The sequence below is a fragment of the Streptomyces sp. NRRL F-6676 genome, from assembly GCF_000725625.1.
Classification (GTDB): Bacteria; Actinomycetota; Actinomycetes; order Streptomycetales; family Streptomycetaceae; genus Streptomyces.
The window spans coordinates 1-50,534 of record NZ_JOHS01000045.1; the positions used below are offsets into that span (position 1 = coordinate 1).

Below are 50,534 nucleotides of genomic sequence, written 5' to 3' on the forward strand. Positions count from 1 at the left end.
ACGGCCGTATCCCGGGACGGGTGCGCGTCTGCTGCGACGAGCTACGCGACGGACTGCGACGCACCCCCACGGCCCACTCCGGTCACACGGCGCCTGCGGCCAGTACGGCGCTTGCGGCCAGTACGGCGCCTGCGCGCAATACGGCGCCTGCGGCCAGTACGGCGCCTACGGCCAGTACGGCGCCTGCGGGCAATACCTGGTCTGGGATCTTGTGGCTGGGGGGCGGGGATGGTTTTCTGCGCGGCTCTGCCGCGCCCCTTCAGGGGCGCGGGGCTGTGTCTTTGCGCGGCTCTGCCGCGGGGGGCGCGACCAGCGCCCCGTCTTTTAGGGGCGCGGGGAACTGCGCGACAAGCCACGACGGACCCGCACCCGCCCACGAACCCCACCCACCCGAGCTCCTAGGCGTCCCTGCCCTCGGGGGTCGAAGGGGCGGAGCCCCTGGGGGACGGGAAGGGTAGGGGCGGCGGGGGCGAGGAAACGCCTTGGTGGGCCGGAACGACAAAAGCCGGCCCACCCGAGGGTGGACCGGCAATCGCGGCGGATCCGGCGTGGCCGCGCGCTCGAAACGTCAGCGCGAGACCTTGCCGGCCTTGATGCACGAGGTGCAAGCGTTCACGCGCTTCGGCGTCCCGCCGACCACGGTACGCACACGCTGGATGTTCGGGTTCCAGCGACGGGGCGTACGGCGGTGCGAGTGGGAAATGTTGTTGCCGAAGCCCGGCCCCTTGCCGCAGACGTCGCAGTTGGCAGCCACGGGTCACTCCAAAGACTTCAGATGCACTTACAGTAGGAAATCCCGGGCACGCCGGAAGATCGGTAAGGATCCGGGTGGCTCTGCCAGGGGAAGGCCCGACACGAGGTCGGGCAACCGGAGCAGCATACAACGGCTGCGTCCGTACAACGAAACTACCATGTCCGTCACCGCCCCCCGACCGGTCCCTGTCGCGGTCTACGCTGCCTGCCACGGAAGCGACAGGCCCCAGGGAGGCGCAGGTGCCGCAGACGTTCGATGCTCTCGCGGTGCGCACATGGTGCTCTCTCGCGCTCGAGGCGCTCGGGAGGGCGCGCGAGGAGATCGACGCGATCAACGTCTACCCGGTGGCCGACGGCGACACCGGCACCAACCTGTACCTGACCATGGAGTCCGCGGCGACGGCCGTCGAGGCGGTGTTCGCCGGGTACGACGAGGCCGGCCGGCACCCGGGGCTCGCGGACGCGGCGGGAGCCATGGCGCACGGGGCGCTGCTCGGCGCGCGGGGCAACTCCGGGACGATCCTCGCCCAGCTGCTGCGGGGCATGGCGCAGCGGCTGGACGGCGCCGGGGTGGACGGCCGGGAGCTGCGGCGGGCGCTCCGTCGGGCCGCCGACCTGGCGCGGGAGGCCGTCGCGCACCCGGTGGAGGGCACGGTGCTGTCGGTCGCCTCGGCGGCGGCCGACGCGGTGGAGGCCGTGGCGGAGGACGCGGCGGGCGACTGCGCGGCCGTCGCGCTGGCGGCGTACGAGGGGGCGCGGGTCGCGCTCGCGGCGACGCCGGGGCAGCTGGCGGCGCTGCGGCGGGCCGGGGTCGTGGACGCCGGCGGGCGAGGGCTCGTCGCGGTGCTCGGGGCGCTCGTGGAGACGCTGACGGGGCAGGCGCCGGTGCGGATCGTGGAGGATGCGCCGGCTGTGTTCGAGGGCGGGTGTGCGGAGCCGGGGCCCGCGTTCGAGGTGATCTATCTGCTGGAGGCCGAGGACGCGGCCGTGGCCCGGCTGCGGGAACGGCTGGACGGGCTCGGCGACTCGCTGGTCGTGGTCGGCGGGGACGGGCTGTGGAACGTCCATGTGCATGTCGACGACGCCGGGGCCGCCGTCGAGGCCGGGGTCGAGGCCGGGCGGCCGTACCGCATCCGGATCACCCACTTCGGGACCGGCCGGCCGGACCGGGAGCGGGCGCAGCGGGCCGTGGTCGCCGTGGTGCCGGGGGAGGGTCTTGCCGCGCTGTGCGCGGAGGCCGGGGCGACGACGGTGCTGGCGCGGGCCGGGGAGCCGCCCGCCAGCGGAGAGCTCGTGGACGCGGTGCGGCGGGCGCACGCCCGGGAGGTGGTGCTGCTGCCGAACGACACGGAGCTGCGGCACACCGCCGCCGCGGCGGCGGAGCAGGCGCGCGCGGAGGGCGTACGGGTCGCGCTGATCCCGACGCGGTCCGCGGTGCAGGGCATCGCGGCGCTCGCCGTGCACCAGCCGGAGCGGCGGTTCGACGAGGACGTCGTCGCGATGACCTCGGCGGCCGGCGCCACCCGCTACGCCGAAGTGGCCGTCGCCGAGCGGCAGTCCTGGACGATGGCGGGGATCTGCCAGGCCGGTGACGTGCTCGGGCTCATCGAGGGCGATGTGGCGGTGATCGGCGCGGACGTCGCCGAGACCGCCGAGGGTGTGCTCGCGCGGATGCTGTCGGCGGGCGGTGAGCTGGTCACCCTGGTGGTCGGGGCGGGGGTGCCGGGCGGGGTCGTGGCGCGGCTGGAGGCGTATGTGCGCGAGTCGTATCTGGCGGTGGACACCGTCGTGCACGACGGGGGTGCGCAGGGGCCGCTGTTGCTGGTGGGGGTCGAGTAGCCGGGGTCAGCCCTTGTCCAGATAGCGCTCCCTGTCCTCGTCCAGCAGGGCGTCCAGTGCCGTGCGCAGGGCCGGTACGTCCTTGAGCGACGGGTCGGCCGCCACCAGTTCCGTCGCCTCCTGCCGTGCCTCGGCGATGATCTCCTCGTCGTCGATGACGGCGAGCACCCGCAGGCTGGAGCGGGCGCCGGACTGCGCCTGGCCCAGGACGTCGCCCTCGCGGCGCTGTTCGAGGTCGATGCGGGAGAGTTCGAAGCCGTCCAGGGTGGCGGCGACCGCGTTGAGCCGCTGCCGGGCCGCGCTGGCCTCCGGCATCTCGGTGACCAGCAGGCACAGCCCGGGGGCCGAGCCGCGGCCCACCCGGCCGCGCAGCTGGTGCAGCTGGGAGACGCCGAAGCGGTCCGCGTCCATGATCACCATGGCGGTGGCGTTGGGGACGTTGACGCCGACCTCGATGACCGTCGTGGCCACCAGCACGTCCGTCTCCCCGGCGGCGAAGCGCCGCATGACGGCGTCCTTGTCGTCGGGCTGCATCCTGCCGTGCAGCACCTCGACCGTGAGGCCCTGCAACGGGCCCTTGGCGAGTTGGTCGGCGATGTCCAGGACGGCGAGCGGGGGGCGCTTGTCGGCGTCCGCGGCGGCCGCCTTCCCGGGGTTCTCCTCCTCGTCGCCGATCCGGGGGCAGACCACGTACGCCTGGTGGCCGTTCCCGACCTCCTCGCGCACCCGTTCCCAGGCGCGGGCCAGGAAGTGCGGCTTGTCGGCGGCGGGGACGACATGGCTGGCGATGGGCGAGCGGCCGGCCGGGAGCTGGTCCAGGACGGACGTCTCCAGGTCGCCGAAGACCGTCATGGCGACCGTGCGCGGGATCGGTGTGGCGGTCATGACCAGCAGATGCGGCGGCTGTTCGCCCTTGCCGCGCAGGGCGTCCCGCTGCTCCACCCCGAACCGGTGCTGTTCGTCCACGACGACCAGACCCAGGTCGTGGAAGCGCACCTTGTCCTCGATCAGGGCATGCGTGCCGATGACGATGCCGGCGTCTCCCGAGACCAGGTCCAGCAGCGCCTGCCGGCGGGCCGCCGCGCCCATCGAGCCGGTGAGCAGCACCACCTTGGTGGCGTGCTCGGCGCCGCTCAGCATGCCGCCCTGGGCGAGGTCCCCCATCATCTCGGTCACCGACCGGTGGTGCTGCTGGGCCAGCACCTCGGTCGGCGCCAGCATGGCGGCCTGCCCGCCGGAGTCCACGACGGCGAGCATCGCGCGCAGCGCGACCATCGTGTTGTGGGTGACGGTGAAGTGGTCGGTCACATAGGCGTGGTCGGGGTGGGCGACGCTGATGCACTGCACGGGTTTGCGGCCCACGTACTCCACCGCCCGGATCGCGCGGTGGAAGGCCGCCGGGCGCGTGTGGGGGTCCGGCAGGGTGACCGACACGCCCTCGGGAAGCACGCGTGCCAGGCCGCCCAGGGAGCGCGCCAGCCAGGCCACGTCCTCCGCGAGCCGGCGGGAGGGCGTGCGCAGTCCGGTGCCGTCGCCCGAGTCCAGCAGGCCCTGGAGGAGGGCGAGGCGGTTCTTGACCGTGGTGTTCCGGTACGCGGCCGGGAGGTGCGGCGGGGCCTGGGGGCCGGTCAGGGCGGCGCCCAGGGCGTAGGGGTCCTCGGGGGGCTCCGGGCCCAGGTCGGCCGGGGTCACCGGGGGGATGTGCCACTTCGGGGTGCCGTCCGGGGCGAGGGTGTCCAGCCGGATCTCCCGGGCCGTCCTCACCTTGGCGGGCGCGGAGGGGGCGGTGGTGACGATCCACAGGTGCTCGTCGTCGCACTCGACGGTGGACCCGTCGTCCAGCACCAGCCGCCACACGTCCCGTTCGCCCTGCGGGAAGACGCCGTCGACCGGTGCCACCTCGCCGCTGGGCACCACGACCTCGTCGCCGACGCGCACCTCGCCCATGGGCCGGAAGCCCGTCGGCGTGAGGACGAGCGCGTCCAGCGGCTGTGCCTTGCCCGAGCCGACCTCGCCCTGGAGCAGCCGGTGCATGGGGTGGTCGGTGGCGAGGTCGTCGAAGATCTCCCGGGAGACCGACCGCTGGCCCTCGGTGAGGGTGAACGGCAGGCGGTCGTCGAACGCCGTGAGCAGGCCGTCGGGCTTCGGTGTCCGGGGTGTGGCGCGCAGTTGGGCGTCGTCGTACCGGCGGCGGGCCAGGGCGACCTGGAGGACGAAGGCCTCGTCCCACTTCAGCCGGGCGCGGGCGTCCTCGACGTCGGCCCGGGTGCGCGGGCGGTGGATCTTCACCAGGGCCTCGGGCAGGGTGGCCAGACCCCGGCCCGCGCGCAGGGACTCCGGCAGCGGGTCCAGCGCCTCCTGGGCGCTCGGCAGCACCGTCTGGACCGCCTTGGCGAGCTTCCAGGACTCCATCTTCGCCGTGGCCGGATAGAGCGGGATGAGCGCGCCCGCCCAGCTGTCGACGGCCTCCTCCGCGCCCTCGCCCCGCAGCAACTCGTACGCGGGATGCGCCAGTTGGAGACGGCGGTTGAAGACGGAGACCTTGCCGGAGAACATCGCGCGGGTGCCCGGCAGCAGCTCCTTGTGCGGCTTGTGCACGCCGTTGCCGAAGAAGACCAGCGTCAGCCGGCCGCTGCCGTCCGTGATCGTGACCTCCAGGCGTTGGCCCTTGCCGCGCGGCGCCCGGGCGGAGGCGAAGCTGTGCAGCCGGGCGTCGGCGACCTGCGCCACCACCGTGACGTGCTCGTCCATCGGCAGGTCGGCGAGGTGTGTGAGCTGCCCGCGCTCCTCGTATCTGCGCGGGTAGTGGTGCAGGAGGTCGCCGACGGTGTGCAGGCCGAGGTGCTCGGCCATCACCTTCGCGGTGGCGGGGCCGAGCACCTTCTTCAGAGGTTCGTCCAGTGCGGGCACGAGATCCATTCCACACCACGGCACTGACAACGGCGTATCCGGCAACCGGCGCGTTGCCCCGATCATTACCGGAAACCGCTGGTCAGGCGGGTGCTTCCGGGCATAGCATGACGCGCTCCGGCTGCCCGACCCGCGGTCACCGCCTCACCGGGACCGCCCTACCCCGCGCCGTCGCCCGGCCTCCCCACACCTCGGCACACTCGGCGCTGCGACGATGGATTCCGAGATCTCACAGCCCTCCCAGCCCTCCCGGCCCCCGGTGCCCCCGGCCGCCGCGCCCCATACGTTCCAGGTCGATCTGCGCGGTCTCGTCGACCTCCTCTCCCACCACCTCTACTCCAGCCCCAAGGTCTATCTGCGCGAGCTGTTGCAGAACGCCGTGGACGCGATCACCGCCCGGCGCGCCGAACAGCCGGACACCCCGGCGACCGTGCGGCTGCACACCGGGGACGGCGAACTGCGCGTGGTGGACACCGGCATCGGGCTCACCGAACCCGACGTGCACCAGCTGCTCGCCACGATCGGCCGCAGCTCCAAGCGCGACGACGGGCTCCAGGCCGCCCGCTCCGACTTCCTCGGCCAGTTCGGCATCGGACTGCTCGCCTGCTTCGTCGTCGCCGAGCGGATCCGGGTGGTCAGCCGCAGCGCCCGTACGCCCGACGCGGCCCCCGTGGAGTGGACGGCCACCGACGACGGCTCCTACACCGTGCGCACCCTCCCCGAGGAGGCGCACCCCGAGCCCGGCACCACCGTGCACCTGGTGGCGCGGGCCGGGGCCGGCGAGTGGCTGAGCGGGGAGCGGGTGCTGTCGCTGGCCCGCGACTTCGGGGCGCTGCTCCCGTACGACGTGCGCGTGGACGGCGAGGCGGTCACCGAACTGCCCGCCCCCTGGGACCGCCCCTACGCCTCGCCCGCCGCCCGCCGGGTCGCCCTGGCCCGGCACTGCCACGACCTGTTCGGCTTCACCCCGCTGGACTCCATCGAACTCGACGTGCCGCTGGCCGGCGTACGGGGTGTCGCCTACGTCCTGCCCACCGCCGTCAGCCCGGCCCAGCGCGCGAGCCACCGCGTCCACCTGAAGGGCATGCTCCTCACCGAGCGGGCCGAACAGCTCCTGCCGGACTGGGCGTTCTTCGTGCGCTGCGTCCTCGACACGGACAGCCTGCGCCCCACCGCCTCCCGCGAGTCCCTGTACGAGGACGAGACCCTGGCCGGGGTCCGCGACGCCCTCGGGGAACGCATCCGCTCCTGGCTGACCGGCCTCGCCGCCCAGGACCCCGAACGGCTCACGGCGTTCCTCTCCGTGCACCATCTCGGCGTCAAGTCGCTGGCCCGGCACGACACGGAGATGCTGCGCACGATGCTGCCGTGGCTGCCGTTCGAGACGACCGACGGACGGCTCTCCCTGGAGGAGTTCGCCCAGCGCCACCCCGTGGTGCACTTCACGCGCACGGTCGAGGAGTACCGGCAGGTCGCCCCCATCGCCTCCGCCCAGGGCATCGGCGTCGTCAACGGCGGCTACACCTACGACAGCGATCTCGTCGAGGCGCTGCCCTCGGTGCGGCCCGGCACGACCGTCGCCGAACTCGACTCCGACACCGTCACCGCGCACCTGGACGCCGTCGACCCGGCCGAGGAACTCGCCCTGTCCGGCTTCCTGGCCGCCGCACGCACCGCCCTCGACCCGCTGGGCTGCGACATCGCCCTGCGCGCCTTCCACCCCCTGTCGGTGCCCGCACTGCACCTCGACGACCGGGCCGCCCGCCACGAACAGGCCCGCGCCGAGGCCGAGGAACAGGCCGACGACCTGTGGGCCGGCATCCTCGGCTCCCTGCGCGGCAGCGCACCCCGCGCCCGCCTGGTCCTCAACCACCTCAACCCGCTGGTCCGCCGCATCGCCGCCCTCGGCGCACCCGAACTCATCGGCACCGCCGTCGAATCCCTGTACGGACAGGCGCTGCTGCGCGCCCAGCGCCCCCTGCGGCCCGCCGACTCCGCCCTGCTCAACCGCGCGTTCCTCGGCCTGCTGGAGTGGGCCACCCACACCGACTCCCCGGAGGGCGGCACCCGATGAACCCGATGGACCCCGCCATGGACTTCGACACCCTCCGCCGCGCCATGGCGGACAACTACGAACAGCCCGAGGGCCCCGCCCGCAACGCCCGCGCCGAGGCACTGCTCGCGGAGGCGGAGAAGCTCGGCATCCCGCTCGCCGTCATCGAGGCGCTCGGACACCAGCTGAAGGTCTACAACTACAGCTCCGAGAAGGACAAGATGTTCGTCCCCTTCGCGCGCCTGCTGCGCCTGTGGGACGAACACCCCGAGGACTTCGACAAGTACGAGATCCACACCCTGCACTGGGTGTTCAAGTGGATGACGGCCGGCATGCTCGGCCAGCCGCACATCCCGCTCGCCGCCATCGAGAAGTGGCTCGGCGAGATGGAACACCGCTACCGGCTCGCCGGACACACCGAACGGGCCGTGCGCAACTGCGAGTTCAGCATCGCCTCGCACATCGGCGACCTGGCGCGCGCCGAGCGCGCCTACACCGCCTGGCTCGCCGCCGACCGCGACTCCATGGCCGACTGCCACGCCTGCGAACTCCACGACCAGGGCTGGTGGCAGGCGCACCAGGGCAACGACGCCGAGGCGCTGGAGCTGTGGGCGCCCGTCCTCGACGGCACCCACGCCTGCGCCCACGAACCGCACGCCGTGCTCGCCTCCTCCCTCCTGCCGCTGCTCCGCCTCGGCCGCCTGGACGAGGCCCGCGCCCACCATCTGCGCGGACTGCGCCTGGTGCGCCCCATGGAGAGCATGCGCGGCTCCTACGCCGACCACGTCGAGTTCTGCGCGCTCACCGGCAACGAGGCCCGCGCCCTGGAACTGCTCGCCGAACGCCCGGCGTACTTCACCGACACCGGCGAACCGCGCAGCCACATGGACTTCCTCGCCGTCGTCACCCTGCTGACCGACCGGCTCGTGGCGCTCGGCCACGGCGGCCGGACCGTACCGGGACCGGCCGGCCGCGACTGGACGGCCGACACCCTCGCCCGTCACGCGCGCGCGGAGGCGCTCGCCCTGGCCGACCGCTTCGACGCCCGCAACGGCACCCCGCACATCGGGGAGCACGTCCGCGCCCGCATGGACCGCCGGCCCCTGGTGGACCGGCTGCCGCTCGGCGTGCGCACGCCGGGCCCCGCACACCCCGCGCCCCGGCCCGTCGTACCCCGGCCGACGCCCGCGCCGGCCGCGGCACCCGGGTTCGAGGACCTGCTCGCCGAGGCACGCCGGCAGTCGGAGGCCCTGCACCCGCACTCCATAGGGGCCTGGGCGGCGGTCGCCGAGGCCGCCGGGGACCGCGCACTGGCCGCCCGCGACCGCGCCGAGATCGCCGACCACGAGGCGATGGGCAGCGGCCCCGGGGGCGCCGCACTGTTCGAACGGGCCGCCGCGCTGTACGAGGAGGCCGGCGATCCCGGCGAGGCCCTGGCCGCACGCGCGCGTGCCGCCTACGTACGGGCGCTCACCGTCGGCGGCGAGGAGCCCCCGAAGACCGCCGAAGAATTGCGCCGCACGGCCCTCGCACTGCACGCCGAGGGCGGCACCGGGGTGTCGCAGGCCGCCTCCGTGCTCGTCTGCCGGATGCGGATACTGCTGCACCTCGCGCTCCAGGAGCACGAGGAGGAGGCGGACGCGGAGGCAGCCGTGCGGGCCGCCGGCGAGGCGGCGGCGGAACTGCTCGACCTCACCCGCCCGCACACGGACGAGCCGCGGATCGCCTCCCGGGCCGCCGAGGCCCGCGCGACGCTCGGCGAACTCGCCGCGCACACCGGGGACCTCCGGGGCGCGGCCGGACTGCTCACCGCCGCGGCCGGGGAGTACGTGACGGCGGGACTGCCGTGGTTCGCGGCGGACCACGAGGCCCGGCTGGTCGGACTCGCCCGCCGGCTCGACGACACCGCCGGCGCCGAACGGGCCGCGCGCGCCGCCCTGGAGCACGGCGCGGACCACCTGGACCCGCTCGGGCAGGCCCAGTCGCACCTCCGGCTCGCCGAGGTACTGGGCGAGAAGGGGAAGTTCCCCGAGGCCGCCGAGCACGCCCTCCAGGCCGCGCACTGGGCCGACGAGGCGGGCGAGGCCCCGACCCTGGGCGCCTGGGCACGCCATCTGCTCGGCGGCTTCCTGCTCCGCCAGGGGCGGTTCGCCGAGGCCGCCGAGGTGCTGGAGTCGGCGCTGCCCGACCTCGACGCCGGGACGCACGGCGACGGGGCCGTCGTACAGACCCAGTGGTGGCTCGGCGACTGCCACACCGAGCTGGGCGAACACCGGCAGGCCGCCGAGCGCTGGCTCCAGGCCGCCGAGACCGCGCGGCACTGGTCCGAGCAGCACGACCACGCGATGCTCGCGCATCTGGCCGCCGAGGCGCTGGGGCGGGCCGGGCTGTTCGACGAGGCCGACCGCGCCTACCGGCGGGCGGCGGAGCTGTGGCGGGACCTGGACAACGTCCACGGCGTGGTGCGCTCGCTGCGTGCCCGGGCATGGCTCGCGGCGGGCGGGAAGACGGCCGACGGGGGGCTCGCGCGGGCGCGGGAGCTGATGGAGGAGGCGGTACGGGAGTGCCGCGACGCGGCGGCGTCGGCGAGCGACGACGAGGCGGTTGAGGAGCGGATGGTCGCCGAACTGGGCCATACGTTCCGGCAGTTCGGGGACCTGGTGGCGCGGAGCGCCGACGAGGACGAGGGCGAGGAGGTGTTTCGTCCTCTGTTCGAGGAGGCGCTCCGGTACCTGGACGAGGCCGTCACCGTGTACGGGTCGCTGGGGGACGGGGCCGTCGATCTGCGGACGGGCGCGGAGCTGGCGGCGGCGTGGCTGGAGCTCGATCTGGGGGAGCGGGAAGCGGCGGGGGTGCGTGCGGGGAGAGTGCTGGAGGCGTACGGGGAGCCTGTGCCGGACGGGGTGGACGGGGTGGACGGGGCGGAGTCCGACACGGCGTTCAACCGGCGGGCGGAGGCACGGCGCATAGCGGAACTGTCCACGCGGACGGACAGATAACGCCGCGCCCCACAGGGGTGCGGGGAACCGCGCGACCGGCCGGGCACGGACCGCACTCGTCCACGACCCGGCCCCGACGTCGCCGCACCTCCGGAGTACTCCGGCTGCGACACTGGTGTGGACCGTCCACCGCATCGAGGAAGCGCACGAAACATGACCCGCGTGATTGCCGGCCGGGCCGGGGGGCGGCGGTTGGCCGTGCCGCCGGGGAACGGCACCCGGCCCACCTCCGACCGGGCCCGGGAGGGACTGTTCTCCACCTGGCAGTCCCTCCTCGGCGGACCCCTGGACGGCGAACGCGTCCTCGACCTGTACGCCGGCTCCGGCGCCGTCGGCCTGGAGGCGCTCTCGCGCGGCGCCGGGCACGTCCTGCTCGTCGAGGCCGACGCCCGCGCCGCCCGTACCGTCCGGGAGAACGTCCGCAGCCTCGGGCTGCCCGGCGCCGAGGTCCGGGCCGGAAAGGCCGAGCAGACCGTCCGTACCGCGCCCCCGCCCGACCCGTACGACCTGGTCTTCCTGGACCCGCCGTACGCCGTCACCGACGACGCTCTGGGGGAGATCCTGCTCACACTCCGCACCGGGGGCTGGCTCGCGCCCGACGCCCTCGTCACCGTGGAGCGCGGCACCAGGGGCGGCGAGTTCCGGTGGCCGGACGGCTTCCACGCACTGCGGTCCCGCCGCTACGGCGAGGGAACGTTTTGGTACGGTCGCGCCGCCGCTACGTGCGACGACGCACGATGACCGGACCGGAGAGCGAGGGATCACAGTTGCGCCGCGCAGTCTGTCCCGGGTCGTTCGACCCGATCACCAACGGACACCTCGACATCATCGCCCGCGCCTCCAGGCTGTACGACGAGGTCTACGTCGCGGTGATGATCAACAAGTCCAAGAAGGGCCTCTTCGAGGTCGAGGAGCGGATCGAGCTGATCCGCGGGGAGACCGCCGAGTTCGGCAACGTCCGCGTGGAGTCCTTCCACGGCCTCCTCGTCGACTTCTGCAAGCAGCGCGAGATCCCCGCCATCGTCAAGGGGCTGCGCGCGGTCAGCGACTTCGACTACGAACTGCAAATGGCCCAGATGAACAACGGCCTCTCGGGCGTGGAGACCCTCTTCGTGCCCACCAACCCCACCTACAGCTTCCTGTCCTCCTCGCTGGTCAAGGAGGTCGCGGCGTGGGGCGGCGACGTCTCCCACCTGGTGCCGCCCGCCGTGCTCGCCGCCCTGGACACACGCCTGCGCAGGAGCTGACCGTCCGCCCGCGGGGACACCCGCCGCACGCCCGCAGCCCGCGCACCGCTCACCCGCTGTCCGGCGCCCGCTCGGGGGCCGTACAGTCGGACCGTCCGTCTCCAACACCCCTGTAGAGAGTGGCGAGCACACGGTGGACGTGCAGAAGAAGCTCGACGAGATCGTCGCCGCGGTCTCCGGCGCCCGGTCGATGCCCATGTCGGCCTCGTGCGTGGTCAACCGCGCCGAACTGCTCTCCCAGCTCGAGGAGGTGCGCGCGGCGCTGCCCGGCTCCCTCGCCCAGGCCGAGGAACTCATCGGCGACCGCGAGCACCTGGTGGAACGGGCCCGCCAGGAGGCCGACCGGATCATCGAGAGCGCGCACGCCGAACGCGGCTCCCTGATCTCCGACACCGAGATCGCCCGCCGCTCCCAGGCCGAGGCCGACCGCATCCTGGAGGAGGCCCGCCGGGAGGCCGAGGAGATCCGCGCCGAGGCCGACGACTACGTCGACTCCAAGCTCGCCAACTTCGAGGTCGTCCTCACCAAGACCCTCGGCTCCGTCGGCCGCGGCCGCGAGAAGCTGCTCGGCACCGGCCCGGGACTCGACGAGAACGGCTACGAGGACGAGGACGCCCCCGAGCGCAGCCACGACCCCGAGACCCTGCGCCGCGACGCCGACGCCTACGTGGACGTCAAGCTCGGCGCCTTCGAGGCCGTCCTCGCCAAGACCCTGGACGCGGTCGGCCGCGGCCGGCAGAAGCTGCACGGCCGCATCGCCACCGACGAGCTCGGCGCCCTCGCCCTGAACGACGACGGCGCCCCCGGCCGGCACACCAGCGACGCCGACTACCTCGCCGGCCTCTCCGACACCCCGGCCGCGCCCGCGCGGCAGCGGAGCGCACCGCCCGCCCCCGCCGAGCAGCCCGCCGTCGCCGCCCAGCAGCAGGATCCGTACGGCTACGGCCAGTCCGTCGAGACCTACGGCGACGGACAGGGCACCGACGCCTACGGAGACGGGGGCCAGGGCACCGACGCCTACGGCTACCCGCAGCCGGCCTACGCCCCGCAGGACCCGTACGGCTACACGCAGGCCGATCCGTACGCCGCCGCCTACCAGCAGCAGGGCTACGACCCCCAGGCCGCCTACGACCAGCAGGCCCAGGCCCAGGTCTACGGCCAGGTGCCGGCCCAGGCCCAGGCCCACACCCTGGACGAGACCAGCCTCTTCGACACCAGCATGATCAGCGCCGAGCAGCTGCGGGCGTACGAGGAGGGGCGCGGCGGCCACTGAGGCCCGCCCCACCGGTGGCCGGACGGTACGCGGTTTGGGCCGTCGCGGATGGTCCAGTATCCTGGCACTTCGGTCGCGCGTGCATCCGCGATCCACGCTGCCTGAACATCCCCGGCGGCGATCTCCCCCGGAGCTCCCCGGAGTCCGAAGACCGAAAGCAGGAATGGCCCTGAACGCCCGCCTCGACCACCGCAACCCCCTCGTGATCGACACGCACGAGCTGGGGCGGCGTCCTGGTGCGCTGCGGCGGCTGACCCGCACGGTCGACGCCCCCAAGGACTTCGGTGTCCGCGGGGTGATCGGAGTGCCCGAGGGCACCCCGGTCGTACTCGATCTCCGGATGGAGTCGGTCATGGAGGGGGTGCTCGTCACGGGTACCGCCGGTGCCACGGCCGAGGGGGAGTGCGTAAGGTGTCTGGAGCCGCTTCGGCAGGAGACCGAGGCGGAGTTCCAGGAACTGTTCTCGTACCCTGACGCCGACGACCGGGGCCGCGTGCGCGCGGAACCGGGCGACGACGCCGAGGACGACGAGGACAGGTACTTCGTCGAGGACGATCTGATCGACCTCGAACCCGTGCTGCGCGATGCGGTGGTGCTCGCACTGCCGATGCAGCCGGTGTGCCAGGACGACTGTCCGGGCCTGTGCTCCGAGTGCGGAGTGCGGCTCGCGGACGACCCGGACCACCACCATGCCGCCGTCGACATCCGTTGGGCGGCATTGCAGGGACTCACCGGTTCACTCGAATCCGGTGACAAGGACGACACGAGCGGCACCGATACGGGCGCCGACGAGAAGCAGGAGAAGTAGCCGTGGCTGTTCCGAAGCGGAAGATGTCGCGCAGCAACACGCGCCACCGCCGGTCGCAGTGGAAGGCTGCGGTCCCCACCCTGGTCGCGTGCGAGCGCTGCCACGAGCCGAAGTTGCAGCACATCGCGTGCCCGTCGTGCGGCACGTACAACAAGCGTCAGGTCCTCGAGGTCTGATCGGCTGGTGACAGGTCTGATGTCTGACGCCACAAGTGGTCCCCGCCGCGGCGGGGCCGGCTCGGCGGACAACGCGGCCTCGTCCCACACGCTTCTGGAAGGGCGGCTCGGCTACAAGCTCGAGACCGCCCTTCTGGTGCGCGCGCTGACCCACCGTTCGTACGCGTACGAGAACGGCGGTCTGCCGACGAACGAGCGTCTGGAGTTCCTCGGGGACTCCGTGCTCGGTCTCGTCGTCACCGACACGCTGTACCGCACCCACCCCGACCTGCCCGAGGGCCAGCTGGCCAAGCTGCGGGCCGCGGTGGTCAATTCGCGTGCGCTGGCGGGGGTCGGCCGCGGGCTCGACCTGGGCTCCTTCATCCGGCTCGGCCGGGGCGAAGAGGGCACGGGCGGCCGGGACAAGGCCTCCATCCTCGCCGACACCCTTGAAGCGGTGATCGGCGCGGTCTACCTCGACCAGGGCCTCGACGCGGCCTCCGAACTGGTGCACCGCCTGTTCGACCCGCTGATCGAGAAGTCCTCTAACCTGGGTGCCGGCCTGGACTGGAAGACCAGCCTCCAGGAACTCACCGCGACCGAAGGGCTCGGAGTCCCCGAGTACCTGGTCACGGAGACGGGCCCGGACCACGAGAAGACCTTCACTGCTGCCGCCCGCGTCGGAGGCGTCTCGTACGGCACCGGCACCGGCCGCAGCAAGAAGGAGGCGGAGCAGCAGGCCGCGGAGTCGGCCTGGCGCTCCATCCGTGCCGCCGCCGACGAGCGTGCCAAGGCGGCCGGAGCCGCCGCGGACGCCGACGAGGCGGCCGCCTCCGCCTGACACATCCCGAGCGCCCGCCCCGCCACCGGGGCGGGCGCTCGGACCGTCCCGGCGGGTGCCTGCGGTTCCCGGCGGTCACGAGGAGTAACGGAAGCCCGCCATGCCCGAGTTGCCCGAGGTCGAGGTCGTCCGGCGCGGACTGGCGCGGTGGGTCGCCCACCGCACCGTCGCCGATGTCGAGGTGCTGCACCCGCGCGCGGTACGGCGGCACCTGGCCGGGGGCGAGGACTTCGCGCAGCGGCTCAAGGGCCACCGGGTCGGCACCCCGGCCCGCCGCGGCAAGTACCTGTGGCTGCCGCTGGACGACGCCGGCGAGGCGGTCCTCGCCCACCTCGGCATGAGCGGCCAGCTCCTGGTCCAGCCGCACGAGGCGCCCGCCGAGAAGCACCTGCGCATCCGCGTCCGCTTCGACGACGGACTCGGCACCGAACTCCGCTTCGTCGACCAGCGCACCTTCGGCGGGCTGTCGCTGCACGACACCACCCCCGACGGACTGCCCGACGTCATCGCGCACATCGCCCGCGACCCGCTGGACCCCCTCTTCGACGACGAGGCGTTCCACCGGGCGCTGCGCCGCAAGCGCACCACGATCAAACGGGCCCTGCTCGACCAGTCCCTGATCAGCGGCGTCGGCAACATCTACGCGGACGAGGCGCTGTGGCGCTCCCGCCTGCACTACGAACGCCCCACGGCCACCCTCACCCGCCCCGGCACCGCCGCACTCCTCGGCCACATCAGGGACGTCATGAACGCGGCCCTCGCGGTGGGCGGCACCAGCTTCGACAGCCTCTACGTCAACGTCAACGGGGAGTCGGGCTACTTCGACCGCTCACTCGACGCGTACGGCCGCGAGGACCTGCCGTGCCGGCGCTGCGCGACGCCGATGCGGCGGCGCCCGTGGATGAACCGGTCGAGCTACTTCTGCCCGAAGTGCCAGCGGGCGCCGAGGGCGGCGCTCTAGCTCCGGCTTCGGCTCCGCCTTTGGCTCTGGCTCCGCCTTTGGCTCCGGCTTCAGCTCCGGCGCGCGGGCTCGCGGGCGTCGTAGCGCTCGCGGGCGGCCAGGACCTCGTCCATGCTGCCTTCGAGGCAGGCGATCAGGGCGAGCAGCCGCTCGGCCACCTCGCGGCCCAGCGGGGTGAGCGAGTAGTCGACCCGGGGCGGGTTGGTCGGCCGGGCGTCCCGCAGGACGAGTCCGTCCCGTTCCAGTGCGTGCAGGGTCTGCGAGAGCATCTTCTCGCTGACCCCGTCCACCCGCCGCCGCAGCTCGTTGAAGCGGAGCGTGCCGTCGTACAGCGCCCCGAGGGTGAGCGCGCCCCAGCGCCCGGTCACGTGTTCGAGGGTGCGCCGGGAGGGGCAGCCGCGGGCGAACACGTCGAACGCGTAACCGCTGGGGGAGGCCGTACCGGCAGGGGAGGTCGCCATGGCCGCACTGTACTGCGCCACAGCGCTCACTCCCAGGCAGCGCTCACCAGGAGAAAGCGCAGACGGCCTGCGCGGGGCGCCGTCAGTACCCGAAGTCCTGCGTCCACCAGGGGCCGCCGGAGCCGAAGTGGACGCCCACGCCGAGCGTCTTGAAGTCGCAGTTGAGGATGTTGGCCCGGTGGCCGGGGCTGTTCATCCAGGACTCCATGACGGCCTCGGCGGTCGCCTGGCCCATGGCTATGTTCTCGCCGCCGAGACCGGTGATGCCGGCCGCCTTGGCCCGCTCCCAGGGGTCGTTGCCGCTGGGGTCGGTGTGGGAGAAGAAGTTCCGCGCGTCCATGTCCTCGCTGAACGCCGCCGCCAGGCCGCGCAGCGCGCTGTTGGCCGCCACCGGTTGGCAGCCCGCGTTCGCGCGCTCGTCGTTGACGAGCTGGAGCACCCGCGCCTCGGCCGCGGCCTCGGCGGAGGTGGCGACCGGGGCGCTGCTCTCCGGGTCCTCGGTGGCCTTGCGCTGCGGGGGAACCGTCTTGCCGGAGCCGGAATCCGACGCGGAACCGGACTCGGAACCGGATCCGGCCCCGGTCGCGGAGGGCGCGGGCTTCTTCTTCGCCGGCTCCTTGGTCTTCCGCGACGGCTTCTCCGAGGGCTCGGCACTGCTCTCGGAGGCGGACGGCGAGGCGGAGCCGCTCGTGCCCTGCCCCGCGGTGGCGGACCCGGGGGCGTCCTCGACGGTGCTGCCGGCGCCGCCCTGCTGGGTCTCGAAGCCGGTCGGGGTGCCGCCGGCCTGGACGTTGTCGGAGCCGCCGCCGATCGTGAACTGGCTGCCGCCGGGCAGTACCCCGGTGGCGACCGCGGCGGTGCCCAGCGCCACGGCGGCCGAGACGCCGAGCAGTCCGGTGCGCATCGGGGTGGCGGCCTTCTTCCGGCGGTGCGAGCGGGTCGCCCGCTGCTCGGCCTCCAGGACGGCGGCGAAGCCGTAGAGGTTCTCCGGGCCGTAGTGCTCCGCGGGCGTCTCCTGCGCCTGGCTCACCCGGCCCGCGTGGCCGGCCGGGCCCGTGGCGGGGCGGCCGGCGTCGGAGCGTCGGTGGCGTCCCATCTTCTGGCCTCTTCCTCAGTGCTTCCTCAGCGCGCGGGCGGTCCTGTGCACCCGGCACACACCCGCTCAGCCTCTTTACGTGATCGGCACACCATCGGTTCACACGATCGTGTGAGTTTCACATGGGATTCATTGGGTGGGGACGGTACCCCATGGCGCGGAGGAGGGAAGTGCCCGGACGCACATTGACCGGTTAGCGTGCCGGCATGAACGATGATGTGCGGCTGGTGGCGTGGGTGCGCGGACGGGTGCAAGGGGTGGGTTTCCGCTGGTTCACCCGGGCCAGGGCGCTCGAACTCGGCGGGCTGAGTGGCTTTGCTCTCAATCTGGGGGACGGACGGGTCCAGGTGGTCGCCGAGGGCCCCCGGGAGCACTGCGAGGGGCTGCTGCGGTGGCTGCGCGGCGCGGACACGCCCGGAAGGGTGGACGGCGTCACCGAGATCTGGGACACACCCCGCGGGGGCTACGACGGCTTCGCCATCCGCTGACACCCGCCGCGCCCGCGCCGCCCCCGCACCGGCCCGGGCGCGGCCCGGCGCCCGTCACCCACGGAAAAGTCCTGGTGGTTGCCAAGGGGCGGCCGCCGTGGCAGGCTCCGCACCTGACACCGGCGTATGCGTACGAGGACCCCGCCGAGAGCCGCGCCGCCGCCCGCACAGGGCCGCGCGCCCCCGGGCCGTCCCCCGCCACGGCGTGATCGTGTTGACCGTCAAACTTTTTGGTGAGACGCTGAAAGCCCCGCGCACCTCAGCTGTTTGGCATGGCAGAACGGCAGCACCACAGCAGCAGTGCCAAGCACCGCGGATCCCGATTCCCTCACGACCCACACCGCTTCGGTCGGTCACTCATTGTGGAGGACCATCCATCATGGCAAAGGCGCTTCTCGGTTACGTCGGTGGCTCCGACCCTCGACTCCTCGCCGAGATGCGACGGCTTCAGCAGCGTGTCCAGGACCTGGAAACCGAACTCGTACGGATCCAGGCCGAGAACGACGCGCTCGCGGCTGCCGCCTCTCACGACAGGATCATGGAGCACGTAGACGCACACCAGGCGGAGCCTGCGCTCACCTGATCGCTGCCACGCTCCCGGCAACACGGCAGTGACCGGCTCGCCCGTACCCACCGCTCAGTTGTCGACGCTCGTACCGGAACAGCACCGGAACACACGCACCAAGAGTCGCAAGGGACGCCACCTCGGCGTCCCTTCTTTCTTGTCATTCCCGCGTATTCGTTCCTTGCGTGTTCAGTTGTTGTCCCCGCACCCTTTCACTTGCTTCACGGATGATGTGCCCTGCACATTCCTGCGTGAAACCGCGAGGACCCCGGCGTTCATGGAGAGCGTGCGGGGCGGCGGGTAGAGTCCGACGGCGTGCACCTCAAGGCCCTGACCCTCCGCGGGTTCAAATCGTTCGCCTCGGCGACCACGCTGCGGTTCGAACCGGGGATCACGTGCGTCGTCGGACCGAACGGCTCGGGCAAGTCCAACGTCGTGGACGCGCTCAGCTGGGTCATGGGCGAACAGGGCGCCAAATCCCTGCGCGGCGGCAAGATGGAGGACGTCATCTTCGCCGGCACCACCGGCCGTCCCCCGCTCGGCCGCGCCGAGGTGTCCCTGACCATCGACAACTCCGACGGCGCCCTGCCCATCGAGTACGCCGAGGTCACCATCACGCGGATCATGTTCCGCAACGGCGGCAGCGAATACCAGATCAACGGCGACACCTGCCGCCTCCTGGACATCCAGGAACTCCTCTCCGACTCCGGCATCGGCCGCGAGATGCACGTCATCGTCGGCCAGGGCCAGCTCGACTCCGTCCTGCACGCCGACCCCATGGGCCGCCGCGCCTTCATCGAGGAGGCCGCCGGCGTCCTCAAGCACCGCAAGCGCAAGGAGAAGGCGCTCAGGAAGCTGGACGCGATGCAGGCCAACCTCGCCCGCGTCCAGGACCTGACCGACGAACTGAGGCGGCAGCTCAAACCGCTCGGCCGGCAGGCCGCCGTCGCCCGCCGCGCCGCCGTCATCCAGGCCGATCTGCGCGACGCCCGCCTCCGCCTCCTCGCCGACGACCTCGTACGGCAGCGCGAGGCCCTCGACGCCGAGATCGCCGACGAGGCCGCCCTCAAGGAACGCAAGGAGACCGCCGAACGGGCACTGCGCGAGGCCCTGCGCCGCGAGGCCGCCCTCGAAGAGGAGGTGCGCCGGCTCACCCCCCGGCTCCAGCGCGCCCAGCAGACCTGGTACGAACTCTCCCAGCTCGCCGAACGCGTACGCGGCACCGTCTCGCTCGCCGACGCGCGCGTGCAGAGCGCCACCTCCGCACCCGAGGAGGAACGGCGCGGCCGCGACCCGGAGGACCTGGAGCGCGAGGCCGCCCGCGTCCGCGAGCAGGAGGCCGAACTCGAGGCCGCGCTGGAGGCCGCGCAGCGCGCCCTGGAGGACACCGTCGCCCACCGCGCCGAACTCGAACGCGCGCTCGCCCAGGAGGAACGCCGCCTCAAGGACCTCGCCCGCGCCCTCGCCGACCGTCGCGAGGGACTGGCCCGGCTCGGCGGCCAGGTCAACGCCGCCCGCTCCCGCGCCGCCTCCGCCCAGGCCGAGATCGAACGCCTGGCCGCCACCCGCGACGAGGCCCGCGAACGTGCCGTCGCCGCCCAGGAGGAGTACGAGGCGCTCAAGGCCGAGGTCGACGGCCTGGACGCCGACGACGCCGGACTCGCCGAACGCCACGAGGCCGCCCGCCGCGCCCTCACCGAGGCGGAGGCCGCCCTCACCGCCGCCCGCGAGGCCACCACCACCGCCGAACGGCGGCGCGCCGCCACCCGCGCCCGGCACGACGCCCTCGCCACCGGACTGCGCCGCAAGGACGGCACCGGCGCCCTGCTCGCCGCCCGCGACCGCCTCACCGGACTGCTCGGCCCCGCCGCCGGGCTCCTCACCCCCGCCCCCGGCCACGAGATCCCCGTCGCCGCCGCCCTCGGCACCGCCGCCGACGCCCTCGCCGTCACCGGCCCGAACGCCGCCGCCGACGCCCTGCGCCTGCTGCGCAAACAGGACGCCGGCCGCGCCACCCTGCTCCTCGCCGGCGCCCCCGACGACGTACCGCCCGAGGAGGGCGACGGCCTCGCGTACGCCGCGGGGCTCGTCCGAGGCCCCGTCGAACTGATGCCCGCCGTACGCCGGCTGCTGCGCGGCTACGTCGTCGTCGACACCCTCCAGGACGCCGAGGAACTGGTCCGCGCCCGGCCCGCGCTGACCGCCGTCACCGCCGAGGGCGATGTCCTCGGGGCGCACTACGCGCACGGCGGCTCCGCCGGGGCGCCCAGCCTGCTGGAGGTGCAGGCCGCCGTCGACGAGGCCGCCGCCGAGCTGGAGGAACTGGCCGTACGGTGCGCGGAGCTGGCCGACGCCCAGCAGGCCGCCGCGGCCCGCCGCACCGAGTGCGCCGCCCTCGTCGAGGAGCTGGGGGAGAAGCGCCGGGCGGCCGAGCGGGAGAAGTCCGGCGTCGCCCAGCAGCTCGGCCGGCTCGCCGGACAGGCCCGCGCCGCCGCCGGGGAGGCCGAGCGCGCCACCGCCGCGGCCGCCCGCGCCCAGGAGGCGCTGGAATCCGCCCGCGAGGAGGCCGGGGAACTCGCCGAGCGGCTCGCCGTGGCCGAGGAGATGCCCGTCGAGGAGGAACCCGACACCGCCGCCCGCGACCGGCTCGCCGCCGACGGGGCCAACGCCCGGCAGACCGAGATGGAGGCCCGTCTCCAGGCCCGTACGCACGAGGAACGCGTCAAGTCGCTGGCCGGCCGGGCCGACGCGCTGGACCGGGCCGCCCGCGCCGAACGCGAGGCACGCGCGCGTGCCGAACGCCGGCGGGCCCGGCTGCGGCACGAGGCCGCCGTCGCCCGGGCCGTCGCCTCCGCCGCCCGTCAGCTCCTCGCCCACGTCGAGGTCTCCGTCGGCCGGGCCGAGGCCGAGCGCGCCGCCGCCGAGGCCGCGCGGGTGAGGCGGGAGCAGGAACTGGCCCGGGCCCGCACCGAGGGCCGCGACCTGAAGGCGGAACTCGACAAACTCACTGATTCAGTTCACCGGGGCGAGGTACTAGGAGCGGAGAAGCGGCTGCGCATCGAGCAGCTGGAGACCAAGGCCCTGGAGGAATTCGGTGTCGAACCGGCAGGCCTCGTGGCCGAGTACGGCCCGGGCCAACTGGTGCCGCCCTCGCCCCCCGCCCAGGGCGAACAGCTGCCCGACGACCCCGAGGACCCCCGCAACCTGCCACGGCCCTACGTCCGCGCCGAACAGGAGAAGCGACTGAAGGCGGCGGAGCGGGCCTACCAGCAGCTCGGCAAGGTCAACCCGCTGGCCCTGGAGGAGTTCGCGGCGCTCGAGGAGCGGCACCGGTTCCTCAGCGAGCAGCTGGAGGACCTGAAGAAGACCCGCGCCGACCTGCTCCAGGTCGTCAAGGAGGTCGACGAGCGCGTCGAACAGGTCTTCGCCGACGCCTACCGGGACACCGCACGCGAGTTCGAAGGTGTGTTCGGCCGGCTCTTCCCCGGCGGGGAGGGACGGCTGCTCCTCACCGACCCCGACCACATGCTCACCACGGGCGTGGACGTCGAGGCACGGCCCCCGGGCAAGAAGGTCAAGCGGCTCTCCCTGCTCTCCGGCGGCGAACGGTCGCTGACGGCGGTGGCGCTGCTGGTGTCGATCTTCAAGGCCCGGCCGAGCCCGTTCTACGTCATGGACGAGGTCGAGGCCGCGCTCGACGACACCAACCTCCAGCGGCTCATCCGGATCATGCAGGAGCTGCAAGAGGCGTCGCAGCTGATCGTGATCACGCACCAGAAGCGGACGATGGAGGTCGCCGACGCGCTGTACGGCGTGTCCATGCAGGGCGACGGGGTCTCCAAGGTCATCAGCCAGCGGCTGCACTGACGCGTCGGCCAGCGGGTGCGCCGGGCCGTCGGTCAGTGAGGAGCGTCGCCCCCTTCCTCTTCAAGAAGTGAACGAACGATGGCGGCTTGCGTCCCTGAACCTCGAAAATCTCACATCCTCCCTCCTCTTGACTTCGAAACTTGAAGGCATAGCCTCTGTCATGTTGTTTTTACCTTCAGGTGTCGCCGCGAGCGGCATCCGCGAGGGCTGACCCCACACCGGCAGCGAGGCCGGTGGCCCGAGGAGTTGTACACGTGACCAGCACTACGCAGGCACCCCGACCCGGAGCCGGAGCGGCTCACCCCGAACATCTCGGGCACGTCATCTTCATCGCGGCGGCGGCCGCGATGGGCGGTTTCCTCTTCGGCTACGACAGCTCCGTCATCAACGGCGCCGTCGAAGCCATCCGCGACCGCTACGACATCGGCTCCGCCGCACTGGCCCAGGTCATCGCCATCGCGCTGATCGGCTGCGCCATCGGCGCCGCCACCGCCGGCCGGATCGCCGACCGCATCGGCCGCATCCGCTGCATGCAGATCGCCGCCGTCCTGTTCACCATCAGCGCCGTCGGCTCCGCCCTGCCGTTCGCCCTGTGGGACCTCGCCCTCTGGCGCATCATCGGCGGCTTCGCCATCGGCATGGCCTCCGTGATCGGCCCCGCCTACATCGCCGAGGTCGCGCCGCCCGCCTACCGGGGCCGTCTCGGGTCCTTCCAGCAGGCCGCGATCGTCGTCGGCATCGCCGTCTCCCAGCTCGTCAACTGGGGCATCCTCAACGCCGCCGACGGCAAGCAGCGCGGCCACCTGCTGGGCATCGAGGCCTGGCAGCTCATGCTCGGCGTCATGGTCGTCCCGGCCATCCTCTACGGCCTGCTCTCCTTCGCGATCCCCGAGTCGCCCCGCTTCCTGATCTCCGTCGGCCGCCGCGCCCGCGCCCGCGAGATCCTCGCCGAGGTCGAGGGCGAGCACATCGACTTCGACGCCCGCATCGCCGAGATCGAGCACGCCATGAAGCGCGAGGAGAAGTCCAGCTTCCGCGACCTGCTCGGCGGCAGCTTCTTCTTCAAGAAGATCGTCTGGATCGGCATCGGCCTGTCGGTGTTCCAGCAGTTCGTCGGCATCAACGTCGCCTTCTACTACTCCTCGACGCTGTGGCAGTCGGTGGGCATCGACCCCTCGGCCTCGTTCTTCTACTCGTTCACCACGTCGATCATCAACATCATCGGCACCGTGATCGCGATGATCTTCGTCGACCGGATCGGCCGCAAGCCGCTCGCGCTCATCGGCTCCGTCGGCATGGTCGTCGGCCTCGCCCTGGAGGCCTGGGCCTTCTCCGCGCACCTCGTCGACGGCAAGCTGCCCGCCACGCAGGGCTGGGTCGCCCTGGTCGCGGCCCACGTGTTCGTCCTCTTCTTCGCCCTGTCCTGGGGTGTCGTCGTCTGGGTCTTCCTCGGCGAGATGTTCCCCAACCGGATCCGCGCCGCCGCCCTGGGCGTCGCCGCCTCCGCGCAGTGGATCGCCAACTGGGCGATCACCGCGAGCTTCCCCTCGCTGGCCGACTGGAACCTGTCGGGGACGTACATCATCTACACGGTGTTCGCCGCGCTCTCCATTCCGTTCGTGCTGCGGTACGTGAAGGAGACGAAGGGCAAGGCCCTGGAGGAAATGGGCTGACGCGCCCCTCCCGAGACCGAGGAGACGGGCCAAGTCCCCGCTGCCCCTCTCCTCACCCGTCCGCCGCCCTGCCCCTTCGGGGGTGGGGCGGCGGTGGTCTGTTTTCGCGGAGCCCCTCGAAGGGACGGGAAGGGCGGGGGCGACGGGGGCGGCACCCTTCTCGCGCACCACCCGTCGCGCATACTGGCACTGTTATGGAAATCGTCATCCTTGCTGTAGTCATCGCCGTGGTCGTGATCGGTGCGCTCGGCGGGCTCGTGGTCGGCAGCCGCCGGAAGAAGCCGCTGCCCCCGGCGCCCCCCACGACGCCCGACATCACCGCCCCCCCGGCCGAGCCGCACGTCGGCGACGAGGCCGAGACGCCGCGCGAGGAACCGCGCCGGACCATCGAGGAGGTCGACCTACCCGGCGGCGGCACCGCTCCCGTCGTCGTCGAGGAGCCCCCCGCCCCGCCCGCGATCGAGGTCCCGGAGCCCACCGCCGGCCGGCTGATCCGCCTGCGCGCCCGCCTCGCCCGCTCGCAGAACGCGCTCGGCAAGGGACTGCTCACCCTCCTCTCCCGGGAGCACCTCGACGAGGACACCTGGGAGGAGATCGAGGACACCCTCCTCACCGCCGACGTCGGCGTCCAGCCCACCCAGGAACTGGTCGAACGGCTGCGCGAGCGAGTAAGGGTCCTCGGCACCCGCACCCCGCAGGAGCTGCGCACCCTGCTGCGCGAGGAACTGCTGACGATCCTGGTCCCCGAGTTCGACCGCACGGTCAAGACCGACTCGAACCTCGACACCCCCGGCATCGTGATGGTCGTCGGCGTCAACGGCACCGGCAAGACCACCACCACCGGCAAGCTCGCGCGCGTCCTCGTCGCCGACGGCCGCAATGTCGTGCTCGGTGCCGCGGACACCTTCCGCGCCGCCGCCGCCGACCAGTTGCAGACGTGGGGCGAGCGGGTCGGCGCCCGTACGGTGCGGGGTCCGGAGGGCGGCGACCCGGCGTCCGTCGCCTTCGACGCGGTCAAGGAGGGCATCGAGGCCGGCGCCGACGTCGTCCTCATCGACACCGCCGGCCGGCTGCACACCAAGACCGGCCTGATGGACGAGCTCGGCAAGGTCAAGCGCGTCGTGGAGAAGCACGCCCCGCTCGACGAGGTGCTCCTCGTCCTCGACGCGACCACCGGCCAGAACGGCCTCGTGCAGGCCCGCGTCTTCGCCGAGGTCGTCGACATCAGCGGCATCGTCCTGACCAAGCTCGACGGCACCGCCAAGGGCGGCATCGTCGTAGCGGTCCAGCGCGAACTCGGCGTCCCGGTGAAGCTCGTCGGTCTCGGCGAAGGCGCCGACGACCTGGCCCCCTTCGAATCAGAAGCGTTCGTGGACGCCCTGATCGGCGACTAGCGGAACCTCCCCCGCGCGCGCCCCGTGCCCCGTAAAGGGGCGCGGGGCTGTGTTGTCCGCGCGGCTCCGCCGCGGGGTGCGAGCACTTACCGTGCCCCGATAGGGGCGCGGGGAACTGCGCGAGAAGCCCCCACCGGCGGTCGGCCGACAACGCACCCCGGGGTCCAAGGGGCGGAGCCCCTTGAAGGGACGGGAAGGGTAGGGGCGGCGGGGGCGAAAAAAATCCCACGCCTCCCGCGCGGCGGGACCTAGACCCGCGACCGATGCGCCACGTACGCCAACGTCCCGATCAACAACCGCGCCGCCGGCAACACACCCCCCGCCTCAACCCCCGGCGCCCGCAACCACCGCACAACCCCGCGCCCCGCCCGATCCGACGGCGGAGCCGTGATACACGCCCCCACACCCAACCCCCGCAGATCCAGCGCCGCGTCCTCCCACGCCATCCGGTACAACAACCCCGGCAACTCCGCCGCACCCCCGGGCGCGACGAAGAACTGCGCCCGCCCCTCCGGCGTCACCGCCACAGGCCCCACCGGCAGCCCCATCCGCTCCATCCGCACCAGCGCCCGCCACCCCGCCGCCTCGCCGACCTCGATCACGTCGAACGCCCGCCCGACCGGCAGCATCACCGCGGCCCCCGGAAACTCGGCCCACGCCCGGTACGCCTCGTCGAGCGTGGCCCCCGCCCGCACCGGCGCCGCGAAGTCCAGCGGATGCGCCCCCGGCTCCGGACAGCCGGCCCGCCCGCAGGAACAGGCGCCCGCCGCGGTACGCGCCCCGGGCACCACGTCCCAGCCCCACAGGCCGGTGTACTCGGCGACGGCGGTGCACTCCGGTGACCGGCCACGGCGCCGGGCGCCGGACCTGAGGTCGCGGATGGTCCTGGTCCGTGTGGAGCCGATCGTGAAGCCCATACCCCCTCCAACGGGTCCGGCGCGCAGCTGGTTACGCACCGCAGCGAAGCGTGACCGTGTGTCCCCGGCGCGGTCGGCGCGGCCGGCGTGGGCGGCGGGGACGCCGCTGAGGGCGCCGTCCGGTGCGAGCAGCACCCCGGGGTGGTGCGCTCCCCGTCGCGCGCCCCGTTGTGCATCCGTCCGCCCATCTCCGGCCGTCATGTGTCAAGTGAATCGCGCACCCGGCACCGCGAGTTCATTCGAAGGGGTGGCGAATGGTGGCGTTTCTGAAACGGCCGTGGTTGGAAGGGTGATCGTGGGACTACTGTGAGTGCACGAGTCCTGGGGCGCATGCACTCGTGGGTATGCCGGAGGCAAGTCGGCTTTCCGTTCGATGGGTGAGAACCGGCGGACGCAGGCGGCCAGGACCGGCATCCTGGTAGCGCGTTCGGGGCGTTCGGCGCATCGGCGCACACGTGGTTTGAGGGATGGGGGCGTTCCAGTGGGCGGCAACGGCGGAAGCGGCACGATCGCTGACAAGCGCCCGAACGAGTTGCTGACGTCATGGTTCGTGCGCAGCGGCTGGTCCAAGGGCGAGCTCGCCCGCCAGGTCAACCGCCGGGCCCGCCAGCTCGGCGCCAACCACATCTCCACCGACACCTCCCGCGTACGCCGCTGGCTCGACGGAGAGAACCCCCGCGAGCCGATCCCGCGCATCCTGTCCGAGCTGTTCTCCGAGCGCTTCGGCTGCGTCGTCGCCGTGGAGGACCTGGGACTGCGGGCCGCCCACCGCGCCCCCTCGGTGTCCGGCGTCGATCTGCCGTGGACGGGCCCCGGAACCGTCGCCCTGATCAGCGAGTTCTCGCGAAGCGACCTGATGCTGGCGCGGCGCGGCTTCCTCGGGACCGCGCTCGGCCTGGCCGCCGGCCCGTCCCTCATCGAACCCATGCAGCGCTGGCTGGTCCCCGGACCGCCCGCCCCGCCGCGCGAGGAACCCACCTCCGCCTCCTCGCGCGGCCGGGGCCGGCTCTCCCGCCCCGAACTGGAACTCCTGGAGACCACCACGGTGATGTTCCGGCAGTGGGACGCCCAGTGCGGCGGCGGCCTGCGCCGCAAGGCCGTCGTCGGCCAGCTCCACGAGGTCACCGATCTCCTCCAGGAACCCCAGCCCGGCGCCACCGCCCGGCGCCTGTTCAAGGTCGCCGCCGAGCTGGCCGAACTGGCCGGCTGGATGAGCTACGACGTGGGGCTCCAGCCCACCGCGCAGAAGTACTTCGTCCTCGCGCTGCACGCCGCCAAGGAGGCCGGCGACCGCCCCCTCGGCTCGTACGTCCTCTCCAGCATGAGCCGCCAGATGATCCACCTCGGCCGCCCCGAGGACGCGCTCGAACTGGTCCACCTCGCCCAGTACGGCAGCCGTGACTGCGCCAGTCCCCGCACCCAGGCCATGCTGTATGCGATGGAGGCCCGCGCCTACGCCAACATGGGCCAGCCCGGCCGGTGCAAGCGGGCCGTCCGCATGGCCGAGGACACCTTCGCCGACGCCGACGACTGGGACGAGCCGGACCCCGACTGGATCCGCTTCTTCTCCGCCGCCGAACTCCACGGCGAGAACTCCCACTCCTACCGCGACCTCGCCTACGTCGCCGGCCGCAGCCCCGCCTACGCCGGCCTCGCCGAACCCGTGATGCGCCAGGCCGTCGACCTCTTCGCCCAGGACACCGAGCACCAGCGGTCGTACGCCCTCAACCTGATCGGCCTGGCCACCGTCCACCTCCTCCAGCGCGAGCCCGAGGAGGGCGTCGTCCGCGCCCGCCAGGCCCTGGACGTGGCCCGCAAGGTCCGCTCGGAACGCGTCAACACCCGCATCCGCAAAACGGTCGACGCGGCCGTACGCGATTTCGGCGACCTCGCCGACGTCGTCGACCTCACCGAGCAGCTCGCCGTCCACCTGCCCGAGACGGCCGAAGCCGTCTGAGACCCGCGGCGGGACGGCCGCGGACACCGATGACCCGCCTCGGACAGTTCACCGAGGCGTAACACACAGGCTGCCTTCGTCACTGCGGCGAAACACCGAGGGGCGCCGACCGAAACCGCGCTGCGCCACGCTCGTGGCGCATAACCGGCCCACCCCTCCCATCCTCCCGGCTCAGGCTTCACCCCCACGGGGCCGTACGGGGCCGCACCACACGACGAGGAGACGCCGATGGCACCAGCCGTCACGCTCGCGGCGGACGCACCGGAGTTTTCGTCCGCCAACACAGGCTTCATGCTCATCTGTTCCGCCCTGGTGATGCTCATGACCCCGGGCCTGGCCTTCTTCTACGGAGGCATGGTCCGCGTCAAGAGCACGCTGAACATGCTGATGATGAGCTTCATCAGCCTGGGCATCGTCACCATCCTCTGGGTGCTCTACGGCTTCTCCCTCGCCTTCGGCACCGACAAGGGCTCCGTCGTCGGCTGGTCCTCCGACTTCGTCGGCTTCACCGGCATCGGCAAGATGGAACTGTGGAGCGGCTACACCATCCCGGTCTACGTCTTCGCCGTCTTCCAGCTGATGTTCGCGATCATCACACCCGCCCTGATCAGCGGTGCCCTCGCGGACCGCGTGAAATTCAGCGCCTGGGCGCTCTTCCTCACCCTGTGGGTCACGATCGTGTACTTCCCGGTCGCCCACTGGGTCTGGGGCACCGGCGGCTGGGCCTTCGACCTCGGTGTCATCGACTTCGCCGGCGGCACGGCCGTCCACATCAATGCCGGTGCGGCCGCGCTCGGCGTGATCCTGGTCATCGGCAAGCGCGTCGGCTTCAAGCGGGACCCGATGCGCCCGCACAGCCTGCCGCTCGTGATGCTCGGCGCGGGCCTGCTGTGGTTCGGCTGGTTCGGCTTCAACGCCGGGTCCTGGCTCGGCAACGACGACGGCGTCGGCCCGCTGATGTTCGTCAACACGCAGGTCGCCACCGCCGCCGCGATGCTCGCCTGGCTCGCCTACGAGAAGATCCGCCACGGCGCGTTCACCACGCTGGGCGCCGCCTCCGGCGCCGTCGCGGGGCTGGTCGCCATCACCCCCTCCGGCGGCGCGGTCTCCCCGCTCGGCGCGATCGCGGTCGGCGCCATCGCCGGTGTGCTGTGCGCCATGGCCGTCGGCCTGAAGTACCGCTTCGGCTACGACGACTCCCTCGACGTCGTCGGCGTCCACATGGTCGGCGGCATCGCCGGCTCCCTCCTCGTCGGCCTCTTCGCCAGCGGCGGCGGCCAGTCCGACGTCAAGGGCCTCTTCTACGGGGGCGGCCTCGACCAGTTCTGGAAGCAGTGCGCCGGCGTCTTCGGCGTCCTCGCCTACTCGCTGGTCGCCTCCGCGATCCTCGCCTTCCTCATCGACAGGACGCTCGGCATGCGCGTCACCGAGGACGAGGAGATGTCCGGCATCGACCAGGCCGAACACGCCGAGACCGCCTACGACCACACCGGCGCCGGCGGCGGCACGATCGGCTCCTCCGCACCGGGCCCGCTCGCCGCTGCCTCCGCAGCCTCCAAGAAGGTGGACGCATGAAGCTCATCACCGCGGTCGTCAAGCCGCACCGGCTCGACGAGATCAAGGAAGCGCTGCAAGCCTTCGGCGTCCACGGCCTGACCGTCACCGAAGCGAGCGGGTACGGCCGCCAGCGCGGCCACACCGAGGTCTACCGGGGCGCCGAGTACACCGTCGACCTCGTCCCCAAGATCCGCATCGAGGTCCTCGTCGAGGACGACGACGCCGACCAGCTCATCGACGTCGTCGTCAAGGCCGCCCGCACCGGCAAGATCGGCGACGGCAAGGTCTGGTCCCTCCCCGTCGACACGGCAGTACGCGTCCGCACGGGCGAGCGAGGCCCGGCCGCGCTGTGACGCGCTGAGCCCCGCGCCCGTGGGGCGCGGGGCTGTCCCTCGGTGCGTTGTCGGCCGCGGGCCGGTGGGGGTACTTCGCGCAGTTCCCCGCGCCCCTCACCGGGAGCGCCCCCGACTGCGAAAGCGAGCCGGAGCCCCGGTCCCAGGTCGTCCCACCCCTCCGTACGAAGGAGCCGTCCGTGCACCACCCCCACGGGGACAATCCCCCGGACGACCCCGCCGGCTACGCCGCCGCCCGCGTGCGCCTCCTCACCGAGGACACGGCCCCGGGCCCCGCACGCCGCACCGCCCTCTCCCGCCTCACCGACAACTGGCTCGCCACCCTCTTCACCACCGCGGCCACAGCCACGGCCGCGGCCACCCGAGCCGGCGGCGTCGCCCTGGTCGCCGTCGGTGGCTACGGCCGCGGTGAGCTCTCCCCCCGCAGCGACCTCGACCTGCTCCTCCTCCACGACGGCACAGACCCCCAGCGCGTCGCCGCCCTCGCCGACCGCCTCTGGTACCCCGTCTGGGACCTCGGCCTCGCCCTCGACCACTCCGTCCGCACCCCCGCCGAGGCCCGCAGGACCGCCGCCGACGACCTCAAGGTCCAGCTCGGCCTTCTCGACGCCCGCCACCTCGCCGGTGACCTCGCCCTCACCACCGCCACCCGCACCACCGTCCTCGCCGACTGGCGCAACCAGGCCCCCAAACGCCTCCCACAGCTCCAGGAACTGTGCGCCGAACGCGCCGCCCGCCAGGGCGAACTGCGCTACCTCCTCGAACCCGACCTCAAGGAGGCCCGCGGCGGACTGCGCGACGCCACCGCCCTGCGCGCCGTCGCCGCCTCCTGGCTCGCCGACGCCCCCCGCGAGGGACTCGACGACGCCCGCCGCCGCCTCCTCGACGTCCGCGACGCCCTCCACCTCACCACCGGCCGCGCCACCGACCGCCTCGCCCTCCAGGAACAGGACCAGGTCGCCGCCGCCCTCGGCCTGCTGGACGCCGACGCCCTGCTGCGCCAGGTGTACGAGGCGGCGCGCGTCCTCTCGTACGCCGGCGATGTCACCTGGCGCGAAGTGGGGCGCGTCCTGCGCTCCCGCGCCGTACGCCCACGCCTGCGCGCCATGCTGGGCGGCGGCGGAAAGCAGCCCGCCGAACGCTCACCGCTCGCCGAGGGCGTCGTCGAGCAGGACGGCGAGGCGGTGCTCGCCCGCACCGCACGCCCCGAACGCGACCCCGTGCTCCCCCTGCGCGCCGCGGCCGCCGCCGCACAGGCCGGGCTCCCGCTCTCCCCGCACGCCGTACGGCGCCTCGCCGCCACCACCCGCCCCCTGTCCACGCCCTGGCCCGCCGAGGCCCGCGAACAGCTCGTCACCCTGCTCGGCGCCGGCCGCCCCACCGTCGACGTCTGGGAGGCACTGGAGGCCGAGGGACTGATCACCCGGCTGCTGCCCGACTGGGAACGCGTCCGCTGCCGCCCGCAGCGCAACGCCGTCCACCTGTGGACCGTCGACCGCCACCTGATCGAGACCGCCGTCCGCGCCTCCGCGCTCACCCGCCGCGTGGGCCGCCCCGACCTCCTCCTCGTCGCCGCACTGCTGCACGACCTCGGCAAGGGCTGGCCCGGCGACCACAGCGTCACCGGCGAGACCATCGCCCGCGACGCCGCCGCCCGCATCGGCTTCGACCGCGCGGACGCCACCGTCCTCGCCACCCTCGTCCGCCACCACCTGCTCCTCGTCGAGACCGCCACCCGGCGCGACCTGGACGACCCCGCCACCGTCCGCGCGGTCGCCGACGCCGTCGGCTCCCAGGGCACCCTCGAACTGCTGCACGCCCTCACCGAGGCCGACGCCCTCGCCACCGGGCCCGCGGCCTGGTCCTCCTGGCGCGGCTCCCTCGTCGCCGACCTCGTCGCCCGCGTCGCCGCCCGGCTCGCCGGGGACACCCCCGCCGAGCCCGACACCGCCGCGCCCACCGCCGAACAGGAACGCCTCGCCGTCGAGGCCCTGCGCACCGGCGGCCCGGTCCTCGCCCTGCACGCCCGGGCCGAGCCCCCGGCCGACGACGACCCCGGCCGGCCCGAGCCCCTCGGCGTCGAACTGCTGATCGCCGTACCCGAGCAGACCGGCGTCCTGCCCGCCGTCGCCGGCGTCCTCGCCCTGCACCGCCTCACCGTCCGCACCGCGGAACTGCGCGCCCTCGACCCGCCCGACGGCGTCGAGGGCTCCGTACTGCTGCTCGACTGGCGGGTCGCCGCCGAGTACGGCTCCCTGCCGCAGGCCACCCGGCTGCGCGCGGACCTCGTACGGGCGCTGGACGGCAGCCTGGACATCGCATCCCGGCTGGCCGAACGCGACGCGGCGTATCCGCGCCGCCGGGGCGTACCGGCGCCGCCGCCGCGGGTGACGGTCGCCGCGGCCGCATCCCGGCACGCGACGGTCATCGAGGTCCGCGCCCAGGACGCCCCCGGCCTGCTGCACCGCATCGGCCGGGCCTTGGAGAAGGCGGGCGTACGGGTGCGCAGCGCGCACGCGTCGACGCTGGGCGCCAACGCGGTGGACACGGTTTACGTCACCGGCCCGACCGGCAGCCCCCTGCCCCCACAGGAGGCGACGTCGGTGGCACGGGCGCTGGAGGAGGCGCTGGGGGAGTAGGGCCGCGCGGCCAGGGGGAGCGGAACGGCGCCGGGGTGGAGACCCAACCGTGCGGCTCCGGATACCCTGGAAGACGCTCAGACTGCCCCCGACTCCGAGGACCGACGCCGCCGTGTTCGACACTCTCTCCGATCGCCTCTCAGCGACCTTCAAGAATCTGCGCGGCAAGGGGCGGTTGTCCGAGGCGGACATCGACGCCACGGCCCGCGAGATCCGCATCGCGCTCCTCGAGGCGGACGTGGCCCTGCCGGTCGTCCGTACGTTCATCAAGAACGTCAAGGAGCGCGCCCTCGGCTCCGAGGTCTCCCGCGCGCTGAACCCCGCCCAGCAGGTCCTCAAGATCGTCAATGAGGAACTGGTCACGATTCTCGGCGGCGAGACCCGCCGCCTGCGGTTCGCCAAGCAGCCGCCCACCGTGATCATGCTCGCGGGTCTACAGGGTGCCGGTAAGACGACCCTCGCGGGCAAGCTGGGCCGCTGGCTCAAGGAGCAGGGCCACTCGCCGCTCCTCGTCGCCTGTGACCTCCAGCGCCCCAACGCCGTCAACCAGCTCAGCGTCGTCGCCGAGCGCGCCGGCGTCGCGGTCTACGCGCCGGAACCGGGCAACGGCGTCGGCGACCCGGTCAAGGTCGCCAAGGACTCCATCGAGTTCGCCAAGAACAAGGTCCACGACATCGTGATCGTGGACACCGCCGGCCGCCTCGGCATCGACCAGGAGCTGATGCGGCAGGCCGCGGACATCCGCGACGCCGTCAGCCCCGACGAGATCCTCTTCGTCGTCGACGCGATGATCGGCCAGGACGCCGTCAACACCGCGGAGGCCTTCCGCGACGGCGTCGGCTTCGACGGCGTCGTCCTCTCCAAGCTCGACGGCGACGCCCGCGGCGGCGCGGCCCTGTCGATCGCCTCGGTGACCGGCAAGCCGATCATGTTCGCGTCGAACGGCGAGAAGCTCGACGACTTCGACGCCTTCCACCCGGACCGGATGGCCTCCCGCATCCTCGACATGGGTGACCTGCTCACCCTGATCGAGCAGGCGGAGCGGACCTTCAGCCAGGCCGAGGCCGAGAAGATGGCCTCCAAACTGGCCTCCAAGAAGGGCCAGGACTTCACACTCGACGACTTCCTGGCCCAGATGGAGCAGGTCAGGAAGATGGGCTCGATCTCCAAGCTGCTCGGGATGCTGCCGGGCATGGGGCAGATCAAGGACCAGATCAACAACATCGACGAGCGGGACGTCGACCGTACGGCCGCGATCATCAAGTCGATGACCCCGGCCGAGCGCCAGGAGCCGACGATCATCAACGGCTCGCGGCGGGCCCGTATCGCGCGGGGTTCCGGCGTCGAGGTCAGCGCCGTGAAGAACCTGGTCGAACGGTTCTTCGAGGCGCGGAAGATGATGTCCCGCATGGCGCAGGGCGGCGGAATGCCCGGTATGCCGGGGATGCCCGGCATGGGTGGTGGTCCCGGCCGGCAGAAGAAGCAGCAGAAGAAGGCCAAGGGCAAGCAGCGCTCGGGCAACCCGATGAAGCGCAAGCAGCAGGAGCAGGAGGCCGAGGCCCGCCGCGCGGCCGCCGCCGCGCAGGGTGCCGGCCAGGACGGCAACGCGTTCGGACTGCCGCAGCAGGGCGCCGGTCAGGACTTCGAGCTGCCGGACGAGTTCAAGAAGTTCATGGGCTGAGCGGACGGCGCCGAGGCCCTGAGCGGGCGCCGCCGAGGTTTTGAACGGGCGGCGCCACGGGCCGGACGGGTGGCGTCACCGGCTGGACGGGCGCCGCCACGGGCCGGACGGGGTGGCGTCAGCGGCCGGAAGGGCGCCGCCACGGGCCGCACGGGTGGCGTCACCGGTCGGACGGGCGGCGCCACGGGCGCCGGACGGGTGGTGGCCGGGAGCGACCGCAGGCGCCCCCGGTCCGCCGTTCATCCCCTCCGGGCGACCAGGTAGCGGAAGACGTTCGGCATCCACACCGTGCCGTCCTCGCGCACATGCGGATGCAGTGCCTCCGCCAGCTCCTTCTCGATCTGCTCCTCGTCCGTCACGGCGAGGGCCGCGTCGAACAGACCGGTGGACCTGAGCCCCCGCACCGCACTGCCCGTGTCCGCGTACCCGAACGGGCAGGCGACCCGCCCCGACCCGTCCGGCCGCAGCCCGGCCCGCTGCGCGGCCTCCTCCAGCTGGTCCCGGCCGGCCGGCCGCCAGTCGGCGGCTCCCGGCGACGGAGCGGCACCGGTCTGCCCGTCGGTGTCCCCGCCGCGCACCGGATCCGCCAGCTTCGCCGCCACCCGCAGGACGGACGCCGTCGCGCACCGCTCCGCCGGGCCCCACCCGGCGAGCACCACCGCGCCGCCGCGCTCCGCCAGCGGCGCCGCCTCCCCGAGTGCCTCGACGAGGCCCTCGGTGCCGCCGGACGGGGGACCAAGGGGTTCGAACACGGTGACGACGTCGTACCCGGGGCGTCCGGACGGCGGGGCCGCGTCACCGGGCGCCCCCTCCACGAGCCGCGCACACCCCGGCGCGGGCTCCCGCGCGGGCGCCCCCGCGTGCGGGACTTGCGCGCCCGCGCCCGGCAGCAGCCGCTCCCGCGCGAGCGCCAGCAGCTCGGCGTGCCCGGTGTCCACCCCCGTCACCGCCGCGCCCCGCGCGGCCGCCAGCAGCAGCGCCAGCCCGGAACCGCAGCCGAGCCCGAGCAGCCGCGTACCGGCGCCCACACCGAGCCGCTCGTAGACCGCCTCGTAGAGCGGGACCAGCATCCGCTCCTGGATCTCGGCCCAGTCCCGTGCGCGGGCGCGTGCGTCCACGCGGGGCGGGGAGCCGGCGTGTGCCGGATGCTGTCGCACGAGCGTAGGTGTCATCAAAAGCGCCCCAATCCGCCGAGAGTTGCCCCTGTACCCGATTCCGTGGCCCCCGTGACGTGCGCGCGCTCCCCCCGTATGCCAGGAAACTCCGCACCTGTCGTGACGTCCAGTGGGCGCGGCACACTCCTTGCCACGCGGCGCCACTCGTCGGGGTACCGCATACGGGACGGAGTACGCCGTCGGCGCCGCGCCCCGCCCGTGCCTCGTGCGCCCCCACGGGCGGGGCCGGTGCCATGGCGCTACCGGGTACCCGGTAACGTCGGGGCGGCCGGGGCCCGTTGGGGCGAGTGCGAAGGCCGACGGGCCTGCCGCGGCCGTCGGCTACACGACTGTCCGTACGTGCGACTACGCACCAGCTTGGTACGAGCTGTGAGGCTTCTCCGGGGATCGGCGCACCCGCCCTCGTCGCGACGCATCAGCCGTAACTGACGGGTACGTGCAAAATATTTGGGATGGCCCGGAATAGGAACACGGGAGCCCTCCGGCTCGTTGTCATTACGTGAGCACGACACCAACTGTTCTCGCCGCAGAGCTGGCGCAGGCGTGGGCCGACATTCAGCGGCACCACCCCGAGCTGCCCGACCTTGCCGCACCCGAATCCCTGATCGGAGAGTCGTCGTCCGCCTGCGGACACGAACTCTCCTTCGAGCGCCTGCTGCACGAGGCGGTCCACGGCATCGCCGCCGCCCGCGGCATCCGTGACACCTCACGCGCAGGCCGCTACCACAACCGCCGATTCCTCACGATCGCCGAGGAGCTGGGCCTGGACCACCCCGACGAGCCGCATCCCAGCAGCGGCTTCTCGCTGGTCACACTCAACCCCGAGGCCAAGCGGAGGTACCGGCCCACGATCGAGCGGCTTCAGCGCGCGCTGAAGGCCCACTCGGCGGCGACGGCCGCCGACACGGCCCGCTCGTTCCGCGGTCCCGCCGCCCGCCACGGCTCCTCCGGCGGCGGCGTCCGTGTCAAGGCCGTGTGCGACTGCGGGCGCAACGTCCGCGTCGTGCCGTCGGTCCTGGCCCAGGCGCCGATCATGTGCGGCGGGTGCGGAAAGCCGTTCCGCATCCCGGAGGTCGTGGGCGCCGGCGTGGGCTGACCCTTCCGGCATCTCGTGGATGCCGGAAGGGTCCGGCCGTCGCCGGCCCACCGCGTACGCCCGCTCAAGGGCCCGCACCCTGCGGGAGCGCACCCCGCGCAGGGCGGCCCGGCCTCAGCCGCACCCCGCGCGAGGCCGTCCCCGGACGGCCCCGCGCCGGGTGCCGCTGAGGGCTGCCCGGGCGCGGGCAGCGGCCCCGTCCCCCGGGGACGGCGCGCCGCGCGGTGTGTGGCACAATGGCTAGCTGTACTCGACAGCCGCACAGGACCCCTCTCTCCTCCGGCTGACGCGTCCGTCGGGCACTCGGGTACCGCAACCCCACGCGGCTTCCTCGCCGTGCCCAACCACGTCAAATCCAGGAGAACCCACTCCCGTGGCAGTCAAGATCAAGCTGAAGCGTCTGGGCAAGATCCGTTCGCCTCACTACCGCATCGTCGTCGCCGACTCCCGTACCCGCCGTGACGGCCGGGCCATCGAGGAGATCGGTCTGTACCACCCGGTGCAGAACCCCTCGCGCATCGAGGTCAACGCCGACCGTGTCGCGTACTGGCTCTCCGTCGGCGCTCAGCCGACCGAGCCCGTGCTCGCCATCCTGAAGAAGACCGGCGACTGGCAGAAGTACAAGGGCGAGCCCGCCCCCGCGCCGCTGCTCCAGCCGCAGGAGAAGTCGGCCCGCCCGGTGTTCGAGTCCCTCGGCGGTGACGACGAGGGCAAGGGTGAGGCGATCACCCAGAAGAAGAAGGCCGAGAAGAAGGACGAGGCCGCCGCCGAGTCCTCTTCCACCGAGTCGACCGAGGCCTGAGCAGCATGCTCGAAGAGGCGCTCGAGCACCTCGTGAAGGGCATCGTCGACAACCCTGACGATGTGCAGGTGGCCTCGCGCAACCTGCGCCGCGGTCGTGTGCTCGAGGTCCGGGTCCACCCCGACGACCTCGGCAAGGTGATCGGCCGCAACGGCCGCACCGCACGCGCACTGCGCACCGTCGTGGGTGCCATCGGTGGCCGTGGTGTCCGCGTCGACCTCGTCGACGTGGACCACGTCCGCTGACGCGTCATCGCAACCGGCTCGGGCCGGGGAGGGCCTCCGTGCCCGCCCCGGCCCGCAGTCGTTTCCAGGTGCCCGGTCGCCCCAGGCGTCCCGGGTGCCCGTTCCAGACGTTCCCGACAGGAGATCTTCCACAGTGCAGCTGGTAGTCGCACGGATCGGCCGCGCCCACGGCATCAAGGGCGAGGTCACCGTCGAGGTCCGTACCGACGAGCCGGAGGTCCGGCTCGCCCCCGGCGCCGTACTCGCCACCGACCCGGCCTCCGCGGGCCCGCTCACCATCGAGACCGGCCGGGTGCACAGCGGCCGGCTGCTCCTGCGCTTCGAGGGCGTGCGCGACCGCACCGCCGCCGAGGCCCTGCGCAACACCGTCCTGATCGCCGACATCGACCCCGACGAGCTGCCCGAGGGCGAGGACGAGTACTACGACCACCAGCTCATCGACCTCGACGTCGTCACCGAGGACGGCACCGAGGTCGGCCGGATCACCGAGGTCTCCCACCTGCCCTCGCAGGACCTGTTCGTCGTGGAGCGCCCGGACGGCACCGAGGTGATGATCCCGTTCGTCGAGGAGATCGTCACCACCGTCGACCTGGCGGAGCAGAAGGCCGTCATCGACCCGCCGCCCGGGCTGATCGACGACCGCGCGGAAATCGCCTCCGCGCGCGCGGACGACGCCATCCCTGAGAGCGATGCCGCTCCTGAGGGCGACGCCACTCCTGAGGACGATGCCGCTCCTGGGGATGACGTTGCTCCCGAGGACGACGAAAACGCGGCCACCGGCGAGGACGGCGACGCCCCCGGTGCGGCCCCGGGAGCGCGGGCGTAATGCGGCTCGACGTCGTCACGATCTTCCCCGAGTACCTGGACCCCCTGAATGTCTCCCTCGTCGGCAAGGCCCGCGCGCGCGGCCGGCTCGACGTGCACGTGCACGATCTGCGGTCCTGGACGTACGACCGCCACAACACCGTCGACGACACCCCCTACGGCGGCGGCCCCGGCATGGTCATGAAGACCGAACCCTGGGGCGACGCCCTGGACACCGTCCTCGCCGACGGCTACGAGGACGGCGCCCACGGACCCGTCCTCGTCGTCCCCACGCCCAGCGGCCGGCCCTTCAGTCAGGAGCTCGCCGCCGAGCTGTCGCAGCGCCCCTGGCTGGTCTTCACGCCCGCGCGCTACGAGGGCATCGACCGCCGGGTCACCGACGAGTACGCGCGGCGGCTGCCCGTCTACGAGGTGTCCATCGGCGACTACGTCCTGGCCGGCGGCGAGGCGGCCGTCCTGGTGATCACCGAGGCCGTCGCCCGGCTGCTCCCCGGCGTCCTCGGCAACGCCGAGTCCCACCAAGACGACTCCTTCGCCCCCGGCGCCATGGCGAGCCTCCTGGAGGGCCCCGTCTACACCAAGCCGCCCCACTGGCGCGGCCACGGCATCCCTGAGGTGCTGCTCAGCGGTCACCACGGGAAGATCGCCCGCTGGCGCCGCGACGAGGCCCTCAGACGCACCAGCGCCCACCGCCCCGACCTCATCGAGGGCTGCCCGCCCGCCGCCTTCGACAAGAAGGACCGCGAGATGCTCTCCATCCTCGGCTGGGCCCCCGACCCCGAGGGGGAGCCCTACGGCCGATTTTGGCGCAGGCCGCACGACGTGGAAGAATAGGCCGCTGTTGTCCGGAGTCCGGCGCGCGCCCCTGCCACAGGGGGACACGACGCCCGCCCCGACCCCGACGGCAACCATCCTCCGTAGCACTCGTTCCCGTTGATGACCTGTGGCATCAGCGAAGAAAGCAGACTGACATGTCCCACCTGCTCGACACCGTCGACGCCGCGTCGCTGCGCAGCGACGTCCCGAACTTCCGCCCGGGCGACACCGTCAACGTCCACGTGCGCGTCATCGAGGGCAACCGCTCCCGTGTGCAGCAGTTCAAGGGCGTCGTCATCCGCCGCCAGGGCTCCGGCGTCCGCGAGACCTTCACGGTCCGCAAGGTCTCCTTCTCCGTCGGCGTCGAGCGCACCTTCCCGGTGCACACCCCGATCGTGGAGAAGATCGAGCTCGTCACCCGCGGTGACGTGCGCCGCGCCAAGCTGTACTACCTTCGTGAGCTGCGCGGCAAGGCCGCGAAGATCAAGGAGAAGCGCGACAACTGAGCGCGCTGCCGGACGCGCCCGCGGGTGCGTCGGCGGGTGCGCCGAGGGGCGCACTGACGGGGTCCACATCGCGGGCCGGATAGCATCTGGCCCCGATGGACACCGAAACACCGCACGTGGAACGCGACCGTTCCTCCCGCCTTCCCGACTCCGAGGATCCCTCGGACACGGAGGGGCCGGAGGAGCGGTCGCGTTTTTCATGGGTTTCCCGCGCTTCGTCGGCCTCCCGCCTGCCGTCGGCCTCCCGCATGTCAGGGATCTCCCGCGCCGTGCGGTGGCTCCCCGGCGGGCGCCTCACGTTCGGCGCGCTGTTCTGTCTGCTCGCCCTCCTGCTGTTCAGCACCTTCGTCGCCCAGCCGTTCGAAATTCCCAGCGGTTCCATGGAGAACGGATTGAGGATCGGGGACCGCGTTCTCGTAAATAAGTTGGCGTACCGTTTCGGTGCACCGCGGCGCGGCGATGTCGTCGTGTTCGACGGGGCGGGGAACTTCGGAAACGGGGACTACGTCAAGCGCGTTGTCGGTGTGGGCGGCGACCATGTGGTCTGCTGCGACAAGGAGGGGAGGCTCGAGGTGAACGGCCGGCCGGTCGACGAGTCGTCGTTTCTGCATCCCGGTGACACTCCGTCCGACGTCCCCTTCGACGTCGTCGTGCCCGAGGGCAGGCTCTTCGTCCTCGGCGACCACCGCGCGGACTCCAGCGACTCCCGGGACCGCCTGGGCGCGCCCGGCGGCGGCATGGTCCCGGTCGGCGACGTGATCGGGCGGGCCGAGTGGATCGTGTGGCCCGCGGGGCACTGGACGCACCTGGAACGGCCCGGCGCCTACGCGCGCGTGCCCGCCGCGGACGGTGTCCATGGGTAACCGGGGCCGACCCCGCGGCTCGGGCCCCAGCGGTTCCGCCGCGGACAATCTGCTGCCCACCGGCTCCCGCCGGGCCGGCGCACCGGCCGGCGGCGGGCCCACGGGGCGCAGCCGGGCCGAGCGGCGCAAGCTTCAGCGCAAGGTCAAGCGCAAGCGGCGGCGCAGCGCCGTGCGGGAGATACCTCTCCTCGTCGGTGTCGCCGTCCTGATCGCGCTGGTCCTCAAGACCTTCCTCGTCCAGGCGTTCGTGATCCCGTCGGGCTCCATGGAGAACACGATCCAGATCGGCGACCGGGTCGTCGTCGACAAGCTCACCCCCTGGTTCGGCTCCGAGCCCAAGCGGGGCGACGTGGTCGTGTTCCGCGACCCGGGGAACTGGCTCGCGGGCGAGAAGACCGCCAAGAAGGACGACCCCGTCGTCGTCAAGCAGATCAAGCAGGGGCTCGTCGCCATCGGGCTGCTGCCCTCCGACAACGACCGGGACCTCATCAAGCGGGTCGTCGCCGTCGGCGGCGACACCGTCAAGTGCTGCGACAGCGACGGCCGCATGACGGTGAACGGCATGCCCCTGGACGAGCCGTACATTCACCCGGGGAACAAACCTTCGGACTTCTCCTTCTCCGTCACCGTCCCGCAGGGCCGGCTCTGGGTCATGGGCGATCACCGCGCCAACTCGGCCGACTCCCGTTACCACCGCTCCGAGAAGTACGGCGGCACGGTCTCCGAGAAGTCCGTCGTCGGCCGCGCGGTCGGCATCGTCTGGCCGTTCGGACACTGGACCAGGCTGCGGGAGCCGAACACATATGCGTCGGTGCCGGACGGGACGGCCACCGCGACGGCCGCGTCGCATAGGGTGGCGTCCTCGGACCGAAACGGAATGATCCCTCTCCCGACCCCTGCGGAACTCCCGCTCGTTATGGGAGTGGTGGGCCTGCGCCGACGGTGGCGCGGGCGGCGGCACAAGGTGAGGAGTGGATGTGGGGGATTTGGCGGTCGGCGCACGGTCCGGACAGGATGGTCCGGAAGACGAGCCCGAGCGATCCGACGGAACGGCGTCCCCGGCAATGAAAGACACCGCGTACCCCGGGAGTGACCCCGGGGACGGCGAGCACAACGGTCCCACCGATGCGGCACCCGGCCCCGGGGACGGCGGCGGCTCCCGCACCACCGAGAGCGACGGCTCCCGGACGGGCGGCCCGAAGAAACCGCGCTCCTTCTGGAAGGAGTTGCCGCTGCTCATCGGCATCGCGCTGGTGCTCGCGCTGCTGATCAAGACCTTCCTGGTGCAGGCGTTCTCGATCCCCTCGGCCTCTATGGAGAACACCCTCCAGATCGGCGACCGGGTCCTCGTCGACAAGCTCACCCCCTGGTTCGGCTCCGAGCCCGACCGCGGTGAGGTCGTCGTCTTCCACGACCCCGACAACTGGCTCGCGGGCGAGCCCACGCCCACCCCCAACCCGGTGCAGCGGGTCCTCGGCTGGATCGGCCTGATGCCGTCGGCCAACGAGAAGGACCTCATCAAGCGCGTCATCGGCGTCGCCGGCGACACCGTCGAGTGCAACGGCACCGGCCCGCTGAAGGTCAACGGCAAGCCCCTCGACGAGACGTCGTACGTCTACGCCGGGAACACCCCTTGCAGCCTCGACGACGAGGGCGGGAAGTTCAAGGTCACGGTACCGGCGGGCAAAATCTGGGTCATGGGCGACCACCGGCAGAACTCGCTGGACTCCCGCTACCACCGCTCCGACAAGAACGGTGGCTTCGTCCCCGTCGGCAACGTCGTGGGCCGCGCCATCGTCATCGCCTGGCCCCCCACCCGCTGGGACACGCTGCCCGTCCCGGACACCTTCGACCAGAACCTGAGCGCCGCCGCGGCGCCCGACGCGCTGGCCCTCGTGGGCGTCGCCCCGCTGGTCCTGTGGCGCAGGCGGCGCCGCACCGTGCGTGTTACCGGCGGAAAGACCCGGGTTTCCGGCGGCGGTACCGCCGGGTAGGGTGCCGTCCCGTATCTCCGATCCTCCGCGCCCCCACCCGGGCGGCGGAGGCATATCTCCGACGTGGGGGAGCACTGGGATGAGCGGGACAGGTCGTACGGGCGGGGGCCGCGGGCGGTTCGGCAGCGTGCTGTCGAACATCGCCGTGGCCCTCGGCTGTGTCCTCTTCCTCGGCGGATTCGGCTGGGGCGCCCTCGTGTACAAGCCTTATACGGTGCCGACCTCCTCCATGACGCCCACCATCGACGCCGGCGACCGGGTGCTCGCCCAGCGCGTCGACGGCGACGACATCGAACGCGGTGACGTCGTCGTCTTCCGGCAGCAGAGCTGGGGCGACGCGCCCATGGTCAAGCGGGTCGTGGCGGTCGGCGGCGACACCGTCGGCTGCTGCACCGACGGCAAGCTGACCGTCAACGGCAAGCAGATCGACGAGCCCTATCTGCCCGCCGGCCAGGCCGCCGAGTCCAGGAAGATCCCCACGCTCACCGTTCCCAAGGGCCGGCTGTTCCTCCTCGGCGACGAGCGCAGCGGCTCCCTCGACTCCACCGCCCACCTCACCGAGGCCGGCAGCGGCACGGTGCCGCGCAGCGCGGTGGACTCCCGCGTGGACGCCGTCGCCTGGCCGATGCACGGCATGCTGGCCCGCCCGACCGGGTTCGAGGCGCTCGGCCCGCTCTCCTCGCCGGGGCCGCTGCGGATCATCCTCGCCGCGATCGTCGCCGGGGTCGTACTGATCCTGGGCGGAGCGGCGTACGGGCCCCTCGCCAAGCGTCTGGGCGGCAGGCGCCCGGCCTCGCGGAGGGAGCCGGCGGGTGTCCACTGAGCCGGTGCCGGCGGCACCTGGGGCCGCGGAGGGAGCGGCTCCCCAGGATGCTGAGCCACGGCTGCGCAAGGTGGCCCGTGTGGTGCTGCTCGATCCGGAGGACCGCATCCTGCTCCTCCACGGACACGAACCGGACGATCCGGCCGACGACTGGTGGTTCACCCCCGGCGGCGGACTGGAGGGCGCGGAGACCCGCGAGGAGGCCGCCCGGCGCGAACTCGCGGAGGAGACCGGCATCACCGAGATCGCGCTCGGCCCTGTGCTGTGGCGGCGCCGCTGCTCCTTCCCCTTCGCCGGGCGACGCTGGGACCAGGACGAGTGGTACTACCTGGCCCGCACCCGCCAGACCGGGACGGCGCCGACGGCCCTGACGGAACTGGAGCGGCGCAGCGTCGCCGGTGCGCGGTGGTGGACGTGCCGGGAACTGGCCCTCACCCGTGAGACGGTGTATCCGACCAGACTCGCCGGGCTGCTGCGCAGGCTGCTCGACGACGGTCCCCCGGCCGAGCCGGAGACCCTCGACACCGAAATCGTCTAGGGGCACGCGGGGCTGGCGCACAATAGGGGGACGCACGGCTGAAGGGGAACATGCCATGAGCGCCGAGGACCTCGAGAAGTACGAGACCGAGATGGAGCTGAAGCTCTACCGGGAGTACCGCGACGTCGTCGGTCTGTTCAAATATGTGATCGAGACCGAGCGGCGTTTCTACCTCACCAACGACTACGAGATGCAGGTGCACTCCGTCCAGGGTGAGGTGTTCTTTGAGGTGACGATGGCGGATGCGTGGGTCTGGGACATGTACCGGCCCGCCCGCTTCGTCAAGCAGGTACGGGTTCTCACGTTCAAGGACGTGAATATCGAGGAGCTGAACAAGAGCGACCTCGAGCTGCCGGGGGGCTGAGGGGGCCGAGGAGGCTGGGCGGGGCGGTGGTGGCAGGCGGGCTCACGTCAACGCGTGAGCCGCGCGCCACCCGTGCGGGTGACGGAGATATCCACAATCCGCCGGTTGTCCACCAAGATCCACACGTCTGCCGTTCTGCCCGCAGTGTTGGCGCCGAGGAGGTGCCGACATGGCAGAGACGTACGGGAAGAACGGCACGACTGCGAAGAACGGTGCGCGGAACGGCACAACGGCCGGCCCGCCGCGCGGCGCACGGACGGCGCGCAGCGCGCTCGGACGGTACGGGGAGGCGCTGGCGGCCCGCCGGCTCACCGATTCCGGCCTGACCGTCCTGCGGCGCAACTGGCGCTGCGGCAGGACCGGCGAGATCGACATCGTCGCCCGCGACGGCGACGCACTCGTCATCTGCGAAGTCAAGACCCGCAGGGCCGGCCCCTTCGAACACCCCATGGCCGCCATCACCCCGGCCAAGGCGGAACGCCTGCGCGGCCTCGCCGAACGCTGGTTGCAGGAACACGGCGGAGCACCACCCGGCGGCGTCCGCATCGACCTGGTCGGCGTCGTCCTACCACGACGCGGCGCACCCGTCGTCGAACACGTACGGGGGGTGGCGTGATGGGATTCGCCCGTACGTGCTCGGTGGCACTCGTCGGCGTCGAGGGCGTCGTCGTCGAGGTCCAGGCCGATCTGGAACCCGGAGTCGCCGCCTTCACCCTCGTCGGCCTGCCCGACAAGAGCCTCACCGAGAGCAAGGACCGGGTCCGCGCCGCCGTCGTCAATTCCGGCTCCGCCTGGCCCCAGAAGAAACTCACCGTCGGCCTCAGCCCCGCCTCCGTGCCCAAAAGCGGCAGCGGCTTCGATCTGGCCGTCGCCGCGGCCGTCCTCGGTGCCTGCGAGCGGATCGACCCGCGCGTCCTCGCGGACATCGTCATGATCGGCGAACTCGGCCTCGACGGCCGCGTCCGCCCCGTCCGCGGCGTCCTGCCCGCGGTCCTCGCCGCCGCCGACGCCGGCTACGAACAGGTCGTCGTCCCCGAGAGCGCGGCGGCCGAGGCCGCCCTGGTGCCCGGCGTCTCCGTCCTCGGCGTCCGCAGCCTCCGCCAGCTCATCGCCGTCCTCGCCGACGAACCCGTACCCGACGAGGACCCCGACACCGCCGGCCGGCCCGACCCGCTCCTCGCGGGGCTGCGCCTGCCCGGCACCGGAGCCGCCACCGGCATGCACACCATCGGCGCCGCCGCCCAGGACAACGGCCACGACCTCGCCGACGTCGTCGGCCAGCACGCGGCCCGCACCGCCGTCGAGGTCGCCGCCGCCGGCGGACACCACCTGTTCCTCGAAGGACCGCCCGGCGCGGGCAAGACCATGCTCGCCGAACGGCTCCCGGCCGTACTGCCCGCGCTCACCCGCCAGGAATCCCTCGAAGTCACCGCCGTCCACTCGGTCGCCGGACTCCTCCCCGCGGGCAAACCCCTCGTCGACACCGCCCCCTACTGCGCACCCCACCACTCCGCCACCATGCAGGCCCTCGTCGGCGGTGGCCAGGGCATCGCCCGCCCCGGCGCGGTCTCCCTCGCCCACAGGGGAATTCTTTTTCTGGACGAGGCCCCGGAGTTCAACAGCCACGCCCTCGACGCCCTGCGGCAGCCCCTCGAATCGGGCCACGTCGTCATCGCCCGCAGCGCCGGTGTCGTACGGTTCCCGGCCAAGTTCCTGATGGTCCTCGCCGCCAACCCCTGCCCCTGCGGCCGCTTCTCCCGGCGCGACACCCAGTGCGAATGCCCACCCTCCGTGATCCGCCGCTACCAGGCCCGGCTCTCCGGACCACTCCTGGACCGCGTCGACCTGCGCGTCGAGGTCGACCCCGTCAGCCGCTCCCAGCTCACCGACCTCGACGCCAGGGGCGAGGCCACGGCCACCGTCGCCGCCCGGGTGCACGCCGCCCGGGAACGCGCGGCCGCCCGCCTCGCCGACACCCCCTGGAGCACCAACAGCGAGATCCCCGGCCGCGAACTGCGCAGCAGGTGGCACGCCGTACCCGGCGCCATGGAAGAGGCCGAGCACCAGCTGGAACGCGGCGCGCTCACCGCCCGCGGCATCGACCGCGTCCTCCGCGTCGCCTGGACCGTCGCCGACCTCACCGGCCACGACCGCCCCGGCGTCGCCGACGTCAGCCTTGCACTCCAACTCCGCACAGGCGTCCCGCGCGGCGTCCCGATGGCCATCGGAGCGGGCACATGACCGCGGAACCACCCGCCCGGGAGGGCGGGGCGGCCGACGGCGACGGGGCCCGGGACCGCCGGTCCGGGGCCGGGCGGGCCGGCGGCCCCGGGGCGGGGACCTACCGGGCCGCCAACCAGGCAGGGGACAGGAGGGCAGGGGACTGCCGAGCTGAGGAACACCGGGGGGCCGGGGACGCACACGCCGCCGATCCGGAGCTGCTCGCCCGGGTCTTCCTCAGCCGCGTCGTCGAACCCGGCGACGAGACCGCCGGACGCTGGCTGCGCGAACGAGGCGCCGCCCAGGTCGCCGCGCACCTGAGAGCGGGCGGCGGACCACTGCCGGGCGTCTCGGAGACACGATGGGCCGGACTGCTCGCCCGCGCCCGGCGGGCCGACCCCGCACACGATCTCGCCGTCGCACGGGACGCCGGAGTGCGCTTCGTCCGCCCCGGCGACCTCGAATGGCCCGCGCAGCTCGACGACCTCGCGGACGCGCGGCCCGTCGGACTCTGGGTCCGCGGCACACCCAGCCTCCGCATGTGGGCCCTGCGCTCCGTCGCCGTCGTCGGCGCCCGCGCCTGCACCGAGTACGGGTCACACATGGCCACCACCCTCGCCGCCCAACTCGCCGAACGGGGCTGGGTCGTCATCTCCGGCGGCGCCTACGGCGTCGACGGCGCCGCCCACCGCGGTGCCCTCGCCGCCGGCGGCGCCACCGTCGCCGTCCTCGCCTGCGGCGTCGACCGCCCCTACCCCCGCGGACACACCGCGCTGCTCACCAGAATCGCCCGGCAAGGACTCGTCATCGGCGAACTGCCACCCGGCGACCACCCCACGCCCAGCAGATTCATCCAGCGCAACCGGGTCATCGCCGCCCTCACCCGGGGCACCGTCGTCGTCGAGGCCGCCCACCGCAGCGGCGCCCTCGTCACCGCCCGCGCCGCCACCCGGCTCGGCCGCCACACCATGGGCGTCCCCGGCCCCGCGACCAGCGCGCTCTCCGCCGGAGTGCACGAACTGCTGCGCGGCGACGCCGTCCTCGTCTCCGACGCCGCCGAGATCACCGAACTCGTAGGTGACATGGGAGAACTCGCACCGGACAGACACGGCCCCGTCCTCCCGCGCGACCTGCTCGACACGGGCACCGCCCACGTCCTGGCCGCCCTGCCCGGCAGCTCCACCGCCACCACCGACGACATCGCCCGCGAAGCACGCACGACCCCCGACGACGCCGTCGGAAAACTGTACGAACTCCGCGCACTTGGCTTCGTGGAACGACACGGCGACGGCTGGAAGTTGACACGCCAGGCCATCACATCCGGCCGCCCCGGACCCCACCCGCCCTGACCGAGAGTGTTCGCCCGTCCGTGGGACCCCCGGCGACCTCGGCACTTCGCACTCCCGGACACAACCGATCATCACTGTGCGTGAGGTCACCGGGAGCGTGCCGCACGCGGCGCGGCCCCTTCGCGCACGGGTGATCCACGGCCCTTCGCGCACTGCGACGGCTCAGTCACGCTACGCTCACAAGGATCCGGCAACGACGGAACACCACCAAACAGCACACGGCGACAACACTGCACACGGCGACAACGACAGAACACCCCGGCACGGGACCGACGGCACCCAAGGGCCGTACCGGTCCACGGCAGAACGGCACAAGGCGACGAATGCCCCAGCACACCTCCGGGTCCGACCGGGCGGCCATCCCCCCAGCCGCCCGCGACGGCGGCACCGTGCGCCCGCCCGCTCCCTCGACCCTCGACGAGTTGTGGCGGACGTACAAGGCGACGGGGGACGAACGGCTGCGGGAACAGCTGATCCTGCACTACTCGCCGCTGGTGAAATACGTGGCCGGCCGGGTCAGCGTCGGCCTGCCGCCCAACGTCGAACAGGCCGACTTCGTCTCCTCCGGAGTCTTCGGCCTGATCGACGCCATCGAGAAGTACGACATCGGCCGCGAAACCAAGTTCGAGACCTACGCCATCACCCGCATCCGCGGCGCCATGATCGACGAACTGCGCGCTCTGGACTGGATCCCGCGCTCGGTACGGCAGAAGGCACGCAACGTCGAACGGGCCTACACCACCTTGGAGGCACGGCTCAGACGCACTCCCACCGAGAGCGAGGTCGCCGCCGAACTCGGCATCCGCGTGGACGACCTCCACGCCGTCTTCAGCCAGCTCTCCCTGGCCAATGTGGTCGCCCTGGAAGAGATCCTGCACATCGGCGGCGAGGGCGGCGGCCTCAGCCTGATGGACACCCTGGAGGACACCGCCGCCGACAACCCGGTCGAAGTCGCCGAGGACCGCGAACTGCGCCGCTTCCTCGCGCGGGCCATCAACACCCTGCCCGAACGCGAGAAGACCGTGGTCACGCTGTACTACTTCGAAGGTCTCACTCTCGCCGAGATCGGCAACGTACTCGGCGTCACCGAGAGCCGCGTGAGCCAGATCCACACCAAATCGGTTCTGCAACTACGCGCCAAACTGGCAGGTTTCGGCCGATGAGGCGGCCTGCGCACCCCGGCACCGCCGACCACGGGTGGGGGCGAGAACGCCCATGGGCGGGGGCGAGGACCGGACACGGGTGTGAGCGAAGCCGCTGCCGCGTGCCGCGGACCCTCCGTACAGTGGGTGCGTGCCAAGGATTCGAGCGGCCTCCGTGGCCGAGCACCGGTCGATGCAGCGAGCCGCCCTGCTGGACGCGGCGCGGTCCCTGCTGGCCGAAGGCGGAACGGAAGCACTGACCTTCCCCGCCCTCGCCCAGCGCACCGGACTCGCGCGCTCCTCCGTCTACGAGTACTTCCGCTCCCGCGCCGCCGTCGTCGAAGAACTGTGCGAAGTCGACTTCCCCGTCTGGGCGGCCGACGTCCTGGCCGCCATGGAACGGGCCGGCACCCCCGAGGGCAAGGTCGAGGCCTACGTACGCCAGCAGCTCGCCCTCGTCGGGGACCGGCGGCACCGCGCCGTCGTCGCCATCTCCGCCAGCGAACTCGACGCCGGGGCCCGGGAGAAGATCCGCGCCGCCCACGGCGGACTCGTGACCCTGGTCGTCGAGGCCCTCGCCGCCCTCGGGCACGAGCAGCCCCGCATGGCGGCGATGCTGCTCCAGGGCATCGTCGACGCGGCCGTGCGCCGCATCGAGTTCGGCGCGGCCGAGGACCCCGGGACGATCACGGACGCCGCGGTCGCCCTCGCCCTGCGGGGCGTCCGGGGCTGACGCCGGACCGGCCGCTGTCCCGAAGGCCCCCGGTCACGGCGCACCCGGCACCGGCAGCAGCCGGGACGGCCCCCGGCGCAGCAGCCAGGGCGGCAGCAGGGAGAGCGGGTCGAGATAGGTCTCGCCCCGGCGCAGCCCCCAGTGCAGACAGCCCCTGGGACAGTGCCGCGGACCCGGCTCGGCGAGGAAGCCCACCACATCGCCCGGCGCGACCACGTCGCCCTTGTGCACGGAGGCGCGCACGGACTGGTAGGTGGTGCGCAGCGGCGGGGCACCGGTCCCCGCCAGCTCCACCGAGACGTCCCCGAGCCCGCCGACCGCCCCCGCGAAGGAGATCCGGCCCGCAGCGACGGCCCGCACGGGGGTATCCGGCGCCGCCGCCAGATCCACCCCGCGATGCCCCGGCCCGTAGACCGAGGCCGGCGGCTCCCAGCCACGCAACACGATGGGACGCACCCCGACAGGCCATGTGCGGGCGAGGGCGGGGACGGGGGTGACGGGCGGTGGTGCGGAAACGGGGGGAGGGGCCCCCACCCCCCTACCCCCCACCCCACCC

The 50,534-nt window shown here is 72.8% G+C and carries 44 protein-coding genes; 37 read left to right on the forward strand and 7 right to left on the reverse strand.

The genetic code is table 11. From position 1 onward, the window contains the following. Positions 1-568: 568 nt before the first annotated feature. Complete coding sequence (gene rpmB, locus IO29_RS36910; RefSeq protein ID WP_004924906.1) at positions 569-754, reverse strand: 50S ribosomal protein L28; 186 nt, start codon at positions 752-754, stop codon at positions 569-571. A 239-nt stretch (positions 755-993) separates the two neighbouring features. Between rpmB and IO29_RS24030 the strand changes: the two genes are divergently transcribed. Further along, positions 994-2,592 (forward strand): DAK2 domain-containing protein, encoded by a 1,599-nt coding sequence (locus IO29_RS24030; RefSeq protein WP_030381573.1) that lies wholly within the window; start codon positions 994-996, stop codon positions 2,590-2,592. Positions 2,593-2,598: 6 nt separating this feature from the next. Here the strand turns inward: IO29_RS24030 and IO29_RS24035 are convergent, their stop codons facing one another. After that, a complete protein-coding gene (locus IO29_RS24035; RefSeq protein WP_030381572.1) occupies positions 2,599-5,511 on the reverse strand; it encodes a helicase-related protein in 2,913 nt (970 codons plus the stop codon). 205 nt (positions 5,512-5,716) lie between these two features. On the opposite strand from IO29_RS24035, the gene IO29_RS24040 reads away from it, so the two are divergent. The 9 genes from IO29_RS24040 (at position 5,717) to mutM (ending at position 15,839) form a co-directional block, all read left to right on the forward strand. Further along, entirely contained in the window at positions 5,717-7,576 is a 1,860-nt protein-coding gene (locus IO29_RS24040; protein WP_030381571.1) for an HSP90 family protein, read from the forward strand. Positions 7,577-7,581: 5 nt separating this feature from the next. Then, entirely contained in the window at positions 7,582-10,554 is a 2,973-nt protein-coding gene (locus tag IO29_RS24045) for a tetratricopeptide repeat protein (RefSeq protein WP_420705393.1), read from the forward strand. A 153-nt stretch (positions 10,555-10,707) separates the two neighbouring features. Then, entirely contained in the window at positions 10,708-11,295 is a 588-nt protein-coding gene (gene rsmD / locus IO29_RS24050) for a 16S rRNA (guanine(966)-N(2))-methyltransferase RsmD (protein WP_030381569.1), read from the forward strand. A gap of 26 nt (positions 11,296-11,321) precedes the next feature. After that, positions 11,322-11,801 (forward strand): pantetheine-phosphate adenylyltransferase, encoded by a 480-nt coding sequence (gene coaD, locus IO29_RS24055; RefSeq protein WP_030381568.1) that lies wholly within the window; start codon positions 11,322-11,324, stop codon positions 11,799-11,801. A 133-nt stretch (positions 11,802-11,934) separates the two neighbouring features. Continuing rightward, positions 11,935-13,074 (forward strand): ATP synthase subunit B family protein, encoded by a 1,140-nt coding sequence (locus IO29_RS24060; RefSeq protein WP_030381567.1) that lies wholly within the window; start codon positions 11,935-11,937, stop codon positions 13,072-13,074. A gap of 163 nt (positions 13,075-13,237) precedes the next feature. Next, positions 13,238-13,882: a YceD family protein gene (locus IO29_RS24065; protein WP_030381566.1), complete on the forward strand. Its 645-nt coding sequence runs from the start codon at positions 13,238-13,240 to the stop codon at positions 13,880-13,882. A 2-nt stretch (positions 13,883-13,884) separates the two neighbouring features. After that, positions 13,885-14,058: a 50S ribosomal protein L32 gene (gene rpmF / locus IO29_RS24070; RefSeq protein ID WP_007493396.1), complete on the forward strand. Its 174-nt coding sequence runs from the start codon at positions 13,885-13,887 to the stop codon at positions 14,056-14,058. Between the two features lie 19 nt (positions 14,059-14,077). Next, positions 14,078-14,878 carry a ribonuclease III gene (gene rnc, locus IO29_RS24075; RefSeq protein ID WP_030381565.1) on the forward strand — a complete coding sequence of 267 codons (801 nt, stop codon included), beginning with the start codon at positions 14,078-14,080 and terminating at the stop codon, positions 14,876-14,878. A 100-nt stretch (positions 14,879-14,978) separates the two neighbouring features. Beyond that, positions 14,979-15,839, forward strand: a complete 861-nt coding sequence (gene mutM / locus IO29_RS24080) for a bifunctional DNA-formamidopyrimidine glycosylase/DNA-(apurinic or apyrimidinic site) lyase (RefSeq protein WP_030381564.1) — start codon at positions 14,979-14,981, stop codon at positions 15,837-15,839. Positions 15,840-15,889: 50 nt separating this feature from the next. Here the strand turns inward: mutM and IO29_RS24085 are convergent, their stop codons facing one another. Beyond that, a complete protein-coding gene (locus tag IO29_RS24085; protein WP_030381563.1) occupies positions 15,890-16,300 on the reverse strand; it encodes a winged helix-turn-helix transcriptional regulator in 411 nt (136 codons plus the stop codon). 82 nt (positions 16,301-16,382) lie between these two features. Next, positions 16,383-17,396 (reverse strand): CAP domain-containing protein, encoded by a 1,014-nt coding sequence (locus IO29_RS24090; protein WP_030381562.1) that lies wholly within the window; start codon positions 17,394-17,396, stop codon positions 16,383-16,385. A gap of 206 nt (positions 17,397-17,602) precedes the next feature. Between IO29_RS24090 and IO29_RS24095 the strand changes: the two genes are divergently transcribed. The 5 genes from IO29_RS24095 (at position 17,603) to ftsY (ending at position 25,383) form a co-directional block, all read left to right on the forward strand. Beyond that, positions 17,603-17,884: an acylphosphatase gene (locus tag IO29_RS24095; protein ID WP_030381561.1), complete on the forward strand. Its 282-nt coding sequence runs from the start codon at positions 17,603-17,605 to the stop codon at positions 17,882-17,884. A 379-nt stretch (positions 17,885-18,263) separates the two neighbouring features. Beyond that, positions 18,264-18,467: a hypothetical protein gene (locus tag IO29_RS24100; RefSeq protein WP_006139578.1), complete on the forward strand. Its 204-nt coding sequence runs from the start codon at positions 18,264-18,266 to the stop codon at positions 18,465-18,467. Positions 18,468-18,764: 297 nt separating this feature from the next. Continuing rightward, entirely contained in the window at positions 18,765-22,316 is a 3,552-nt protein-coding gene (gene smc / locus IO29_RS24105; RefSeq protein WP_030381560.1) for a chromosome segregation protein SMC, read from the forward strand. Between the two features lie 254 nt (positions 22,317-22,570). Further along, entirely contained in the window at positions 22,571-23,989 is a 1,419-nt protein-coding gene (locus tag IO29_RS24110; protein WP_030381559.1) for a sugar porter family MFS transporter, read from the forward strand. A gap of 194 nt (positions 23,990-24,183) precedes the next feature. Further along, a complete protein-coding gene (ftsY, locus tag IO29_RS24115) occupies positions 24,184-25,383 on the forward strand; it encodes a signal recognition particle-docking protein FtsY (protein WP_030381558.1) in 1,200 nt (399 codons plus the stop codon). Between the two features lie 248 nt (positions 25,384-25,631). On the opposite strand, the gene IO29_RS24120 is transcribed toward ftsY, so the two are convergent. Further along, positions 25,632-26,300 carry a bifunctional DNA primase/polymerase gene (locus tag IO29_RS24120; RefSeq protein ID WP_030381557.1) on the reverse strand — a complete coding sequence of 223 codons (669 nt, stop codon included), beginning with the start codon at positions 26,298-26,300 and terminating at the stop codon, positions 25,632-25,634. Positions 26,301-26,781: 481 nt separating this feature from the next. Between IO29_RS24120 and IO29_RS24125 the strand changes: the two genes are divergently transcribed. The 5 genes from IO29_RS24125 to ffh all read left to right on the forward strand — a co-directional run bounded on the left by IO29_RS24125 (position 26,782) and on the right by ffh (position 34,487). Next, on the forward strand, positions 26,782-28,257 hold the full coding sequence (locus IO29_RS24125) for a transcriptional repressor NsdA (protein ID WP_030381556.1): 1,476 nt from the start codon (positions 26,782-26,784) through the stop codon (positions 28,255-28,257). A 228-nt stretch (positions 28,258-28,485) separates the two neighbouring features. Beyond that, positions 28,486-29,832 carry an ammonium transporter gene (locus IO29_RS24130; RefSeq protein WP_030381555.1) on the forward strand — a complete coding sequence of 449 codons (1,347 nt, stop codon included), beginning with the start codon at positions 28,486-28,488 and terminating at the stop codon, positions 29,830-29,832. Continuing rightward, positions 29,829-30,167, forward strand: a complete 339-nt coding sequence (locus IO29_RS24135) for a P-II family nitrogen regulator (RefSeq protein ID WP_030381554.1) — start codon at positions 29,829-29,831, stop codon at positions 30,165-30,167. The genes IO29_RS24130 and IO29_RS24135 overlap by 4 nt, the downstream gene beginning before the upstream one ends. A gap of 179 nt (positions 30,168-30,346) precedes the next feature. After that, positions 30,347-32,806 carry a [protein-PII] uridylyltransferase gene (locus IO29_RS24140; protein ID WP_030381553.1) on the forward strand — a complete coding sequence of 820 codons (2,460 nt, stop codon included), beginning with the start codon at positions 30,347-30,349 and terminating at the stop codon, positions 32,804-32,806. 112 nt (positions 32,807-32,918) lie between these two features. Continuing rightward, positions 32,919-34,487 carry a signal recognition particle protein gene (gene ffh, locus IO29_RS24145; protein ID WP_030381552.1) on the forward strand — a complete coding sequence of 523 codons (1,569 nt, stop codon included), beginning with the start codon at positions 32,919-32,921 and terminating at the stop codon, positions 34,485-34,487. A gap of 239 nt (positions 34,488-34,726) precedes the next feature. Here ffh and IO29_RS24150 read toward each other — a convergent pair whose 3' ends face one another. Continuing rightward, positions 34,727-35,659: a methyltransferase type 11 gene (locus IO29_RS24150; protein ID WP_030381551.1), complete on the reverse strand. Its 933-nt coding sequence runs from the start codon at positions 35,657-35,659 to the stop codon at positions 34,727-34,729. 502 nt (positions 35,660-36,161) lie between these two features. On the opposite strand from IO29_RS24150, the gene IO29_RS24155 reads away from it, so the two are divergent. The 17 genes from IO29_RS24155 to IO29_RS24235 all read left to right on the forward strand — a co-directional run bounded on the left by IO29_RS24155 (position 36,162) and on the right by IO29_RS24235 (position 49,978). Further along, positions 36,162-36,758: a hypothetical protein gene (locus tag IO29_RS24155; RefSeq protein WP_030381550.1), complete on the forward strand. Its 597-nt coding sequence runs from the start codon at positions 36,162-36,164 to the stop codon at positions 36,756-36,758. 373 nt (positions 36,759-37,131) lie between these two features. After that, positions 37,132-37,560 (forward strand): 30S ribosomal protein S16, encoded by a 429-nt coding sequence (gene rpsP, locus IO29_RS24160; protein ID WP_030381549.1) that lies wholly within the window; start codon positions 37,132-37,134, stop codon positions 37,558-37,560. A gap of 5 nt (positions 37,561-37,565) precedes the next feature. After that, entirely contained in the window at positions 37,566-37,805 is a 240-nt protein-coding gene (locus IO29_RS24165; protein ID WP_003973401.1) for an RNA-binding protein, read from the forward strand. Positions 37,806-37,938: 133 nt separating this feature from the next. After that, complete coding sequence (gene rimM, locus IO29_RS24170; protein ID WP_030381548.1) at positions 37,939-38,631, forward strand: ribosome maturation factor RimM; 693 nt, start codon at positions 37,939-37,941, stop codon at positions 38,629-38,631. Beyond that, entirely contained in the window at positions 38,631-39,464 is an 834-nt protein-coding gene (gene trmD / locus IO29_RS24175; RefSeq protein WP_030381547.1) for a tRNA (guanosine(37)-N1)-methyltransferase TrmD, read from the forward strand. The genes rimM and trmD overlap by 1 nt, the downstream gene beginning before the upstream one ends. Positions 39,465-39,601: 137 nt before the next feature. Beyond that, positions 39,602-39,952, forward strand: a complete 351-nt coding sequence (gene rplS, locus IO29_RS24180; protein ID WP_006139561.1) for a 50S ribosomal protein L19 — start codon at positions 39,602-39,604, stop codon at positions 39,950-39,952. Positions 39,953-40,047: 95 nt separating this feature from the next. After that, positions 40,048-40,815 carry a signal peptidase I gene (lepB, locus tag IO29_RS24185; protein ID WP_030381546.1) on the forward strand — a complete coding sequence of 256 codons (768 nt, stop codon included), beginning with the start codon at positions 40,048-40,050 and terminating at the stop codon, positions 40,813-40,815. Next, positions 40,808-41,908, forward strand: a complete 1,101-nt coding sequence (gene lepB / locus IO29_RS24190) for a signal peptidase I (RefSeq protein ID WP_030381545.1) — start codon at positions 40,808-40,810, stop codon at positions 41,906-41,908. The genes lepB (IO29_RS24185) and lepB (IO29_RS24190) overlap by 8 nt, the downstream gene beginning before the upstream one ends. Beyond that, positions 41,793-42,809 (forward strand): signal peptidase I, encoded by a 1,017-nt coding sequence (gene lepB, locus IO29_RS24195; RefSeq protein ID WP_158709369.1) that lies wholly within the window; start codon positions 41,793-41,795, stop codon positions 42,807-42,809. The genes lepB (IO29_RS24190) and lepB (IO29_RS24195) overlap by 116 nt, the downstream gene beginning before the upstream one ends. A 79-nt stretch (positions 42,810-42,888) precedes the next feature. Further along, complete coding sequence (lepB, locus tag IO29_RS24200) at positions 42,889-43,632, forward strand: signal peptidase I (RefSeq protein WP_030381543.1); 744 nt, start codon at positions 42,889-42,891, stop codon at positions 43,630-43,632. Further along, the gene (locus IO29_RS24205) at positions 43,622-44,170 is read left to right on the forward strand and encodes an NUDIX hydrolase (protein WP_030381542.1); all 549 of its coding nucleotides are present in this window, start codon (positions 43,622-43,624) and stop codon (positions 44,168-44,170) included. Before lepB (IO29_RS24200) ends, IO29_RS24205 begins: the two co-directional genes overlap by 11 nt. Positions 44,171-44,225: 55 nt before the next feature. Beyond that, positions 44,226-44,534 (forward strand): DUF2469 domain-containing protein, encoded by a 309-nt coding sequence (locus IO29_RS24210; protein WP_014675276.1) that lies wholly within the window; start codon positions 44,226-44,228, stop codon positions 44,532-44,534. A 169-nt stretch (positions 44,535-44,703) separates the two neighbouring features. Next, positions 44,704-45,150, forward strand: a complete 447-nt coding sequence (locus IO29_RS24215; protein ID WP_030381541.1) for a YraN family protein — start codon at positions 44,704-44,706, stop codon at positions 45,148-45,150. Then, entirely contained in the window at positions 45,150-46,775 is a 1,626-nt protein-coding gene (locus IO29_RS24220) for a YifB family Mg chelatase-like AAA ATPase (protein ID WP_030381540.1), read from the forward strand. The genes IO29_RS24215 and IO29_RS24220 overlap by 1 nt, the downstream gene beginning before the upstream one ends. After that, positions 46,772-48,103 carry a DNA-processing protein DprA gene (gene dprA / locus IO29_RS24225; protein WP_234307607.1) on the forward strand — a complete coding sequence of 444 codons (1,332 nt, stop codon included), beginning with the start codon at positions 46,772-46,774 and terminating at the stop codon, positions 48,101-48,103. Before IO29_RS24220 ends, dprA begins: the two co-directional genes overlap by 4 nt. Positions 48,104-48,426: 323 nt before the next feature. Further along, entirely contained in the window at positions 48,427-49,266 is an 840-nt protein-coding gene (gene whiG, locus IO29_RS24230; protein ID WP_030381538.1) for an RNA polymerase sigma factor WhiG, read from the forward strand. 154 nt (positions 49,267-49,420) lie between these two features. Beyond that, positions 49,421-49,978 carry a TetR/AcrR family transcriptional regulator gene (locus IO29_RS24235; RefSeq protein WP_030381537.1) on the forward strand — a complete coding sequence of 186 codons (558 nt, stop codon included), beginning with the start codon at positions 49,421-49,423 and terminating at the stop codon, positions 49,976-49,978. A 33-nt stretch (positions 49,979-50,011) separates the two neighbouring features. On the opposite strand, the gene IO29_RS24240 is transcribed toward IO29_RS24235, so the two are convergent. Further along, complete coding sequence (locus tag IO29_RS24240) at positions 50,012-50,527, reverse strand: M23 family metallopeptidase (protein ID WP_078853565.1); 516 nt, start codon at positions 50,525-50,527, stop codon at positions 50,012-50,014. Positions 50,528-50,534: the final 7 nt, after the last annotated feature.

What these genes read in the sequence shown, in the direction of transcription:
- IO29_RS24085 (WP_030381563.1), bottom strand. Translation starts at nt 16,300, where the DNA reads ATGGCGACCTCCCCTGCCGGTACGGCCTCCCCCAGCGGTTACGCGTTC.
- IO29_RS24090 (WP_030381562.1), bottom strand. Translation starts at nt 17,396, where the DNA reads ATGGGACGCCACCGACGCTCCGACGCCGGCCGCCCCGCCACGGGCCCG.
- lepB (WP_030381545.1), top strand. Translation starts at nt 40,808, where the DNA reads ATGGGTAACCGGGGCCGACCCCGCGGCTCGGGCCCCAGCGGTTCCGCC.
- rsmD (WP_030381569.1), top strand. Translation starts at nt 10,708, where the DNA reads ATGACCCGCGTGATTGCCGGCCGGGCCGGGGGGCGGCGGTTGGCCGTG.
- IO29_RS24095 (WP_030381561.1), top strand. Translation starts at nt 17,603, where the DNA reads ATGAACGATGATGTGCGGCTGGTGGCGTGGGTGCGCGGACGGGTGCAA.
- IO29_RS24150 (WP_030381551.1), bottom strand. Translation starts at nt 35,659, where the DNA reads ATGACACCTACGCTCGTGCGACAGCATCCGGCACACGCCGGCTCCCCG.
- rnc (WP_030381565.1), top strand. Translation starts at nt 14,078, where the DNA reads ATGTCTGACGCCACAAGTGGTCCCCGCCGCGGCGGGGCCGGCTCGGCG.
- IO29_RS24135 (WP_030381554.1), top strand. Translation starts at nt 29,829, where the DNA reads ATGAAGCTCATCACCGCGGTCGTCAAGCCGCACCGGCTCGACGAGATC.
- IO29_RS24100 (WP_006139578.1), top strand. Translation starts at nt 18,264, where the DNA reads ATGGCAAAGGCGCTTCTCGGTTACGTCGGTGGCTCCGACCCTCGACTC.
- IO29_RS24065 (WP_030381566.1), top strand. Translation starts at nt 13,238, where the DNA reads ATGGCCCTGAACGCCCGCCTCGACCACCGCAACCCCCTCGTGATCGAC.
- whiG (WP_030381538.1), top strand. Translation starts at nt 48,427, where the DNA reads ATGCCCCAGCACACCTCCGGGTCCGACCGGGCGGCCATCCCCCCAGCC.
- rplS (WP_006139561.1), top strand. Translation starts at nt 39,602, where the DNA reads ATGTCCCACCTGCTCGACACCGTCGACGCCGCGTCGCTGCGCAGCGAC.
- IO29_RS24120 (WP_030381557.1), bottom strand. Translation starts at nt 26,300, where the DNA reads ATGGGCTTCACGATCGGCTCCACACGGACCAGGACCATCCGCGACCTC.
- IO29_RS24215 (WP_030381541.1), top strand. Translation starts at nt 44,704, where the DNA reads ATGGCAGAGACGTACGGGAAGAACGGCACGACTGCGAAGAACGGTGCG.
- IO29_RS24210 (WP_014675276.1), top strand. Translation starts at nt 44,226, where the DNA reads ATGAGCGCCGAGGACCTCGAGAAGTACGAGACCGAGATGGAGCTGAAG.
- mutM (WP_030381564.1), top strand. Translation starts at nt 14,979, where the DNA reads ATGCCCGAGTTGCCCGAGGTCGAGGTCGTCCGGCGCGGACTGGCGCGG.
- IO29_RS24045 (WP_420705393.1), top strand. Translation starts at nt 7,582, where the DNA reads ATGGACCCCGCCATGGACTTCGACACCCTCCGCCGCGCCATGGCGGAC.
- ftsY (WP_030381558.1), top strand. Translation starts at nt 24,184, where the DNA reads ATGGAAATCGTCATCCTTGCTGTAGTCATCGCCGTGGTCGTGATCGGT.
- IO29_RS24220 (WP_030381540.1), top strand. Translation starts at nt 45,150, where the DNA reads ATGGGATTCGCCCGTACGTGCTCGGTGGCACTCGTCGGCGTCGAGGGC.
- IO29_RS24035 (WP_030381572.1), bottom strand. Translation starts at nt 5,511, where the DNA reads ATGGATCTCGTGCCCGCACTGGACGAACCTCTGAAGAAGGTGCTCGGC.
- IO29_RS24040 (WP_030381571.1), top strand. Translation starts at nt 5,717, where the DNA reads ATGGATTCCGAGATCTCACAGCCCTCCCAGCCCTCCCGGCCCCCGGTG.
- lepB (WP_030381543.1), top strand. Translation starts at nt 42,889, where the DNA reads ATGAGCGGGACAGGTCGTACGGGCGGGGGCCGCGGGCGGTTCGGCAGC.
- dprA (WP_234307607.1), top strand. Translation starts at nt 46,772, where the DNA reads ATGACCGCGGAACCACCCGCCCGGGAGGGCGGGGCGGCCGACGGCGAC.
- IO29_RS24165 (WP_003973401.1), top strand. Translation starts at nt 37,566, where the DNA reads ATGCTCGAAGAGGCGCTCGAGCACCTCGTGAAGGGCATCGTCGACAAC.
- trmD (WP_030381547.1), top strand. Translation starts at nt 38,631, where the DNA reads ATGCGGCTCGACGTCGTCACGATCTTCCCCGAGTACCTGGACCCCCTG.
- IO29_RS24130 (WP_030381555.1), top strand. Translation starts at nt 28,486, where the DNA reads ATGGCACCAGCCGTCACGCTCGCGGCGGACGCACCGGAGTTTTCGTCC.
- lepB (WP_030381546.1), top strand. Translation starts at nt 40,048, where the DNA reads ATGGACACCGAAACACCGCACGTGGAACGCGACCGTTCCTCCCGCCTT.